Annotated in this window: 30 protein-coding genes, 2 tRNA genes and 3 rRNA genes; 22 read left to right on the top strand and 13 right to left on the bottom strand. The window is 69.6% G+C overall.

All coding sequences use genetic code 11. The features are described from left to right. The first annotated feature begins 434 nt into the window (after positions 1 to 434). Positions 435 to 2,003, top strand: a complete 1,569-nt coding sequence (locus AC1DYN_RS16945) for an ABC transporter substrate-binding protein (protein ID WP_477961576.1) — start codon at positions 435 to 437, stop codon at positions 2,001 to 2,003. On the opposite strand, the gene AC1DYN_RS16940 is transcribed toward AC1DYN_RS16945, so the two are convergent. Beyond that, entirely contained in the window at positions 2,000 to 2,431 is a 432-nt protein-coding gene (locus AC1DYN_RS16940; RefSeq protein WP_477961574.1) for a DUF1841 family protein, read from the bottom strand. The genes AC1DYN_RS16945 and AC1DYN_RS16940 overlap by 4 nt on opposite strands. A gap of 16 nt (positions 2,432 to 2,447) precedes the next feature. Between AC1DYN_RS16940 and AC1DYN_RS16935 the strand changes: the two genes are divergently transcribed. Next, positions 2,448 to 3,191 (top strand): sulfite exporter TauE/SafE family protein, encoded by a 744-nt coding sequence (locus AC1DYN_RS16935; RefSeq protein ID WP_477961572.1) that lies wholly within the window; start codon positions 2,448 to 2,450, stop codon positions 3,189 to 3,191. 15 nt (positions 3,192 to 3,206) lie between these two features. Here AC1DYN_RS16935 and kefC read toward each other — a convergent pair whose 3' ends face one another. Both kefC and kefF read right to left on the bottom strand, forming a co-directional pair. Beyond that, positions 3,207 to 5,060, bottom strand: a complete 1,854-nt coding sequence (gene kefC / locus AC1DYN_RS16930) for a glutathione-regulated potassium-efflux system protein KefC (protein WP_477961570.1) — start codon at positions 5,058 to 5,060, stop codon at positions 3,207 to 3,209. Next, on the bottom strand, positions 5,060 to 5,695 hold the full coding sequence (gene kefF / locus AC1DYN_RS16925) for a glutathione-regulated potassium-efflux system oxidoreductase KefF (RefSeq protein ID WP_477961568.1): 636 nt from the start codon (positions 5,693 to 5,695) through the stop codon (positions 5,060 to 5,062). Before kefF ends, kefC begins: the two co-directional genes overlap by 1 nt. Positions 5,696 to 5,772: 77 nt before the next feature. Here kefF and AC1DYN_RS16920 point away from each other — a divergent pair, with 77 nt between their 5' ends. From AC1DYN_RS16920 to AC1DYN_RS16900, 5 genes are all read left to right on the top strand, one after another. After that, positions 5,773 to 6,390 carry a nucleotide-binding protein gene (locus AC1DYN_RS16920; protein WP_477961566.1) on the top strand — a complete coding sequence of 206 codons (618 nt, stop codon included), beginning with the start codon at positions 5,773 to 5,775 and terminating at the stop codon, positions 6,388 to 6,390. Then, positions 6,390 to 6,842 (top strand): MaoC family dehydratase, encoded by a 453-nt coding sequence (locus AC1DYN_RS16915; RefSeq protein WP_477961564.1) that lies wholly within the window; start codon positions 6,390 to 6,392, stop codon positions 6,840 to 6,842. The genes AC1DYN_RS16920 and AC1DYN_RS16915 overlap by 1 nt, the downstream gene beginning before the upstream one ends. An 87-nt stretch (positions 6,843 to 6,929) precedes the next feature. Continuing rightward, positions 6,930 to 7,652, top strand: a complete 723-nt coding sequence (locus AC1DYN_RS16910) for a response regulator (RefSeq protein WP_477961562.1) — start codon at positions 6,930 to 6,932, stop codon at positions 7,650 to 7,652. Between the two features lie 99 nt (positions 7,653 to 7,751). After that, positions 7,752 to 9,545 carry an ATP-binding response regulator gene (locus AC1DYN_RS16905; RefSeq protein ID WP_477961560.1) on the top strand — a complete coding sequence of 598 codons (1,794 nt, stop codon included), beginning with the start codon at positions 7,752 to 7,754 and terminating at the stop codon, positions 9,543 to 9,545. A 134-nt stretch (positions 9,546 to 9,679) separates the two neighbouring features. Continuing rightward, positions 9,680 to 10,072, top strand: a complete 393-nt coding sequence (locus AC1DYN_RS16900) for a hypothetical protein (RefSeq protein ID WP_477961558.1) — start codon at positions 9,680 to 9,682, stop codon at positions 10,070 to 10,072. Here AC1DYN_RS16900 and AC1DYN_RS16895 read toward each other — a convergent pair whose 3' ends face one another. Beyond that, the gene (locus tag AC1DYN_RS16895; RefSeq protein ID WP_477961556.1) at positions 10,073 to 11,149 is read right to left on the bottom strand and encodes a lipocalin-like domain-containing protein; all 1,077 of its coding nucleotides are present in this window, start codon (positions 11,147 to 11,149) and stop codon (positions 10,073 to 10,075) included. 57 nt (positions 11,150 to 11,206) lie between these two features. Here AC1DYN_RS16895 and AC1DYN_RS16890 point away from each other — a divergent pair, with 57 nt between their 5' ends. The 3 genes from AC1DYN_RS16890 (at position 11,207) to AC1DYN_RS16880 (ending at position 16,817) form a co-directional block, all read left to right on the top strand. Then, on the top strand, positions 11,207 to 14,830 hold the full coding sequence (locus tag AC1DYN_RS16890; protein ID WP_477961554.1) for a DEAD/DEAH box helicase: 3,624 nt from the start codon (positions 11,207 to 11,209) through the stop codon (positions 14,828 to 14,830). Between the two features lies 1 nt (position 14,831). Beyond that, positions 14,832 to 15,881 (top strand): histone deacetylase family protein, encoded by a 1,050-nt coding sequence (locus AC1DYN_RS16885; protein ID WP_477961552.1) that lies wholly within the window; start codon positions 14,832 to 14,834, stop codon positions 15,879 to 15,881. 363 nt (positions 15,882 to 16,244) lie between these two features. Next, entirely contained in the window at positions 16,245 to 16,817 is a 573-nt protein-coding gene (locus tag AC1DYN_RS16880) for a GNAT family N-acetyltransferase (RefSeq protein WP_477961550.1), read from the top strand. Here AC1DYN_RS16880 and AC1DYN_RS16875 read toward each other — a convergent pair. From AC1DYN_RS16875 to AC1DYN_RS16860, 4 genes are all read right to left on the bottom strand, one after another. Then, a complete protein-coding gene (locus AC1DYN_RS16875; protein ID WP_477961548.1) occupies positions 16,759 to 17,949 on the bottom strand; it encodes an acyltransferase family protein in 1,191 nt (396 codons plus the stop codon). The two genes, AC1DYN_RS16880 and AC1DYN_RS16875, sit on opposite strands and share 59 nt — an antisense overlap. A gap of 98 nt (positions 17,950 to 18,047) precedes the next feature. Beyond that, positions 18,048 to 18,752 (bottom strand): LytR/AlgR family response regulator transcription factor, encoded by a 705-nt coding sequence (locus tag AC1DYN_RS16870; RefSeq protein WP_477961546.1) that lies wholly within the window; start codon positions 18,750 to 18,752, stop codon positions 18,048 to 18,050. Further along, positions 18,740 to 19,837: a sensor histidine kinase gene (locus AC1DYN_RS16865; RefSeq protein WP_477961544.1), complete on the bottom strand. Its 1,098-nt coding sequence runs from the start codon at positions 19,835 to 19,837 to the stop codon at positions 18,740 to 18,742. Before AC1DYN_RS16865 ends, AC1DYN_RS16870 begins: the two co-directional genes overlap by 13 nt. Before the next feature lie 78 nt (positions 19,838 to 19,915). Then, positions 19,916 to 20,164 carry a hypothetical protein gene (locus tag AC1DYN_RS16860; RefSeq protein ID WP_477961542.1) on the bottom strand — a complete coding sequence of 83 codons (249 nt, stop codon included), beginning with the start codon at positions 20,162 to 20,164 and terminating at the stop codon, positions 19,916 to 19,918. 578 nt (positions 20,165 to 20,742) lie between these two features. Here AC1DYN_RS16860 and AC1DYN_RS16855 point away from each other — a divergent pair. The 6 genes from AC1DYN_RS16855 (at position 20,743) to AC1DYN_RS16830 (ending at position 26,893) form a co-directional block, all read left to right on the top strand. Beyond that, a 16S ribosomal RNA gene (locus tag AC1DYN_RS16855) occupies positions 20,743 to 22,273 on the top strand. 85 nt (positions 22,274 to 22,358) lie between these two features. Beyond that, positions 22,359 to 22,435 (top strand) — tRNA-Ile (locus AC1DYN_RS16850). Between the two features lie 9 nt (positions 22,436 to 22,444). After that, positions 22,445 to 22,520, top strand: a tRNA-Ala gene (locus AC1DYN_RS16845). A 341-nt stretch (positions 22,521 to 22,861) separates the two neighbouring features. Then, a 23S ribosomal RNA gene (locus tag AC1DYN_RS16840) occupies positions 22,862 to 25,738 on the top strand. Between the two features lie 199 nt (positions 25,739 to 25,937). Continuing rightward, positions 25,938 to 26,050 (top strand): 5S ribosomal RNA (rrf, locus tag AC1DYN_RS16835). The 16S, 23S and 5S rRNA genes sit together here with 2 tRNA genes alongside, the layout of an rRNA operon. Before the next feature lie 177 nt (positions 26,051 to 26,227). Beyond that, positions 26,228 to 26,893, top strand: a complete 666-nt coding sequence (locus AC1DYN_RS16830) for a hypothetical protein (protein ID WP_477961540.1) — start codon at positions 26,228 to 26,230, stop codon at positions 26,891 to 26,893. Between the two features lie 30 nt (positions 26,894 to 26,923). Here the strand turns inward: AC1DYN_RS16830 and AC1DYN_RS16825 are convergent, their stop codons facing one another. Beyond that, the gene (locus AC1DYN_RS16825) at positions 26,924 to 27,490 is read right to left on the bottom strand and encodes a DUF1415 domain-containing protein (RefSeq protein ID WP_477961538.1); all 567 of its coding nucleotides are present in this window, start codon (positions 27,488 to 27,490) and stop codon (positions 26,924 to 26,926) included. A gap of 50 nt (positions 27,491 to 27,540) precedes the next feature. On the opposite strand from AC1DYN_RS16825, the gene AC1DYN_RS16820 reads away from it, so the two are divergent. After that, complete coding sequence (locus AC1DYN_RS16820) at positions 27,541 to 28,038, top strand: M48 metallopeptidase family protein (protein ID WP_477961536.1); 498 nt, start codon at positions 27,541 to 27,543, stop codon at positions 28,036 to 28,038. Between the two features lie 6 nt (positions 28,039 to 28,044). On the opposite strand, the gene AC1DYN_RS16815 is transcribed toward AC1DYN_RS16820, so the two are convergent. From AC1DYN_RS16815 to AC1DYN_RS16800, 4 genes are read right to left on the bottom strand one after another with little or no spacing between them, the layout of a single operon-like run. After that, positions 28,045 to 30,555, bottom strand: a complete 2,511-nt coding sequence (locus AC1DYN_RS16815; protein WP_477961534.1) for an FtsX-like permease family protein — start codon at positions 30,553 to 30,555, stop codon at positions 28,045 to 28,047. 10 nt (positions 30,556 to 30,565) lie between these two features. Next, on the bottom strand, positions 30,566 to 31,240 hold the full coding sequence (locus AC1DYN_RS16810) for an ABC transporter ATP-binding protein (protein ID WP_477961532.1): 675 nt from the start codon (positions 31,238 to 31,240) through the stop codon (positions 30,566 to 30,568). Further along, complete coding sequence (gene miaA / locus AC1DYN_RS16805) at positions 31,237 to 32,166, bottom strand: tRNA (adenosine(37)-N6)-dimethylallyltransferase MiaA (RefSeq protein ID WP_477961530.1); 930 nt, start codon at positions 32,164 to 32,166, stop codon at positions 31,237 to 31,239. The genes AC1DYN_RS16810 and miaA overlap by 4 nt, the downstream gene beginning before the upstream one ends. 48 nt (positions 32,167 to 32,214) lie before the next feature. Next, positions 32,215 to 33,426 carry a multidrug effflux MFS transporter gene (locus AC1DYN_RS16800; protein WP_477961528.1) on the bottom strand — a complete coding sequence of 404 codons (1,212 nt, stop codon included), beginning with the start codon at positions 33,424 to 33,426 and terminating at the stop codon, positions 32,215 to 32,217. A gap of 156 nt (positions 33,427 to 33,582) precedes the next feature. On the opposite strand from AC1DYN_RS16800, the gene AC1DYN_RS16795 reads away from it, so the two are divergent. The 5 genes from AC1DYN_RS16795 to AC1DYN_RS16775 form a co-directional block, all read left to right on the top strand. Then, on the top strand, positions 33,583 to 33,996 hold the full coding sequence (locus AC1DYN_RS16795) for a PA2779 family protein (protein WP_477961526.1): 414 nt from the start codon (positions 33,583 to 33,585) through the stop codon (positions 33,994 to 33,996). After that, the gene (locus AC1DYN_RS16790; RefSeq protein WP_477961524.1) at positions 33,993 to 34,916 is read left to right on the top strand and encodes a PA2778 family cysteine peptidase; all 924 of its coding nucleotides are present in this window, start codon (positions 33,993 to 33,995) and stop codon (positions 34,914 to 34,916) included. Before AC1DYN_RS16795 ends, AC1DYN_RS16790 begins: the two co-directional genes overlap by 4 nt. Before the next feature lie 199 nt (positions 34,917 to 35,115). Further along, the gene (locus AC1DYN_RS16785; protein ID WP_477961522.1) at positions 35,116 to 35,904 is read left to right on the top strand and encodes a thioesterase II family protein; all 789 of its coding nucleotides are present in this window, start codon (positions 35,116 to 35,118) and stop codon (positions 35,902 to 35,904) included. Between the two features lie 21 nt (positions 35,905 to 35,925). Next, positions 35,926 to 41,145, top strand: a complete 5,220-nt coding sequence (locus tag AC1DYN_RS16780) for a type I polyketide synthase (RefSeq protein ID WP_477961520.1) — start codon at positions 35,926 to 35,928, stop codon at positions 41,143 to 41,145. Between the two features lie 2 nt (positions 41,146 to 41,147). Further along, positions 41,148 to 45,355 (top strand): type I polyketide synthase (locus AC1DYN_RS16775; protein ID WP_477961518.1); only part of this gene is annotated, 4,208 nt, incomplete at its 3' end.

The following is a 45,355-nucleotide window of genomic DNA, read 5'->3' as shown; positions in this document are numbered from 1 at the left end:
GAGATCTGACCCGCATCTCGATTGTTGGATCTTCTTCTCCACCCGACTCGCTGCGCCTCGTCTCAACGAAGTGAGGAACGATTCCCGGATTGGCATCCGGGCTACCCAGTGTTCGTAGTCCGGATGCCAATCCGGGGTTCGTCCCTCACTTTGCCGCGTAGCGGCGGGCTCCCGACGATGCGAAGCGAGTCGGGTGGAGAAGAAGATCCAACAATCGAGATGAAGGCTCGAGCCAGAACGGCCGTGTAAAGGCCGCTTGTGGCCGAAGCGTGCAGAACGAACTGCATGGTGTTCGGGTTGAGGCCCTTTGCTTTGGTTACTTTCATTTGGGCCGCAAATGAAAGTGACTCGCCCGCCGGGGCGAGACCCGGCAGCAGCCTCACGCAGTGAGTAGACTGCGGCCTTCCAAGCCACCCCACCGGGAGATCCGTTCCATGAAACGCTGGATTCCGATGCTGTGCCTGGGCGCCGCGCTGTCCGTCGGCGCACACGCCCAAACCCTGCGCTGGTCCTCGCAAGGCGACGCCCAGACGATGGACCCGCACTCGCAGAACGAACTGCTGACGAATGCGATCAACGGCCAGGTCTACGAGACGCTGGTCAACCGCGACAAGCAGCTGGGCATCGAGCCGGTGCTGGCCACCGAATGGCAGCAGACCGCGCCGACGCAATGGCGCATGAAGCTGCGGCCGAACGTGAAGTTCCACGACGGCACGCCGTTCACCGCCGACGACGTGGTGTTCTCGGTGCAGCGCGCGCGCGAAGGCACGTCGGACATCAAGGCCTATGCGAACGCGCTGGGCGAGCCGAAGAAGATCGACGCGCTGACGGTGGAATTCAACCTGCCCTCGGTGAACCCGATCTTCCTGCAGCACGCGACGCTGGTGCAGATCATGAGCAAGGCGTGGTGCGAGAAGAACAAGGTCACCAAGCCGCTGGACTTCAAGAACAAGGAAGAGAGCTACGCGTCGTTCAACGCCAACGGCACCGGGCCCTTCGTGCTGGTGTCGCGCGCGCCGGACGTGAAGACCGTCTACAAGCGCAACCCCGCCTGGTGGGGCAAGTTCGACGGCAACGTGCAGGAGGTGGTGTACACGCCGATCAAGAGCGACCCGACGCGGGTGGCGGCGCTGCTGTCGGGCGAGATCGACTTCGTGCTCGACCCGGCCCCGCAGGACGTGGCGCGGCTGCGCAACACGCCGCAGGTGAAGGTGATCGACGGGCCGGAGAACCGCATCGTGTTCATCGGCATGGACCAGAGCCGCGACGAGCTGCTGTACGGCAGCGTGAAGGGCAAGAACCCGTTCAAGGACCAGCGCGTGCGCCGCGCCTTGTACCAGGCGGTCGACATCGAGACCATCCGCACCAAGCTGATGCGCGGCCAGGCGGTGCCCACCGGCGGCATCACGTCGTCACCGCTCGGGGCCTACAACGACCCGGAGATCGAGAAGCGGCTGCCGTACGACCTGGAGGCCGCGAAGAAGCTGATGGCGGACGCCGGCTACGCGCAGGGCTTCGACGTGACGCTGGATTGCCCGAACAACCGCTACATCAACGACGAAGAGATCTGCCAGACGCTGGCGGCGATGTGGGCGAAGCTGAACGTGAAGATCCGCGTCAACGCGATGCCGCGCGCCACCTACTTCCCGAAGGTGCAGAAGTTCGACACCTCGATGTTCATGCTGGGCTGGGGCGGCTCGATCACCGATGCCGAGGTGACGCTGACGCCGGTGCTGCGCAGCCGCGGCGAGGGCGGCGTGGGGGCCTGGAACTTCGGCGGCACGAAGGACGCGAAGCTCGATGAACTGGCTGCGGCGTCGAGCAAGGAAGCCGACCCGAAGAAGCGCGAGCAGCTGATCAAGGCGGCGCTGAAGGAACACAACGAGCAGGTGCTGAACATCCCGCTGCACCGCCAGGTGATCCCGTGGGCAGCGCGGACCAACGTCGACGTCGTGCACCGGGCCGACAACTGGCTCGAGTGGCGCTGGGTGAAGATCAACTAACGCGTCGCCCGCCGCCGCACGCAGTCGATGTACTTCTGCCCGTCCGGCGGCAACCCGCTGCGCTGCGACGCCCAGATCATCTCGCCCAGGCACTCCATCACCTCGTGCTGCGCCTCGTGCGCCGAACCGCGCTTCGCGGCCAGCAGCGCATAGGCCTGCTTGATGCCGGTCGGCTGGTCGATGCTGACCTGCTCGGTGATCGACAGGTGCATCGACAAATGCAGGAACGGGTTGGTGCGCCCGTCCTCCACCTCGTAGACCTTGGCCAGCGCCGCCGCCTCGTCGGCCAGGTCGGCGTGGTACTCCGGGTGCTCGGCGATCCAGTCGGCGGCCACTGTCTCCATCGGCGTCAACGGCAGGCCGCCCCGCAGCTTGCGGTAGCTCTCGCAAAAGAATTTCCGGACGTCGTGCTGGGTCGGGGCAAACATCCGAGAATTCTCGCCGATGATCACCGACCCCTGGTTCTATGCGGCTGCCATTCCCGCCGTGCTGTTGATGGGTTTGTCCAAGAGCGGCTTCGGGGCCGGCTTCGGCTCGCTCGCGACGCCGCTGATGGCCTTGTCGATCCCCGTGCCGCAGGCCGCGGCAATCATGCTGCCGCTGTTGCTGGTGATGGACGCCGTCGGCGTGAAGGCGCTGTTCCAGCAGCGTGACAAGGACCTGATCCGCCTGCTGCTGCCGGCGGGATTGCTGGGGACCTTGCTCGGCACGCTGTCGTTCGGGCTGCTGGCGCCCAAGACGGTGGCCGGCATCGTCGGCGCGCTGACGCTGCTGTTCCTCGCGCAGCGCCTGCTGTTCCCGCCACGCGCCGATTCGCCACCGCCGCCGCGCTGGCTGGGCTTCGGGCTGGGGATCGCCTCGGGCTTCACCAGCTTCGTCGCCCACGCCGGCGCACCGCCGGTGAGCGCCTATGTGTTGCCGCTGCGCCTGCCGCCGATGATCTTCACCGCGACCATGGCCACCTTCTTCGCGGTCGTGAACTTGTCGAAATGGATCCCGTACGCCTTTCTCGGGCTGATCGACATGCACAACCTCGGGACGTCGCTGGTGCTGATCCCGTTCGCACCGATCGGCGTGTGGGTCGGGATCCGGCTGGCGCGGCGCATCGAGCCGACGCTGTTCTATCGGCTGGTGTATGCGGGCATGTTCCTCACCGGCGCGAAATTGCTCTACGACGCGCTCAAGTGACGCGCGACATGGAACCTACGCAGACTCCTCGTCGGGCTTCTCCGGTGCACCGCCCCAGCCGGCGCGCTGCTTGCGGTCCAGCGCGGCCGCCCGCTCCTGTGCGAACAGCGTCTCCAGCTGCTGCCGGCCTTCCTTGGCCACCGCGATCAGGCGCTCCTGGTCGCGCGCGTGCGGGCGCATCGCCTCCAGCTGGTCGATGCTGTGGCGCCGGAAGCGCAGCGCCAGGTTGCGCGCCTGGTGCGGTTGCCAGCCCAGCAGCTCCAGCGTGCTGCGCGCGCTCATCAGCGCCGAATCCAGCGTCTCGCGTTCGATCAGCGTGACGCCCAGCTCGCGCAGCCGGTAGTAGTGCCGCACGTTGCGCGCCCGCGCCACGATGGTCAGCTGCGGGAAGTTCTCGCGCACCAGCGTGGCCACCTCGACGCTCTGCTCCACGTCGTCGATCGCCAGCACCAGCACCTTGGCCGTCGCCGCGCCGGCGGTGCGCAGCAGGTCGAGCCGCGTCGCATCGCCATAGAACACCGGCCAGCCGAAGCGGCGCAGCGCCTCCAGTGCCTCGGCGTCGTGCTCCAGCACCGTCGGCGTCAGGCCGTTGGCGAACATCATGCGGCCGACGATCTGCCCGTAGCGGCCGAAGCCGGCGATGATCACCGAGGCGTCCTGCTGCTCGTTGATCTCGGGGATGTCGCTGCGCTTCTGCCCCGCCAGCGTCGGCGTCCACCAGCGGTCGGCCGCCACCAGCAGCAAGGGCGTCAGCAGCATCGACAAGGCCACCACCGCGACCAGCAGCGACGAGGTCGGCGCATCGATCACGCCGGCCTGCGCCGCGGTCTGGAACACCACGAAGCCGAACTCGCCGCCCTGTGCCAGCAGGATGATGAAGACCGGCCGCTCGGCTTTCGGCAGGGGCATGCCCCGGCCCATCGCCCACAGCACCGCCGCCTTCACCGCCAGGAAACCCGCCACCAGCAGCGCGATCAGCAGCGGCCGCTGCAGCACGACCGAGAAGTCGATGCTCATGCCCACCGCGATGAAGAACAGCCCGAGCAGCAGGCCCTTGAACGGCTCGATGTCGGTCTCGAGCTCGCGCCGGTATTCGCTTTCCGCCAGCAGCACGCCGGCCAGGAAGGCGCCCAGCGCCATCGACAGCCCCACCGTCTGCATCAGCGCCGCCGTCGCCACCACCAGCAGCAGCGAGGCGGCGGTGAAGATCTCGGGCGTCGCGCTGCCGGCGATCCAGCGCAGCGTCGGGCGCAGCAGCAGCCGCCCGCCCAGCACGATGATCGCGACCACGCCCAGCGCCTTCGCGGCGCCCAGCCACACGCTGCCGTGCGCCTGGGCATCGCCCGGCGCCATCTCGACCAGCAGCGGCACCAGCGCGAGGATCGGGATGGCCGCGATGTCCTGCAGCAGCGCGACGCTCAGCAGGCTCTGCCCCGAGGTGGTGTTCATCAGGTTGCGCTCGGCCAGCACGCCCAGCCCGATCGCCGTCGACGACATCGCCAGGCCCAGCCCGCCCACCAGTGCCAGCTGCCACGGCACGCCGGCCAGCACCGCGCCGCCCATCAGCAGCGCTGCCGAGCCGAACAGCTGCACGCTGCCCCAGCCGAAGATCGGCTTGCGCAGCGACCACAGCCGCTTCGGCTCGAGTTCGAGCCCCACCAGGAACAGCATCAGCACCACGCCGAACTCGGCGAAGTGCAGCATGTCCTGCGGGTCGGTCACGAAGCGCAGGCCCCAGGGGCCGATCAGGATGCCCGCGGCCAGGTAGCCGATGATGGCCCCCAGCCCCAGCTTCTTCGCCACCGGCACCGCGATCACCGCCGCCGCCAGGTACACCAGCCCGCCCGTCAACCAGCTGCCGTGCTCCATCAGGCGTTCTCCGCCACGGAGGCTTCGAGCCCCTCGGCCGGCCGGGCGGATTCGGGCACCTCGCAGTCGATGCAGTCCTCCATCCCTTCGATCTCGGGCCAGTTCGGGTAGGTGCCCAGGTGCTTGACGAAGGTGTCGACGTGCGCCTGCAGGTCGGCCGCGCCGACGCGGTGGGCACCGTGCAGCACCAGCGGCGGCAGGAAACGCATGCCGCACAGTGCGGCGGTCTGTTCGTAGGGGGGCATGAAGGCGTCGAAGTGATACCGGTTGTAGCTGTCGGGGCGGTACGAGTCATCGGGGCCGCCGGTGGACGAGACCAGCCACAGGTCCTTGCCGCGCAGCGCATGGCCGTCCGGCCCGTAGGCCCAGCCGAAACCCAGCACCTCGTCGACCCACAGCTTCATCAGCGGCGGCATGCTGTACCAGTGGATCGGGTGCTGCCAGACGATCAGTTTCGCCTGCAGCAGCAGCGCGCGCTCGGCCTCGATGTCGATCAGGTAGTCGGGGTAGAGGCGGTACAGGTCGCGCACCGTGGCCTGGCCGGCCTTCTTGGCGGCCTTCATCAGCGTGCGATTGACGCGCGATTGCTCCATCTGCGGATGGGCGGTGAGGACAAGGACTTCCGAGGGATTCATGGCGGGTAAGTATTGGTAGCCCAACGGCGATAGTGTTCGTTAACATAACCGCAAACAAGGATCGTCAGGAGCATTGCATGCCAGTGATCGTGGTGGCCAATCCGAAGGGCGGGGTCGGGAAGAGCACCTTGTCCACCAACATCGCAGGGTACCTGGCCCAGGCCGGCCACGCGGTGATGCTGGGCGACGTGGACCGGCAGCAGTCGACCCGCACCTGGCTGTCGCTGCGGCCTGCCCACCTGCCGCCCATCGCCGGCTGGGAGCTGGCGCACGACGAGATCGTCCGCCCGCCCAAGGGCAYGACGCACGCGGTGCTCGACACGCCGGCCGGCCTGCACGGCAAGCGCCTCGACGAGGTGATGAAGCTGGCCGACAAGGTGCTGGTGCCGCTGCAGCCGAGCATCTTCGACATCCATGCCACGCACGCCTTCGTGCGCGAGCTGCTGGCGCGGCGGCGCGGCGACAAGGTGCAGGTCGCGATCGTCGGCATGCGGGTGCGCGAAGGCACCATCTCGGCCGACCAGCTGCGCAGCTTCCTCGAGACGCTGCAGGTGCCGCTGGTGGGCTTCCTGCGCGACACGCAGAACTACGTGCACCTGGCCGCGCGCGGCCTGACGCTGTGGGACGTGGCGCCCAGCCGCGTCGAGCGCGACCTCGAACAATGGCAGCCGCTGCTCCAGTGGCTGAGTGCCTGATGCGCCGCTTCGAGCACCTTGCCGACCTGCAGGCCCTGGTGGGCCAGGCCATTGGCCTGAGCGACTGGATCGGCGTCGACCAGCGCCGCATCGACCGCTTCGCCGAGGCCACCGGCGACCACCAGTGGATCCACGTCGACCCGGTGCGTGCCGCGGCGGGGCCGTTCGGCACCACGATCGCGCATGGCTTCCTGACGCTGAGCCTGCTGCCCGAGATGTTCGCGTCGGCCTTCGAGGTGGGCGACACCCGCATGGGCGTCAACTACGGGTTGAACCGGGTGCGCTTCCCGTCGCCGGTGCCGGTGGACAGCCGGCTGCGCGGCAGCTTCAAGCTGCTGGCCTGGGAGCCGCTGGACGGCGGCGCGCAGCTGACGATCGAGGTCACGATCGAGCGCGAAGGCTCGGCCAAGCCGGTGTGCGTGGCCGAATCGCTGACACGGCGATACGTTTGAAGCCCATTTCACCCTCTTCAGGGGGGGCGGTGGCGGCAGGGGGCTCGGCTAGGATGCCCGCTTTGCATCCAGGCGCAGAGGAAGACGATGAAGGTGTTGCTGGTTGATGACCATCCGTTGATCCTGTCCGCCTTGCAGACCGTGATCCAGGGCCTGGGCGACCACGTCAGCGTGGTCGGTGCCGGCAGTGCCCGCGCCGCGCGCGAGACGCTGGCGGCCGACAACGACTTCGACCTGGTGCTGCTCGACCTGCACCTGGGCGATGCCGACGGCTTCGACCTGCTGGTGGAATTTCGTGCCACCTACCCGGCGCTGCCGGTGGTGGTGGTGTCGGCCTCCGACCGCGCGAGCGACGTGATCCGCTCGATCGACCTGGGTGCGATGGGCTTCGTGCCCAAGCGCGCCTCCAACGAGACCCTGTTCGATGCGCTGCGCATGGTGATGTCGGGCGGCATCTACGTGCCGCCGATCAGCATCGGCAACGAGCGCCCGCGCGACCGCGCCGAGGGCGACCCGGTGCCCGGCGCCCTCAACGCGATCGGCGAGGCGGCGCAGGCGGGCGGCTTCCAGCAGCATCCGTCGCTCGCGTCGCTCGGCCTCACGCCGCGCCAGACCGACGTGCTGGCGCTGCTGCTGCAAGGCAATCCGAACAAGCTGATCGCGCGCGAGCTGGGCCTGTCGGTCGAGACCGTGAAGGACCACGTGGCCGCGGTGCTGCGGGCGCTGAACGTCAACTCGCGCACCCAGGCGGTGCTGGCGGTGAGCCAGATGACGCAGGCGCACGGCGGCTTCTCGGCCTGGAGGAAATGACCCACCCCCGAAGCGCCTTCGGCGCCTCCCCCTCGAGGGGGCGCAGCCAGCGGCCCGGCCAGGCCGGCTCCGCGGCTGCCGCCGGGCTGGAGCGCTGACATGTCGGAGCCGGTATCCCCGCGCGAGCTGACCGAAGTCGAACGCATCCAGGGGCTGTATTCGTACGTGCCGACCACGCTGGCCGGCAATGCGGCCGGCGCCTCGGTGATGGCGCTGCTGTTCTGGGACCGCGCTCCGCGCGTGGTGCTGGGGGGCTGGATGCTGCTGTTCTGGTCGCTGTGGCTGTTCAGGGTGTGGGCCCTGGTGGCGTTCCGCGGCAACCGGGTCACGACGGCAGCGCAGGTCGCGCCGTGGTTTCGCGTGTGGGTGGGCGCGACGATGGGCTCCGGCATCGTCTGGGGCGCGGCGGCCTGGGTCTTCTACGGCCATGGCGGCACCACCGAGCGCATCGGCCTGCTGCTGACGGTGTACAGCTTCTGCGTGGCCGGCATGCCGATCCTCGCGCCGATGCGCAAGGTCTACAACACCTTCGCGCTGCTGTGCTTCACGCCCACCGTGCTGCGGGTCGGCCTGCCGGGCAGCTTCGACGACCTGGTGCTGGCGGGCGTGCTGCTGACGATCTTCGCCATGACGACGCTGCTGGCCAGCGACTACCGGCTCAACTACGAGAACCTGCTGAAGCTGAAGCTGCGCGCCGACGAGCTGGGCGCGCAGCTGCGCGCCGAGAAGGCGGCGGCCGATGCGGCGCGCCAGCAGGCCGAGGTGGCGAACCGCGCGAAGACGCAGTTCTTCGCGGCGGCCAGCCACGACCTGCGGCAGCCGTTGCACGCGATGGGCCTGTTCGCCGAGGCCTTGCGGCAGCGCAGCCATGACGAGGAGGTGATCCACCTGGTCAACAGCATCAACGGCTCGGTGGATGCGCTGGAAGGCCTGTTCTCGGAGCTGCTCGACATCACCAAGATCGACACCGGCGGCGTCGAGACGCAGGCCGAGCATTTCAACGTCGGCGCGCTGTTCGGGCGGCTGCGGCTGCATTTCGAGCCGACGGCGTTCGAGAAGGGGCTGGGGCTGCGCTTTCGGGGCGGGGCGAACAACGCGTTCGCCGACCCGGTGCTGGTGGAGCGCATCCTGCGCAACCTGGTGTCGAACGCGATCCGCTACACGCAGGACGGCACGGTGCTGGTGAGCTGCCGCAAGCGAAACGGCCGGCTGCTGCTGCAGGTGTGGGACACCGGCGTGGGCATCCGCGAGCGCGAGCAGGAACGCATCTTCGAAGAGTTCTACCAGGTGCCGCAGGGCGAGGCGCTGGCGCCGCACCAGCGCAAGGGGCTGGGGTTGGGGCTGGCGATCGTCAAGCGGCTGGCCGGGCTGATGGAGGCGCCGCTGTCGCTGCGCTCGCAGCCGGGGCGCGGCACGGTGTTCTCGCTCGAGCTGCCGCCGGGCAAGGCGCCGCGCGCGGTGGCGCCGGCGCTGAGCGGCAAGGCGCCGATCGGGCTGACGCTGGACCGCCGCCGCATCGTGATCGTCGAGGACGAACCGGCGGTGCGCGACGGGCTGGAGGTGTTGCTGAAGGGCTGGGGCGCGAGCGTGCGCAGCTTCGAGACGGTGGCGGCGAGCCGGGCCTGGGCGCAAAGCGACGAGGCGGGGCAGGAGCCGCCCGACCTGCTGATCGTCGACTACCGGCTGGAGCAGGGGCACACCGGGCTGGAGGCCATCCAGGCGCTGCGCCAGCGCTTCGGGCCGGGCGTGCCGGCCATCATGGTGAGCGGCAGCACGATGAGCAACCACGAGCTGGAAGCCCAGGCGCACAACTTCCACCTGCTGGTCAAGCCGGTGGTGCCGAACAAGCTGCGGGCGATGATCAGCTTCAAGCTGGGGGTGCGGGGGGGCTGAGGCGATCCGGGCCAATTGTCCGGGCGTGGAACTGCCTTGCCGGGCGGGTTACCAATCGCGCATTCCTGCTGCCATGGGCGGTTGCCGTGGTTTGGTGGGATGGATGCCATTGCAACTCCCTTCAAGGACCAGTCATGCCGAACCTGTCGCGTCTGCACACCTTCACCCAGTCCGTTACTCGCTGCTTGACCAAGACGGGCCGGAACAAGATGGCCGCTTCGCTGGCCAGCACCGTCAAGCAGTTCCGCCAGCGCAGCGCCGAGTTGCGGCCGATGAGAGAGGCCCCGAAGCTTCAACAAGCACCCGGTGCCGAGAGCGAGATCCCGGCCGGCATTGATCCGAACGTCGTGCAGATGGCCAAAGATCTGCACACACGCTACGAGGTCGAGATGCAGGAGTATGAGAAAGACCTCGCATCGTTTGGAGCGGCCGAAGACCGCCGGGCGGCCGAGAGGCAGAAGATGGGCGCACCGAAGGACATGGGGGRGATGGTCGAACAGTGGGAACGTGGCCGCGTCGCTCGCTGACTACAGCACCATCGGCGCCGCATAGCCTGTCATCTCCAGGTAGCCGAGCCCGGCGTGCTGACCAGGCTCGGTCAGCAGTTCGCTGAGCCCCTCCCAGTAGAACGACCCGGTGCTGGCGCGGCTGTCCAGTTCCTGGCTGTCGAACAGGGCCTTGACGCGATACCGTCCCGTCGGCGTCTCGACGGCCCATTCGACGGGGTACCGGGTACGTGAAGCGGGGCTGGTCCATGTCCTGCCCGGCACAAAGCGCACTTCATCGGAGGCGAAGCTGCGCACGGCTCCTCCGGCCGCGCGGAAACTGCCGCCCGCGTACAGCGTGGACCCGTCGGCCCGGCGATGCCGGAACGCCATCAGCGCGCTGCCATCGTCGAGGTTCATCCCGATCCAGTCCCAGCCGACCGCCTGCGGATCGAGCATCAGGTCGCCCCACTCCTGGTCCAGCCAGGCCCGGCCTTGCACCGGCATCGCGCGGCCGTCCAGCGTCAGCGTGCCGATGGCACGAAGCTGCGGCTGGCTGTAGTAGAAGCTGGCGTTTCCGGGCTGCGGCCCCTTGCGGGAGTAGCCGGCCTCGCCTTGCAGCAGCACCGGCTGCGTGGTGGCGAACGCGAGGTCGAGCATGAAACCGGCGTTGTCGCTGCGCACATGGGCGGTGTAGCGGCCCGCATCGGCCGGGCCGTCGCGCCGCATCGACCAGTCGCGCAGCGAGACGAGCGTGTCGCCCTCGGCCGCCTCGGCAATGCCGAACCCCGCCCGCGCCAGCCGCTGGTCGTGTCGCAGCCGCCCGCCCGCCACGTCGCTCAGCGCCGCATGCCCGAACACCAGCTGCCGGGCCGCGAAGCGGCTGTCCGATGCCGCCAGCCCGGTGGCCGATCGGAAGAACGTGACCTGGAAGCCGAACAGCCGGTCGCCCGCGCGCAGCGACCCGGTGACATACCACCACTCGGTGCGCGTCGCCGGGTGCGCGCCGAAATCGGCCGGGAAGACCAGCGGCCGAGGCCGCACCATCGAGGGCGTGGCCGCCAGCGCCGGCCACGCCGCGCCGGCCCCCGCCGCGGCGATGAAAACGCGTCTGTGCATGGCCGCGAGCATCGCATGGAAGCCTGTCGCGGCCTGAACGACAATGCCCCGCAGCCCATGACCGAATTTTCCATTCCGCCCGAGTTCGACTTCGGCCAGCAGTTCGACCGCGTGACGCTGACGCGGGCGATGGCGCTCAACCCCGAACAGTCGCTGCAGGCGATGCAGGTCGACGGCCCGGCGCTGCTCACGCGCATGCGCGGCAGCGGCGCCCACGTCTACGAGCAGCGCATCGAGCTGCCGGTCGACCGCCGGCTGGGCCTGCAGGTGCGCGGCGTCTGCTCGTGCCCGGTCGGCATGAACTGCAAGCACGTGGCCGCCGCGCTGATGGCCTTCGAGGCGCTGGAACTGCGCATGCGCAAGAACCCCGGCCTCGCGCCGCCGCGCCGGCTCGACACCGCGCCGGTGGTGCGCCCGGCCAGCACCACCGCGCCGGCCGAAGACCTGCCGCGCCCGGTGCGCTCGTGGCTGGCCGAGCTGACCGACATCCCGACCGGACCGCCGGCCGAACCCGCCGCCCCCGCGACCGCCCCGCAGCGCACGCTGATGTACGTGCTGCGCGCGCGCGGCAGCGGCCTGTTCCTGGCGCTGCACCTCGGCAGCCTGCGCCGCACCGGCGAACTCGGCTCGCACCGCCCGCACTCGCCCAGCGTGATCGACATGCTGCGCAACCGCCCGGCCTACGTCACGCCGGCCGACCAGGACATCTTCTCGGCCATCCTGCCGATGCTGGGTGCGCAGCTGACCACCGGCGCGATACCGCTGCGCGGCCCGGGCGCGCTCGCCCTGCTGGAGCTGATGCTGGGCAGCGGCCGCACCTGGATCGTGCCGCCGGCGCTCGACGAGCTGCCGCACCCGCCCGGCCCCGCCGCCGAAAGCATCGACACGCCGCTGCCGGTGTCGCTGCACTGGCTGGCCGACGAGGACGGCGACTGGCACACCCAGTGGCGCGGCCCGGCCGACGAAACCGTGCGCCTGGTGCTGCTGCCCGAGCCGCGCGCCATCGACGCGAGCGGCCTGGCGATCCGCCCTGCGGCGCTGCAAGGCGTGCCGCCCAGCACGCAACTGCTCGACTGGCTGACACGCATGCCGCCCGTGCCGGCCGAGCTGCTGCCGCAGTTCACCGAGCGGCTGCAAGGCCTGGCCAGCGCGCGCGGCATCGAGCTCCCGCTGCCCGACGAGCAGGTGCGCGCGCTGCGCGACCTGGGCGTGCTGCCGCTGGTGCCGGTGCTGCGGCTGGGCACCTGCGTCGACGCGGCGTCCGAGGCGATGCTGCACCAGCGCTTCGGCACGCGCGGCAACCGCCCGCTGGTCAGCGACCACGCGCCGCGCCAGGCCTCGGTGCAGCTGCTGCTGCGCTACCGCGTGCCGGGCATGGTGCCGGTCGACTACCACCTGCCGTCCGGCGGCGCCGACACCACCTTCCTCGATRCGACGCGCGGCGCCGGCTCCCACGCCAGCCAGCTGACGCGCTTCGAGCGCCAGGCCGATGCCGAGGCCGACGCGGTGCGTGCGATGGCCGAGCGCCTGCACCTGCGCCCCTGGAGCCTCGCGGCCGGCGCGGCGATGCAGCGCCAGTCCAGCTTCGGCTCGGGCCGGCTGCTCAGCGCCGGCTACGGCGTCAACCTCGAAGGCCGGCCGATGGTCTTCGTGCCGCAGCAGCGCGACCAGTGGCCGCAGCTGCTGACGCAGCACATCCCGGCCCTGAAGGAGCTGGGCTGGCAGGTCGAGGTCGACGACGACTTCCCGTACGAGCTGCACGAGGCCGACGACTGGACCGTCGACCTGCACGAAGAGCCCGGCAGCGACTGGTTCCGCCTCGGCCTCAAGGTGTCGGTGGAAGGCCAGCCGGTCAACCTGGTGCCGCTGCTGGTGGGCCTGGTGCAGGGCGGCTGGCTGAAGGTGGACAGTGCGCTGCGCGCCGGCAGCGGCGAGGTGCTGGTGCCGTGGCCGGACGACGGCTCGTCGCCGCAACCGCTGGGCGCCCCGGCGCGCCAGCGCCTGCTGCGCGTGCCGGTGCAGCGCCTGGCGCCGCTGCTCGACTGGCTGCGCAGCGTGTTCGAGAAGGTCACGCTGAAGCCGTCGGAGGCGGTGCTGCAGCTGTCGCGCTTCGACCTCGGCACCCTCGACGCGCTGGCCAACGGCGCGAAGGTGAAGGCGCCGCCCAGCCTCGATGCGCTGATCCACGAGCTGCGCGCGCTGCGCACCGGCAGCGGGCTGCCGCCGGTGGCGCCGTCGCCGCGGGTGCAGGCGACGCTGCGCCACTACCAGCTCGACGGGCTGGCGTGGATGGATTTCCTGCGCCGCGCGCGCCTGGGCGGCGTGCTGGCCGACGACATGGGCCTGGGCAAGACGCTGCAGACGCTGACGCTGCTGCAGAACGAGCTCGACGCGGGCCGGCTGGAGCGCCCGTCGCTGGTGGTCGTGCCGACCAGCCTGGTCGAGAACTGGCATGCCGAGGCGCACCGCTTCACGCCGCAGCTGAAGACGCTGGTGCTGCACGGCGCGCGGCGCATGCAGCACTTCGAGCGCATCGCGCAGGCGAACCTGGTGATCACCAGCTACCCGCTGGCGGTGCGCGACATCGACGTGCTGACGGCGCAGGACTGGCACTACGTCGTGCTCGACGAAGCCCAGCGCATCAAGAACAGCCGCAGCCAGGCCGCGCTTGCGCTGAAGGGCCTGCGCGCGGAGCACCGGCTGTGCCTGAGCGGCACGCCGCTCGAGAACCACCTGGGCGAGCTGTGGAGCCTGATGGATTTCGTGTGCCCGGGCCTGCTGGGCAGCGAGATGCAGTTCCGCGAGCGCTACCGCCAGCCGATCGAGAAGCGCCAGGACCAGCTCCAGGCCGAGCACCTGGCGCGCCGCGTGCGGCCGTTCATCCTGCGCCGCACCAAGCAGCAGGTGGCGCAGGAGCTGCCCGAGAAGACCGAAACGCTGCTGCGCGTCGAGCTGGCGGGCGCGCAGGCCGACCTGTACGAGACCGTGCGCGCGACCATGGACGAGAAGCTGCGCGACGCGATCCAGAAGCAGGGCCTTGCGCGCAGCCAGATCATGGTGCTGGATGCGCTGCTGAAGCTGCGCCAGGTGTGCTGCGACCCGCGCCTGCTGAAGAGCGACGCGCCGCCCGGTGGCAAGCACGCGCCGTCGGCCAAGCTGGAGCTGCTGCTCGACCTGCTGCCCACGCTGGTGGAGGACGGGCGGCGCGTGCTGCTGTTCTCGCAGTTCACCGAGATGCTGGCGCTGATCGAGCCCGAGCTGCAGCGCCTGAAGCTGCCCTACCTGCTGCTGACCGGCGAGACCGACGACCGGGCCGGCCTGGTGGCGCAGTTCCAGCAGGGCACGGTGCCGCTGTTCCTGATCAGCCTGAAGGCCGGCGGCGTGGGGCTGAACCTGACGGCCGCCGACACCGTGATCCTGTACGACCCGTGGTGGAACCCGGCGGTCGAGCAGCAGGCGGTGGACCGTGCCTACCGCATCGGGCAGGACAAGCCGGTGTTCGTCTACAAGCTGCTGGCCAGCGGCACGGTCGAGGACAAGATGATCGACCTGCAGGCGCGCAAGGCAGGCCTCGCCGACTTGCTGCTGAAGGGCGTGGCCAGCGACGCGGCGCTGAACGCCGAGGATTTCGACGACCTGTTCAAGCCGCTCGAGGACAGCGCCAACGAAGGGACAGACTGAGATGCTGACGATCCACAACCCGGTCCATCAATTGCATGCCGGGCGCCAGGAGATGTACCGCGGCCGGCTCGTGCCCTGCCACGAGGTGCCGGGCCGGCTGGACCACGTGCTGGCCGAGTTGCAGCGGCGCCCGCTGGGCGCGCTGCGCGAGCCGGGCGAGGTGGCCCTGGATGTGCTGCAGCGCATCCACAGTGCGCGCTACCTCGATTTCCTGTCGCATGCCTGGGCCGATTGGGTGGCGCTGGATCCGGCGAACGCCGAGGTCGATGCGCTGCCGTCGGTGTGGCCGGTGCGCGGCTTCCGCGCCGACGTGCTTCCCGACAACTTCGCGGCGCGCATGGGCTTGTTCTCGTTCGATGCCGGCACGCCGCTGGTGGCCGGCACCTGGCAGGCGGCGCGGGCCGGTGCGGCCTGCGCGGTGGACGGGGCGCAGGCGCTGCTGCGGCGCGAGACGCGCAGCGCCTTCGCGCTGACGCGACCGCCGGGCCACCATGCCGGCGCGGACTTCTTCGGCGGCTATTGCTTCCTGAACAACGCGGCGCTGGCAGCGCAGGCCTTGCGCGACGGCGGCTTCGAGCGCGTCGCGGTGCTCGACGTCGACTACCACCATGGCAACGGCACGCAAAGTATCTTCTACGAGCGGCCCGACGTGCTGACGGTGTCGCTGCACGGCGATCCGCGCACCGAGTACCCGTTCTACCTGGGGCACGCGGACGAACGCGGCAGCGGGGCCGGCGAGGGCTTCAACCTGAACCTGCCGCTGCCGCGCGGCACCGACTTCGCACGCTGGCGCGCGGCGCTGGGCACGGGCATCGAGGCGATCGGCCGCTTCGGCGCCCAGGCGCTGGTGGTGTCGCTGGGCGTCGACACCTTCGAGGGCGATCCGATCTCCAGCTTTGCGCTGCGCAGCGCCGACTACCTGCAGGTCGGGCGCGACGTCGCCGGGCTCGGCCTGCCGACGCTGTTCGTGTTCGAGGGCGGCTACGCGGTGGCCGAGGTCGGCGTGAACGCCGTCAACGTGCTCGAGGGTTTCGAGCGGAGCGCCGCATGACGGTCGAGATCCGGCGGGCCGGCAGCGTGCACGAGTTCGCCGCGGTGGAGACCGCCGCCGAACATGTCGACGACACCGCGCGCTACCTCGAAGGGCTGTTCGCGTCGGGGTCGTCGCGACCCGAGTGGTGTTTCGTCGCCTGGCGCGGCGGCCGGCCCTGCGGGCGGGTGGCGTTCTGGGCCTTGCCGCGCGTCGGGCGGCCGATCGACATCGTGCTGCTGAACCTGCCGTGGGACGGTGGCGACGCCGATGCGCTCGGGCGGGCGCTGCTGGATGGCGCACGCTCGGCGATGGTGGATGCGGGCTTGACGACCGTGGGGCATTGCCACGACCACCCGCCGCGCGCGCCGCAGTGGCAGACGCATGGCCAGGCGCGCCTGGCCTTCCTGGCGCCAGGGCTTCAGGACGCAGCGCGACACGCTGCGCTTCGATGCGGTGCCGGAGTCGGCGCCGGGTGCCGCGGTCGACACCGGCGACCTGAACCTGCGCCCGGTGACCGCCGGCGACGAGCCGCTGCTGCGGCAGATGGTGGCCGAGGTGGCGGCTGCATCGCGCGACCAGATCGACATCGAGGCCGTCGCGGCGCGCGGTGCCGAGGCCCACGCGGCTGAGCTGATTGCCGACCTGCGCAGCATGCGCGTGGACCCGGGCTGGTGGCAGATCGCCTTCGATGCGCAGGGCGCCGCGGTGGGCCTGGTGCTGCCGGTGGCGGGGGCCGACTTCGGCAGCATCGGCTACATCGGCGTGCTGCCGGCGCACCGTGGACGCGGGCGCGTCGATGCGTTGCTGGCTGTCGCCACGGCCTTGCTGCGCGCTGCCGGCCTGCCGCGCCTGATCGCGGACACCGACCGGTCGAACACCGGCATGGCCCGGGCCTTCACGCGCGGTGGATGGCGGCAGTTCGGCGAGCGCCGCGAGTTGCTGCTGCCGGCTTGAGCCCGAAGGCGCTGCGCAACGGGCCGCTGCGCAGCGCGAGGCGGTAGCCGATCCAGCCGAGCGCGAAGGTCGCGGCGACCAGCAGCGGCGCCTCCACCTCGAACGGCAGCGCCCAGGGCCGCAGCGCGTGCGCCAGCAGGATGATCAGCGTCTGGTGCAGCAGGTAGAGCGGGAACACCGCCTCGGCGAGCGTCTGCCGCCACGGGTGATCGACGTTCCAGTGCCGGTGGGCGAAGCCGATGGACGCGACCAGGGCGCCCCATTGCAGCACCGTGAACGCGAGGCCGCGCAGCCACGGCAGGCCGGCCGCCGACGGCAGCAGCGCTTGCAGCGCGAGCCAACCGGCCGCGGCCGACAGCAGGGCCCACCAACGCCAGCGCTGCGCGTCCTGCGCGAGGCTGCCGGCCTGCGCCAGGGTGGCGCCGAACAAGAACATCGCCAGGTACTGGCCGTGCATGAACGCGTCGTCGACCAGGGCGTGCGTGGCCGGGAAGCGACGCGCCATCAGCAGCCGCCACGCGAACAGCAGCGCGAGCGGCAGCCACAGCAGGCGCGGGCCGGCCAGTGCGGTTGCCGCCCGGCGCGCGATGGCAGGCAGCAGGCCCGGCCACAGCCGCAGTGCCGCCCACAGCAGCAGCGTGTACGTGAACAGGTAGGGCAGGTACCACAGGTGGTTCCAGGTCGGCAGCACCAGGCAGCCCTGTGCCGCATCGCAGAAGCCGCTGCCGCCGCGCAGGTAGAGCGGGATGAAGTCGAGGTAGCTGCCGGTGTAGCCGAAGCGGCGCTGCACCTCCAGCCAGGACTGCGGCGGCACGATCACCAGCATGCCGAACAGCAAGGGCAGCAGCAGGCGCGCGCTGCGCCGGCGCAGCCAGCCGAGCGGCGGCGCCTGGCCGCCACCCAGCATCAGTGCCGTGGCAGCGCCGGAGACGATGAACAGCAGGTCCATGCGCCAGGGCGAGCTGAGCATCATCCACGGCTCCAGCGCGGTGTGGAGCTGCGGGCTCTTGATGTGCCAGCCCCAGCTCACGTAGTACATGCCGACGTGGTACGGGACCAGCAGCGCGAACGCGGCGATGCGCAGCCAGTCGAGGGCGTACTGGCGGGCGGGCAGGGCGACGGGGTCCGGCATGGCAAGGTCTCCGCAGGTGGATGCGACAAGGCTAGGCCGCACGCGGGCCGTCGGACAGCGCGGCGGGACGAAGCGCCCCCGGCAGGTGGCGAAGCGGATCAGCGCGGCGCGGCCAGGCGCGACACCAGCGCGTCGCGGTACTGGCGGCTGCAGGGCGCGGCTTGCCCGCCGTGCAGCGTGATGCGCGCGTCGCCCTTGCCGAGCGGTTCGAGCTGCACCACGTGCGCCAGCGCCACCGCGGCGCCGCGGTGCGTTCGCACGAAGCCGGCGCCCAGGTCGTCCAGCAGGCCCGACAAGGTGCGGCGCAGCAGCGGCGAACGCTCGGGCGTGTGCAGGATCACGTAGTTGTCGGCGGCCTCGAGCCACAGGATGTCGGCCACCGCGACCACGTGCGTGCGGCCGCGGTCGGCGACCAGCAGCTGCGCCGGCTGCAGCGGTGGCCGTGCCGCGCCCAGGCGATCGCGCAGCCGCTGCAGCGCCTGGCCCAGGCGTTGCGGTTCGACCGGCTTGAGCAGGTAGTCGACGGCTGCGGCATCGAAGGCCTGCACCGCATAGTGGCCGTGCGCGGTGACGAAGACGATGGCGGGGGGTGGTTCGGGCAAGGACGCGGCGACGTCGATGCCGTTCGCGCCCGGCATCTGCACGTCGAGGAACAGCGCATCCGGCGCCAGCGTGGCGACGGCGGCCAGCGCTTCGTCGCCGTCGCGCGCCTGGCCGACCACGTCGACGTCGTCGAACGCGAGCAGCAGGCGGCGCAGGCGTTCGCGCGCCGGGGTCTCGTCGTCGACGATCAGCACTCGCATGGCAGCTCGATGCGGGCCAGCACGCCGCCGCCGTCGCGCGCCTGCAACGTCAGAGACGCGCGCTCGCCGTGACGGGTCGACAGGCGCTGCTGCAGGTTGCCGAGGCCCACGCCCCACGCGGGCGCGTCGGGCAGCTCGCCGGCGTCGTCCTGCACCTCCAGGCACAGGCGTTCGCCGGTGCGGCGCGTGCGCACGACGATGTGGGTGGTGGCGAGGCGGCGCTCGACGCCATGGCGGAACGCGTTCTCCAGCAGCGGCTGCAGCAGCAGCGACGGCACCTTGCAGTCACGGGCGCCTGGGTCGACGTCGAAGGCGATGTCCACGCGTTCGGCGAAACGCTCGCGCATGATGGACGCATAGGCCTCGAGCAGGCCCAGCTCGTCGGCCAGCGTGGTCTCGGGGCGTCGCGCCAGGTCGGTGGCGGCGCGCAGCAGCGCGGCCAGGCGCATCAGCAGCGTGTCGGCCAGCGCCGGGTCGGTGTGGATCGTCGAGGCGATCGTGTTGAGCGCGTTGAACAGGAAATGCGGCTCGATCTGCTGGGCCAGCTGCAGCAGCTGCGCGCTTTGCGCGAGGCGCTGCTCGCGTTCGAGCCGCAGCCGCGCGGCGGCCAGCGCCGCATGCGAGCGCAGCCCGAAGAAGACCGCGGCGAACAGCAGGTAGAACATCGAGAACTTCAGCACCTCGTAGCGGAACACCACCGGCCACGGGTCGTGCACATAGGGCTGGCCGAGCGCGGCGTAGACGGCATGGCGCAGGGCATACACCGCCGCGACGAAGCAGGGTGCGGCGAGCGGCAGCCACCCGAGGCTCGCGGCGAACCAGCGCCACGGCCGGGCCAGCAGGGCATCGAGCCGGCCGGCGCGCTGCCATTGGAGCCAGACCACCAGGCTGGCCGCCAGCATCGAGCTGCCTTCCCACAGCAGCGGCTTCCAGGGGCCGGTGCCGCCCTGGCGCAGGTGATCCTGCACGCCGATGGTCATCATCAGCACCCAGAACAACGCCCAGGCGACGGCGAAAGCGAGACGCGGCATCGAAGCCGCGTCGTCGTGGGTCTTGTCGGAGGAAGGAGAGGGGAGGGCCGTCATGCTCCCGCATTGTTGCCCCGGGGTCCGCCGGGCGCCATGGTTCGAGGGTGAACCGGGCCCGTGCGGGGGTGAGACGGATCAGGCTTCGGCCTTGGTCTTCGCTGTCTTCTTGGGGGCGGCACCGGCGCGGGCGCCGTTTGCAAACAGGGCCTCGATCTTGGCGTCGTGCTCCATCAGGTCGGCGGCGACGCCGCGCAGCTTGTCGGCGCGCGCGAACACGCGGCGCTGGAGCTGGGCGATGCCGGCCGATTGCTCGACGCGTTGCAGCACGGTGCCGGGGTCAATGGCGGATTCGAAGGGGTTGTTGACGAAGGGCGTGTCGTACATCGGGGTCTCTTGTGTATGTTGGCTCTATCAACGCCGACCGCTGTTTGCCACCAGACGGCCGGTCGCGCCTCCCAACGGGGGCAGGGCGCGGATTCTCGCCGATGGCATGCCGGCTGCGAAGCCCCGGCGGCGGTTTGAAGGGACTCTCGGTGTGTCGCGGCATTTCAGAGATACCCGACAAAATTGCAGGGACAAGAGTATTGACGACCCCTTGGCACCAATGCATAATCGTGGGCTTCGCTGATGAGAACTCAGCGATTTGCGGCAAGTCAGGAATGACGAGCAGGCTCGAAGAAAGCGAAATGAAAAAATCGCCGACGCCGAGTAAAACGCAAAAAGTCGTGCTACAGTCGCAGGCTCTGCTGAACGAAGTGCAAAACGAAAGTTGAAGCGCGACGAGGCAAGCAAGCGGCGAGTCAGGAATGACGAGTGGCGCGGCAGCTCTTTAAAAACATACAGCCGATAAGTGTGGGCGTTGGAAGGCGAGTGCCGAAGGGTCGAAAGACTCGAGGTCTCATGGACCTTAAACGCTCATGAAGTGAAGTTCACTTCAATTCATTGAGTAAATTATCAAGATCGAACTGAAGAGTTTGATCCTGGCTCAGATTGAACGCTGGCGGCATGCCTTACACATGCAAGTCGAACGGCAGCACGGGAGCAATCCTGGTGGCGAGTGGCGAACGGGTGAGTAATATATCGGAACGTGCCCAGTTGTGGGGGATAGCCCGGCGAAAGCCGGATTAATACCGCATACGACCTGAGGGTGAAAGCGGGGGATCGCAAGACCTCGCGCAATTGGAGCGGCCGATATCAGATTAGCTAGTTGGTGGGGTAAAGGCCTACCAAGGCGACGATCTGTAGCTGGTCTGAGAGGACGACCAGCCACACTGGGACTGAGACACGGCCCAGACTCCTACGGGAGGCAGCAGTGGGGAATTTTGGACAATGGGCGCAAGCCTGATCCAGCCATGCCGCGTGCGGGAAGAAGGCCTTCGGGTTGTAAACCGCTTTTGTCAGGGAAGAAACGGTCTGAACTAATACTTTGGACTAATGACGGTACCTGAAGAATAAGCACCGGCTAACTACGTGCCAGCAGCCGCGGTAATACGTAGGGTGCAAGCGTTAATCGGAATTACTGGGCGTAAAGCGTGCGCAGGCGGCTATGCAAGACAGATGTGAAATCCCCGGGCTCAACCTGGGAACTGCATTTGTGACTGCATGGCTAGAGTACGGTAGAGGGGGATGGAATTCCGCGTGTAGCAGTGAAATGCGTAGATATGCGGAGGAACACCGATGGCGAAGGCAATCCCCTGGRCCTGTACTGACGCTCATGCACGAAAGCGTGGGGAGCAAACAGGATTAGATACCCTGGTAGTCCACGCCCTAAACGATGTCAACTGGTTGTTGGACGGCTTGCTGTTCAGTAACGAAGCTAACGCGTGAAGTTGACCGCCTGGGGAGTACGGCCGCAAGGTTGAAACTCAAAGGAATTGACGGGGACCCGCACAAGCGGTGGATGATGTGGTTTAATTCGATGCAACGCGAAAAACCTTACCTACCCTTGACATGCCAGGAACTTACCAGAGATGGTTTGGTGCTCGAAAGAGAGCCTGGACACAGGTGCTGCATGGCCGTCGTCAGCTCGTGTCGTGAGATGTTGGGTTAAGTCCCGCAACGAGCGCAACCCTTATCATTAGTTGCTACGCAAGGGCACTCTAATGAGACTGCCGGTGACAAACCGGAGGAAGGTGGGGATGACGTCAGGTCATCATGGCCCTTATGGGTAGGGCTACACACGTCATACAATGGCCGGTACAGAGGGCTGCCAACCCGCGAGGGGGAGCTAATCTCAGAAAACCGGTCGTAGTCCGGATCGCAGTCTGCAACTCGACTGCGTGAAGTCGGAATCGCTAGTAATCGCGGATCAGCTTGCCGCGGTGAATACGTTCCCGGGTCTTGTACACACCGCCCGTCACACCATGGGAGCGGGTTCTGCCAGAAGTAGTTAGCCTAACCGCAAGGGGGGCGATTACCACGGCAGGGTTCGTGACTGGGGTGAAGTCGTAACAAGGTAGCCGTATCGGAAGGTGCGGCTGGATCACCTCCTTTCTGGAAAAAATGGCGCTCCAATTCTGGCGCCCACGCTTATCGGCTGTTGTGACAACAGTCAAGAGAACGGTTCAATCCGGAACAAGGGTCTGTAGCTCAGCTGGTTAGAGCACCGTCTTGATAAGGCGGGGGTCGTTGGTTCGAGCCCAACTAGACCCACCAACTTCCATCGGGGGATTAGCTCAGCTGGGAGAGCACCTGCTTTGCAAGCAGGGGGTCGTCGGTTCGATCCCGTCATCCTCCACCACGTCTTAGAAGAAGACGTTCTCTTGAGAAGAAGAAATCGTCGCTGACGCAAGAACGCTTGGCCATCGAAAGATGACGCCGGGCGGTTTGCGTCAGCGATTCGAAAGAATCGGCTGTTGCTCTTTAACAATTTGTAGAGTCGAAAATCAGCGTTGTCGGCGGAAAGCAGGCCCGAGTGGACTGCACCGTGCCGCCGATGACGAACTTGATTGCGTCAACAGATATTCAGCTTGAGTTGATCGAGAAATCGATTGAAGCGAGTTTTGAAGAACGGCATAACGCGAAATACTCAAACAGTCCTTGATCGATGCTTGTTGAAAGACACAGGCGTCAAAGTTATAGGGTCAAGTGACTAAGTGCATGTGGTGGATGCCTTGGCGATTACAGGCGACGAAGGACGTGATAGCCTGCGATAAGCTTCGGGGAGCTGGCAAATTAGCTTTGATCCGGAGATTTCCGAATGGGGAAACCCGACCGTAAGGTCATCGCATACTGAATACATAGGTATGCGAGGCGAACCGGGTGAACTGAAACATCTCAGTAGCTCGAGGAAAAGACATCAACCGAGATTCCGAAAGTAGTGGCGAGCGAAATCGGAAGAGCCTGCACGTTTTAGCATCTTGCATATCAGAACGGAATGGAAAGTCCGGCCATAGCGGGTGATAGCCCCGTATGAAAAATGTAGGGTGTGGAACTAGGCGTGCGACAAGTAGGGCGGGACACGTGTAATCCTGTCTGAATATGGGGGGACCATCCTCCAAGGCTAAATACTCGTAATCGACCGATAGTGAACTAGTACCGTGAGGGAAAGGCGAAAAGAACCCCGGGAGGGGAGTGAAATAGATCCTGAAACCGCATGCATACAAACAGTCGGAGCCCGCAAGGGTGACGGCGTACCTTTTGTATAATGGGTCAGCGACTTACATTCAGTGGCAAGGTTAACCGAATAGGGAAGCCGTAGAGAAATCGAGTCCGAATAGGGCGTTCAGTCGCTGGGTGTAGACCCGAAACCAAGTGATCTATCCATGGCCAGGATGAAGGTAGGGTAACACCTGCTGGAGGTCCGAACCGACTAGTGTTGCAAAACTAGCGGATGAGCTGTGGATAGGGGTGAAAGGCTAAACAAACTTGGAAATAGCTGGTTCTCTCCGAAAACTATTTAGGTAGTGCCTCAAGTATTACCGTCGGGGGTAGAGCACTGTTATGGCTAGGGGGTCATGGCGACTTACCAAACCATTGCAAACTCCGAATACCGATGAGTACAGCTTGGGAGACAGTGCACCGGGTGCTAACGTCCGGACACAAGAGGGAAACAACCCAGACCGCCAGCTAAGGTCCCCAAAATTGGCTAAGTGGGAAACGAAGTGGGAAGGCTAAAACAGTCAGGATGTTGGCTTAGAAGCAGCCATCATTTAAAGAAAGCGTAATAGCTCACTGATCGAGTCGTCCTGCGCGGAAGATGTAACGGGGCTAAGCCAGTTACCGAAGCTGCGGATTTGCTAGCAATAGCAAGTGGTAGGAGAGCGTTCTGTAAGCCTGTGAAGGTGGCTTGTGAAGGCTGCTGGAGGTATCAGAAGTGCGAATGCTGACATGAGTAGCGTTAAAGGGGGTGAAAAGCCCCCTCGCCGAAAGCGCAAGGTTTCCTACGCAACGTTCATCGGCGTAGGGTGAGTCGGCCCCTAAGGCGAGGCAGAGATGCGTAGCTGATGGGAAACAGGTCAATATTCCTGTACCGATATGTAGTGCGATGTGGGGACGGAGAAGGTTAGCTCAGCCGGGTGTTGGATGTCCCGGTTCAAGCGTGTAGTCGTGCTGCCTAGGCAAATCCGGGCAGCTTAGATGAGGCGTGATAACGAGGCGGCTTGCCGCTGAAGTGAGTGATACCCTGCTTCCAGGAAAAGCCACTAAGCTCCAGCTACATACGACCGTACCGCAAACCGACACTGGTGCGCGAGATGAGTATTCTAAGGCGCTTGAGAGAACTCTGGAGAAGGAACTCGGCAAATTGACACCGTAACTTCGGAAGAAGGTGTGCCTTTAGTAGGTGAACCATTTACTTGGGGAGCCCAATGAGGCCGCAGAGAATCGGTGGCTGCGACTGTTTATTAAAAACACAGCACTCTGCAAAGACGAAAGTCGACGTATAGGGTGTGACGCCTGCCCGGTGCTGGAAGATTAAATGATGGGGTGCAAGCTCTTGACTGAAGTCCCAGTAAACGGCGGCCGTAACTATAACGGTCCTAAGGTAGCGAAATTCCTTGTCGGGTAAGTTCCGACCTGCACGAATGGCGTAACGATGGCCACACTGTCTCCTCCAGAGACTCAGCGAAGTTGAAATGTTTGTGATGATGCAATCTCCCCGCGGAAAGACGGAAAGACCCCATGAACCTTTACTGTAGCTTTACATTGGACTTTGAACAGATCTGTGTAGGATAGGTGGGAGGCTTTGAAGCGGTGCCGCTAGGTGTCGTGGAGCCAACGTTGAAATACCACCCTGGTGTGTTTGAGGTTCTAACCTTGGCCCGTTATCCGGGTTGGGGACAGTGTATGGTGGGCAGTTTGACTGGGGCGGTCTCCTCCCAAAGCGTAACGGAGGAGTTCGAAGGTACGCTAGGCACGGTCGGAAATCGTGCTGATAGTGCATTGGCATAAGCGTGCTTGACTGCGAGACTGACAAGTCGAGCAGGTACGAAAGTAGGACAAAGTGATCCGGTGGTTCTGTATGGAAGGGCCATCGCTCAACGGATAAAAGGTACTCTGGGGATAACAGGCTGATACCGCCCAAGAGTTCATATCGACGGCGGTGTTTGGCACCTCGATGTCGGCTCATCTCATCCTGGGGCTGTAGCCGGTCCCAAGGGTATGGCTGTTCGCCATTTAAAGAGGTACGTGAGCTGGGTTTAAAACGTCGTGAGACAGTTTGGTCCCTATCTTCCGTGGGCGCTGCAAGATTGAGAGAGCCTGCTCCTAGTACGAGAGGACCGGAGTGGACGCACCTCTGGTGTATCGGTTGTCACGCCAGTGGCATCGCCGAGTAGCTATGTGCGGAAGAGATAACCGCTGAAAGCATCTAAGCGGGAAACTCGTCTCAAGATGAGTCTTGCCGGGGCCTTGAGCCCCCTGAAGAGTCGTTCGAGACCAGGACGTTGATAGGCTGGGTGTGGAAGCGCAGTAATGCGTTAAGCTAACCAGTACTAATTGCTCGTGAGGCTTGACCCTATAACTTTGATCAAAACCATCAAAGTCTGTTCGAGATCAAGCGTTGTGCAGTTCTTCCAACGAATACCTCTGAACGCAATCAAGTTCATCCCAGATCACATGCTGATTCCGCTTGCGTGGTTCAACCCCACGCAGCGTCGACTCTACGAATTGGCTGCAAAGCACTCCCCCAAAGGATGCTCGGCAGCAACAAGTTAAGCCTGATGACCATAGCGAGGTGGTCCCACTCCTTCCCATCCCGAACAGGACAGTGAAACGCCTCAGCGCCGATGATAGTGCGGGTTCCCGTGTGAAAGTAGGACATCGTCAGGCTATTAATAGCCAACCCCCGTCGCCTCCCAAGGTGACGGGGGTTTTGCTTTTGGGGCCATGCTTTCAGCGGCGGTGTACGCACAGCGCTCCCGCTTTCATCCAAGCAATACCCGCATTGCCGCTCCCGCGGGCCTGCACTAACCTGCTGCGTTCCATGAACTTCACCGAGGACGCGCCATGACCATCGCCCGCCATTGGATTGCCCTGGGATGCCTTGCCGGCGCTGCGGCGCTCGTCGCCTGCGCCGGCAGCACGATGCCGCCGAACCCGATGACCTTCTTCGTCACCAGCGCCAACCCGGGCAAGGGCGCGGACCTCGGCGGCCTGGCCGGCGCCGACAAGTACTGCAAGGTGCTCGCGACAGCCGTCGGTGCCGGCGACAAGGAATGGCGGGCCTATCTCAGCACCGATGCATCGGGCGGCGCCGCGCCGGTGAACGCGCGCGACCGCATCGGCAAGGGCCCCTGGAAGAACGTTCGAGGCGTCGTGGTCGCCAACAGCGTCGACGAGCTGCACGGCAGCAACGCCCTCACGAAGCAGACGGCCCTCACCGAGAAGGGCGAGGTGATCAACGGCCGTGGCGACACGCCGAACATGCACGACATGCTGACCGGCTCGACACCGGACGGCCGTGTCGCGACGGGCGACAAGAACCTGACCTGCGGCAACTGGACGCTGAGCGGCGATGGCTCCGCGGTCGTCGGCCACCACGACCGCACTGGCCTCGACGAGCAACCGCCCGCCAAGTCGTGGAATTCCTCGCACCCGACGCGCGGTTGCGGCCAGGAGGCCCTCAAGGCGACCGGGGGGGCGGGCCTGTTCTACTGCTTCGCCGCGAGCTGATGCGGCCGCCGGACGCGAAGCAGCGCAGCCTCAGCGCTTCGCGTCCTGCCGCCAGGCTTGCTGCAACGCCAACCACCCGGAGACCCCCAGTGCCTCCAGCGTGCGCATGTTCGTCTCGTAGATGCTGTCCGGATCGGGGAAGCTGTCGACCGCGCGCGTGATGCTGTCCTCGCGCAGCAGGTGCAGCGTCGGCCAGGGCGATTGGTTGGTGGCGTTGGTGACATCGTCCGCGTCGGTGCCGGCGAACCGGAACTGCGGGTGGAAGGACGCGATCTGCAGCACGCCGTCCAGTCCCATCTCGTCGACCGCCGCCTCGGCGACACCGAGAAACTCGTTGAAGTCGTCGAAGTCGCCGAGCACCTCCGGATGGATCAGCAAGGTGGTCTCCACCTCGGCGGCCGGTGTGTCGACCAGCCGCTGCATCTCGTCGCACAGCGCCGCCAGCAGCGACGCCTCGTCGGCCGCGGCGCTGACCACGTAGCGGATCTGGTCCTTCACCTGCACCGCCTTCGCGAACGGGCACAGGTTCAGCCCCACCACGGCGCGTGCCACCCACGCGCGGGTTTCTGCCATCACGGCGTCGGCATCGATGTCCATTGCCGGATTGTCGCCGCAGGCGCGCACGGCGCTGGCACACTGCACGCCCGATGACCGCACCGCTGAAGTACCTGACCGGCTACCCCGAACCGCTGCAAGCCCAGGTGCGCAGCCTGCTGGAGCAGGGCACGCTTGGCGAGCGCTTGCTCTCGCGTTGCGAAGGCACGCACGAGGTGCGCACCGACGGCGCGCTGTACGACTACACGATGGCGCTGAAGAACCGCTTCATGCGCAGCTCGCCGCCGCTGAGCAAGGTGGCGTTCGACAACAAGCTGCACGTCGTCGAGCAGGCGCTGGGCCTGCACACGATGACCTCGCGCGTGCAGGGCACGCAGCTGAAGGCCAAGCGCGAGATCCGCATCGCGAGCGTCTTCAAGACGACGCCGGAAGATTTCCTGCGCATGATCGTCGTGCACGAGCTCGCACACCTGAAGGAGCGGGCGCACGACAAGGCCTTCTACCAGCTGTGCACGCACATGGAGCCCGACTACCACCAGCTCGAATTCGACCTGCGCGTGTTCCTGACCTGGCGGGACAGCCAGGGCTGAGCCGCACTACCAGTCTTCCTTCACCGCCAACGCCATCTGGCGGCCCGCCGCGCTGCGCGCCGACAGCCAGGCCGTCACGGTTCCAGCCACCACCACGGCCGCGCACAGGGCGGCCAGCCGCTCCCACGGCAGCAGCAGGTCCATCGTCCAGTGGAAGCTCTGCGGGTTCACCACCTTCACCAGCACCACGCTGACCGCGAGCCCGAGCAGCAGGCCCAGTAGCGCGCCGGCGGCCGTCCACACCGCGCCTTCGATCGACACCACCGCCAGCACCTGGCGGCGCGTCAGTCCCAGGTGCGCGAGCAGCCCGAACTCCTTGCGCCGCGCCAGCACCTGCGCCGAGAAGCTGGCCGCGATGCCGAACAGCCCGATCGCGATCGCGACCGCCTGCAGCCAGTAGGTCACCGCGAAGCTGCGGTCGAAGATGCGCAGCGAGATCGCGCGGATCTCGCCCGGCGAGGCGAACTCCAGCAGCGCACCGTCCAGTCCCGACGCCTGCGCGGCAGCGCGCAAATCGGCCTGCACCGTGGCCAGGCCGGTGCCGGGCGCGAGCCACAGCGCCATGTCGTTGACCTTCACGTCGCCGGTCAGCCGCCGGTAGTCGGCCGCGTGCATCGTGACGGCACCGTGCTGCCGCGCGTAGTCGCGCCAGACGCCGCGCACGAACAGCGACACCCGTTGTCCGTCCGGCAGCGGCAGGCTCAGCCGCGTGCCCGGTGACGCGCCATACAGGCTGACCATTGCCTCGCTGACGTAGCCGGCCAGCTCGCCGTCCGGCAGCGGCAGCAGCGTGCCGACCAGCGGCAGCTCCTTGTCCGGGTCGGACAGCGCCCGCGCGATCAGCGCCACCCCCGGCCGCTGCGCATCCAGCTGCACCACCGACACCCGCTGCGATTCGATGCGCAGCACGCCGGGCACGGCCGCCGCGCGCTGCTGCAGCTGCGGCGGCAGGGTCACGACGTCGTTGGCGCCGGGGCCGGCCGCGGCGCGCAGGTACAGGTCGGCCGGCAGCACCGTGTCCAGCCATTGGGTGACGGCATCGCGGAAGCTCGCGACCATCACCGTCAGCGCAACCGCCAGGCTCAGGCTCGCGACCACGCCGGCCACCGCGATGGTCGCGGTGTTGCGTTGGTGGCGTGCGCGCTCGATGGCCAGCAGCGCCAACGGCTGGCGCGAAGGTCTCATGCCCTTCAGCAGCGCGGCCACGCCGGCCGGCACGCAGGCGATGCCGCCCAGCAGCAGGCAGGCGACCGACCCATAGGCCGCCAACGGGATCTCGGCCACCGGCGGCAGCAGCGCCAGCAGCACGCCGGCCAGCAGCAGCACCGGCCCGGGCCAGCGCGCGGCTTCGGCCTGCTGCGTGCCGAGGCCTTTCAAGGCCTGCGCCGGCGCGAGCTGCTGGGCTGCCCGCGCGGGCAGCCAACCGCCCACCACCGCGGCGACCACGCCCAGCCCGCCATAAGTCAGCGCGGCGAGGCCGCTGAATTGCAGGTGCGGTGCGACCCCCGGGAAATACCCGCCACCCAGGTCGCCCGCCAGCAGGCGCAAGGCCAGCGCGGCGAGCGCCGTGCCGAGCGCCAGCCCGAGCACGCTGCCGGCGGCACCGAGCAGCGCCGATTCCGCCAGCACCAGCCGCAGCCGGTCGCGCCCGCCGAGGCCGAGCACGCCCAGCAGCGCGAGCTGCGGCTGGCGTTTCGCGACCGACAGCGACAGGATCGAGAACACCAGGAAGGCGCCGGTGAACAACGCGACGAGCGCGAGCACCGTCAGGTTCACGCGGTAGGCGCGCGACACGTTCGACACGCGCTGGACCTCCTCGTCGGGGGATGCCGCCCGCACGCCTTCGGGCAGCGCGAGCGCGCGCAGCACCGCGGCACGATCGGCGCCGGGTGCGAGCCGCACGTCGATGCGGCTCAGCCGGCCGATCCGTCCGAAGCTCGATTGCACGCCGGCGATGTCCATCACCGCCAGCGCCGGGCCGATGGCGCCGATGCTGCCGAGCACCTTCAGTTCGACGCGGCCGCCTGCCGTCTGCAGCTGCAGCGTGCGCGGCTGCCCCAGTCGCTGCCGCGCTTGCGCATTCAGGAAGATCGCGTCCGGCGCCAGCAGCGCCAGGCGGTCCGCGCCGGCGTCGGGCTGCGGCATCAGCGCCGGCGACAGCGGCGCGGCCACCAGCGCATCCAGGCCGACCACCTTCAGCGGCACGCGCTGCCCCTGCGCGTCGAAGGCATAGGTGTCGACCTCGACGACCGGGCTCGCAAGGGCCACCTGCGGCTGCGTCGCGATGCGGCCGTACAGCGCTTCGTCGAAACCGCCGCGTTGCGCGCGCAGCTCGAAATCCGGCTCGCCGTTGACGGCGCGCACCGCCGAGCTGAACTCGCCGAGCGCCGACTGGTTGATCAGCTGCACCGAGAACGCGAGCGCCACGCCCAGCATCACCGCCAGCAGCGCAGCGAGGTGGCGCCAGGGATGGTGGCGCAGCTCGGGCCAGGACAGGTGGCGCAGCAGCGAGAACATCGTCTGCCGCTCAGGCGGTCATGCCGTTCGCCGTCAGCGTCAGCACGCGGTCGGCCCGCGCCGCCGCATGGCGCGAATGCGTCACCAGCACGCACGCCGCCCCTTGTTCGCGCACCTGGGCCGACAGCAGGTCCATCACCCGCTCGGCGGTGGCCGGATCGAGGTTGCCGGTGGGTTCGTCGGCCAGGATCAGCTGCGGCCGGTGCACCAGCGCGCGGGCGATCGCCACGCGCTGCAGCTGTCCGCCCGACAGCGTCTGCGGCAGCCGGTCGCCGAAGCCGTCGAGGCCGACGGCATGCAGCAACCCGGCCACGCGCGCATCGTCCGGCCGATGCTGCAGCAGCAGCGGCAGCCCGACGTTGTGCGCGACGCTCAGGTGCGGCAGCACGTGGAAGGCCTGGAACACGAAGCCCAGGTGTTCGCGGCGGAACAGCGCCTGCTGCGTGTCGTCGAGCGCGGTGACTTCGGTGCCTCCGATGTGCACCGATCCGGCATCCACCGTGTCGAGTCCGGCCAGGCAGTTCAGGAAGCTCGACTTGCCGACGCCCGATTCGCCGAGGATCGCGACGAACTCGCCGGCCGCCAGCATCAATTCGACGCCCGAGAACACCGGCGTGTCGCCGTAGCGCTTGGCCAGGCTGCGCACGTCCAGCAGCGCAGTCGCTGGAGCACCCGGCGGGCTCATGCCACCAGCCGCCGGGCGCACGCCACGGCATTCGCCAACGCATCGGGCGCATCGCAGGCGATCACGTGGCGCTGCGGCATGCTGCGCAGCCAGGTCAGCTGGCGTTTCGCGAGCTGGCGCGTGGCCGCGATGCCGCGCTCGGGCAGCTCGCTGAGGTCGTCCTCGACCAGGGCCTCCCAGGCTTGCCGGTAGCCGACGCAGCGCATCGACGGCATGTCCGCATCCAGGTCGCCGCGTGCCTCGAGCCGGCGCACCTCGTCGACCAGCCCGTCGTCCAGCATCTGGTGGAAGCGCTGCTCGATGCGCTGGTGCAGCCAGGCGCGGTCGGCGGGCTCGAGCGAGATCAGCGGCGGCAGCTCGCGCGCCGGCTTCTCGCTGTGGAAGGACGAGATCGGCTGGCCGCTGACGCGGTACACCTCGAGTGCGCGCTGGATGCGTTGCTGGTCGCCGGGCTTCAGCCGTGCCGCGGTGACCGGGTCGACGCGTTGCAGCTCGCGGTACAGCGACCACAGGCCGTCGCGCTCGCACTGCGCGTCCAGTGCGGCGCGCACCGCGCGGTCGGCGGCCGGCATCGCGTCCAGCCCTTCGAACAGTGCCTTGAAGTACAGCATCGTGCCGCCGACCAGCAGCGGCAGGCGGCCGCGCGCCTGGATCTCGCCGATCAGCCGTTGCGCATCGCCGACGAAGCGCGCGGCCGAGTAGGCCTCGCTCGGCTCGATGATGTCGATCAGGTGGTGCGGCACCGCGGCGAGCTCGGCGGCGCCGGGCTTGGCGGTGCCGATGTCCATGCCGCGGTAGACCAGGGCCGAGTCGACGCTGATGATCTCCACCGGGCGGTGGGACGCGAGCGCCTCGGCCATGGCCAGGGACGTCGCGGTCTTGCCCGAAGCGGTCGGGCCGGCGAGGCAGAGGTAGGAAGGCAGCATGTCAGGCTCGAAGTGTGTTGAAGCGTTCCCGGATGCCGATCCGGGATCTCACGCCGCCGAAGAAAGAGGGGCCGGCCGCGCCGGCTCGCCGTGCCGCTGCACCAGCGTCCAGGCCACGGCGGCCACGCCGACGCTGCAGGCCCCGATGCCGAGCGTCAGCGGGTACACCGTGCCGTCCAGGTGCTTGCCCAGCCACAGCCCGACCGCCAGCGCGCTCAGCGTCATGCCGAAGCCCGACAGCGATGCCGCCGTGCCGGCCTTCTCGGGAAACGGCCCGACGGCCCCGGCCTGCCCGCAAGGCTGGTGGATGCCGTGCCCGACCGCGTACAGCCACTGCGGCAGCACGATGGCCCACACCTCGTGCACCCCGGCCAGGCTCAGCGCCGCCATCGACAGCCCGCCGCCGAGCGTGAACCCGCCGCCCACCGCCACCGTGCGCCGCAGCCCGCGCGAGGCCAGCAGCCGCCGGCACAGCAGCGTGCCCAGCGTGTACGCCAGCGAGTTGCTCAGCATGATCACGCCGTAGCCGACACGCGAGGTGCCCAGCACCTCGATGAAGACGAAGGACGAGCCGGCCAGCAGGAAGAACAGCCCGCCATAGGTGAAGGCCGACAAGGCGGCCCATGCCTGGAAGGTCGGGTGCCGGCACACGCTGCCCCAGTTGCGCAGCAGCGGCCCGATGCGCGTCGCGCCGACGTTCAGCGCCGGCACCGTCTCGCCGAAGCGCCACGCGATGAAGGCCAGCGTCAGTGCGCCGAACACCGCCGGCGCCATCAGCGCCGCGTGCCAGCCCGCGTGCTGGGCCAGGAGCCCGCCGATCACCGGGCTCAGCATCGCGATCACGCCCAGCCCGGTCAGCGCCCGCGACATCACGCGCGCGCCCTCGTGCGGCGCGTACAGGTCGCGGATGATCGAGCGCCCGCAGGTCACCGCCGCCGCCATCGCCGCGCCCTGCAGCGCGCGCCACAGCACCAGCCAGCCGATGGTGGGCGCCAGTGCGCTCAGCACGCTGGCCACGGTGTACAGCGCCAGACCCGCCAGCAGCACCGGTCGCCGCCCGAAGCGGTCGGCCAGCGGCCCGCAGACCAGCTGGGCAATACCGAAGCAGATGATCAGCGCCGACAGCGTCAGCTGGGCTGCCGACACCGGCGCCTGCAGCTCGCGCGTCAGCATCGGCAGGGCCGGCAGGTACAGGTCGGTCGTGACCGGCTGGATGCCCAGCAGCAGGATCAGCGAGAGCACCACCACGGGCGGGCTCATCGAATGGCGGGGAGGGGTCACGGGGGCAGGCGGGTCGGGGGCGCGGTGGCGCAGACCGAGAGCCTATCAGGCGGCACGGGGTTGCACCCTGTGACGCGCAGGGGTGGCAAGTTGCTACGATGCCTGATCGCCGCTTCGCACCTGCCGGAGACCTCCATGCACGCCATCCGCCGTCCCGCCCGCCGCCTCGTGGCCGCCACCGTCGCCGCCAGCCTGGCGCTGTCGGGCTTCGTGCCCCGGGCCCAGGCGCTGACGCTCAGCGCCGAGCAGGTGGCCGAAAGCGAGGGTGTCGTCAGCGGCGCCGTGCAGCGCGAACGCCTGCTGGCCGCGCTGCAGCGCGACGACGTCGCGCGCGCGCTGCAAGAGCGCGGTGTCGACCCCGACGAAGCGCGTGCCCGCATCGCCGCGCTCAGCGACGCCGAGGCGGCGCGCCTGGGGGCCGAGATCGACCGCGCCCCGGCCGGCGCCAACGACATCGTCGGCACGCTGGTCTTCGTCTTCGTGCTGCTGCTCGTCACCGACATCCTCGGCTTCACGAAGGTGTTCCCGTTCACGCGGCCCATCCGTTGATCCGGGCGGCGCTGCTGCTGGCGGCGCTGCTGCTGGGCGGCTGCGCGGTGCAGACCGCGGCGCTGCGCGCGGATCCGCCGGCCGGCCTGCCGCCGGTGGTCGAGCTGACATCGACACCGTTCTTCCCGCAGACCGATTTCCAGTGTGGCCCGGCCGCGCTCGCCACCGCGCTGGCCGCCGCCGGCTTCGCGGTGGATCCGGCGCAGCTCTCGGCCGAGGTCTTCGTGCCCGCGCGCGCCGGCAGCCTGCAGGCCGAGATGCTGGCCGGCGCACGCCGCCACGGCGCGGTTGCGACGCGCATCCCCGGCGAGATGGCCGCGCTGCTGCGCGAAGTGGCCGCCGGCCACCCGGTGGTCGTGCTGCAGAACCTGGGGCTGTCCTTCGTGCCTCTGTGGCATTACGCCGTGGTGGTCGGCCACGACCTGCCGCGCGGCGACCTGCTGCTGCGCTCCGGCCGCACCGAGCGCGAGGTGATGCCGCTGTCGACCTTCGAGCACACCTGGGGCCGCTCCGGCTCCTGGGCCTTCGTCGTGCTGGCGCCGGGCGACTGGCCGCTCACCGCGCGCTCATCCGACGCGGTCGAGGCCGCCGTGGGTTTCGAACGCAGCGCGCGTCCCGCCGTCGCGGCCCGCGTCTACGCATCGGCCGTGCAGCGCTGGCCCGACCCGCCCAGCCTGGCCATCGGCTGGGGCAACAGCCTGCGCGCCGCCGGCGACACCGCACGCGCCGCCGAGGTGCTGCGCGCCGCGGCCGAGCGCCACCGCAGCGCGCCGGCCTGGATCAACCTGGCCGACCTGCTGCTCGCGCTCGGCCGGCGCGACGAGGCGGTGCAGGCCGCGCGCGCGGCCGTCGCGTTGCACGACGCCTGGCAGCCGCAGGCGCAGCAGGCACTGGAAGAGGCCTTGCAGGCGGTGCGCTGAGGGCGTGTCCGACCACGCATTCCAGGGGGCATCCACCCCCTCGGAATGCACTCACTTGAGGGGTCCTTCCCAGGGTGGCGCGGCGCCTTTTGACTTTACATTGCTTCACTTGAAGGACACGGTGGATCACATGCCTGACGGCGCGTGAACGGCGGGTCCGATGAGCCATGTTCGGGCACCGCGCAATCCTCGTCATCCGATGAACAGCAGCACACCCTGGCTTCAATGTTTCACCCCGCGTCCTGATGCGCGCGCACGCCTGATCTGCTTCCCGCGTGCGGGTGTCGGCGCCGCGGTGTACCGCCCGTGGTCCGCCGGCCTGCCCGCCGCGCTGGAGGTGCTGGCCGTGCAACTGCCCGGCCGCGCGAACCGGCTCGACGAGCCGCCGATCGCCGACATCCCCACGCTGGTGCGCGCCGTGCTGCCGCAGCTGCTGGCCGAGCTCGACAAGCCCTTCGCGCTGTTCGGCCACAGCATGGGCGCGGTGCTGGCCAGCGAGGTGGCGCGCGCGCTGCAGGCGGCCGGCCTGCCGACGCCGCGGCACCTGGTCGTCTCCGGCCGCCGCCCGCCGCACTGGCCGGCCCGCGAGCCCGCGCTGCACCGCCTGCCCGATGCGCAGTTCGTCGGCGAGATCCAGCGCCGCTACGGCGGCATTCCGCCCGAGCTGCTGCAGCATGCCGACGTGATGGCGCTGCTGCTGCCCAGCCTGCGCGCCGACATCGCCGCGCTCGAGACCCACCTGCCGCCGGCCGGCCGCGCGCCGCTCGATTGCGCGCTGTCGGTGTTCGGCGGCAGCGCCGATCCGCTGACGCCGCGCGAGCACCTCGATGGCTGGCGCGGCGAGACGCGCGGCCCGTTCCGCGTGCGCGTGTTCCCCGGCGACCACTTCTACCTGAACGAGCGCCGCGATGCGCTGCTGGCCGACCTGTCGGTGACGCTGGCGCCCTTGTTGTCCGGCAGCGTGCCGGCGTCCCCCGCCTTCGCCTGACCCGAGGCCCCGATGCAACCGATGCCGCCAGCCGCTCCCGCCGTCGCTGTCGTGGGCATCGGGTGCCGGTTTCCCGGCGGCGTCAGCGACCCGGCGAGCTTCTGGTCGCTGCTGAGCGAAGGCCGCGACGCGATCGCCGAGATCCCGGCCAGCCGCATCGACCTGGCGCACTACTTCGACCCACGCCCCGCGACACCGGGCCGCATCATGACGCGCTGGGGCGGCTTCCTCGACGGCATCGAAGGCTTCGACGCCGATTTCTTCGGCATCTCGCCGCGCGAGGCCGAGCGGCTCGATCCGCAGCAACGCCTGCTGCTCGAGACCGCCTGGGAAGCGCTGGAAGACGCCGGGCAGGACCTGGCCGGCATCGACGCCGCGCGCGCCGGCGTGTTCGTCGGCCAGTGGCTCACCGATTTCGAGTCGCGGCTCTTCAGCGACCCCGAGGCGGTCGATTTCTACATGACCACCGGCAGCGGGCGCTACGCGTCGTCGGGCCGGCTGTCGTATGCGCTGGGCCTGCGCGGCCCGAGCCTGACGCTGGACACCGCCTGCTCGTCGTCGCTGGCGGCGGTGCACCTGGCGGCGCGCAGCGTGCGCAGCGGCGAATGCCTGCTGGCCATCGCCGGCGGCGTCAACATCATCCTGCAGCCGCACATCAGCATTGCCTACTCGCAGAGCCGCATGATGGCGCCGGACGGCCGCTGCAAGTTCGGCGACGCGCGCGGCGACGGCTACGTGCGCAGCGAAGGCGCCGGCCTGGTGGTGCTGAAGACGCTGGCGCAGGCGCAGGCCGACGGCGACCGCATCTACGCGCTGATCCGCGGCAGCGCGGTCAACAACGACGGGCGCAGCAGCGGCTCGATGGGCACGCCCAGCCGCAGCGGGCAGGAAGAGCTGCTGCGCAGCGCCTACCGCGACGCGGGCCGGCCGGCAAGCGAGGTCGGCTACGTCGAGGCGCACGGCACCGGCACGCGCGCCGGCGATCCGGTCGAGCTGGGCGCGCTGGCCGACGTGCTGGGCGAGGACCGCGCGCCGGGGCAGCGCGCCGCGGTCGGCTCGGTCAAGACCAACTTCGGGCACACCGAGGGCGCGGCCGGCGTGGCCGGTTTCATCAAGGCGGCGCTGGTGCTGCACCACCGCGAGATCCCGGCCAGCCTGCATTGCCTCGAGCCGAACCCGGCGATCCCGTGGGCGCAGATGCCGGTGGAGGTGGCGCGCCAGGCGCGGCCGTGGCCGGCGCAGGCGACGCTGGCCGGCGTCAGCGCGTTCGGCATCGCGGGGACCAATGCCCACGTCGTGCTGGAACAGGCACCTGCAGACGACACGGCGAGCGCCGACGGCACGGTGCCCTTGCTGCCGCTGTCGGCGCGCAGCGATGCCGCCTTGCGCGCGCTGGCGCTGCGCCATGCCGCGCTGTTGACCGCGGGTGCACCGCTGGCCGACGTCTGCTGGAATGCGGCCACCCGCCGCACCGCGCTCGAGCGCCGCGCCGTCTTCGTTGCCGACGATGCGCCCGCGATGGTGGCCGCGCTGAAGCGCTATGCCGATGGCGAGGCCGCGGCGGCCGAAGGCGTCGCCGCCGCCGCGCGCCCGAAGATCGCGTTCGTGTGCCCCGGCCAGGGCGCGCAGTGGACCGGCATGGCGCGCGAGCTGATGGCGCGCGAACCGATCTTCCGCGCCGCGCTCGCCGACTGCGACGAGGCCGCCCGCCCGTTCGCAGAGGGGTCGCTCGTCGAGCAACTGATGCTCGAGCCCGGTGCCGCGGGTTACCGCCTCGACCAGATCGACGTGATCCAGCCGGTGCTGGTGGCGCTGGCCTGGGCCTATGCCGCGCTGTGGCGCTCGCACGGTGTCGAACCCGACGCAGTGGTCGGCCACAGCATGGGCGAAGTGGCCGCCGCGGCGATTGCCGGCGCGCTGAGCCTGCCGCAGGCGATGCGCATCATCTGCCGGCGCAGCGCGCTGATGCGCCGCACCAGCGGGCAGGGCGCGATGGCGCTGGTCGAGCTGGGCATGGCCGAGGCGCAGGCCCGCATCGCCGGGCGCGAGCAGCAGGTCGCGGTGGCGGTCAGCAACAGCCCGCGCTCCAGCGTGATCTCGGGCGACCCGGGCGTGGTGCAGGCGCTGATGGCCGAGCTGGAACGCGAGGGCGTGTTCTGCCGCCTCGTCAAGGTCGACGTCGCATCGCACAGCCCGCAGATGCAGCCGCTGGCGGTCGAGCTGGCCGCCGAGCTGCACGACCTGCAACCGGCGGCGACGCATGCGGCGCTGTACTCCACCGTGCTGGCGCGCCGCGCCGACGGCGGCGAGCTGGCCGGCCATTACTGGGCCGACAACCTGCGCCAGCCGGTGCGCTTCGGCGCGACGGTGYAGCAGCTGCTGGCCGACGGCGTCACGGTGTTCATCGAGCTCGGCCCGCACCCGGTGTTGCTGCCGGCCCTGCAGCAGACGGCGCAGGCCGGCGGCCACGAGGTGGTCGGCATCGCCTGTGCGCGCCGCGACGAGCCCGAGCAGGCCGCGATGCGCGCCGCGCTGGGCGCCTTGCACTGCGCCGGGTTCCCGCTGGCCTGGGCACGCGTGCTGCCGCGCGGCCGCACGCTGACGCTGCCGACCTACCCGTGGCAGCGCGAGCGCCACTGGATCGCCGCGGCCGACATCGCGCCGGCCGGTGCGCAAGGGCACGGCCCGGTGATCGACGGCCACCACCCGGTGCTCGGCGCCGGTGTCGCGCTGGCCGGCACGCCGGCCGGTGCGCTGTGGAACCTGTCGCTCGATCCGCTGCGCGTGCCAGCCTGGTTCGCGCACGGCCTGCACGGCAGCACCGTGTTGCCGGCGTCTGCGTGGCTGGAGTTGTCGCTCGCGGCGGCACAGGCGCTTGCGCCGGGCGCCGCGGTGCACGGCCTGCGCTTCGAGCGCGCGCTGCACCTGCAGCCGGACAGCGCCGCGGCGCTGCAGCTGCAGGCCGTGGCGGCGCACGACGGGACGCTGCAGCTGGGCTTCCAGAGCCAGGCCGGCAGTGCATGGACGCTGCATGCGCAGGCGCAGGTGGGGCCGGGCGCGAGCCGTCCGCCGGACACCGGCGTGCTGGCGCGGCTGCGCGCGCAGCCGCCGCTGGCCGGTGCCGGGCTCTATGCGCGGCTGCAGGCCATCGGCGCCCGTTTCGGCGAGCCGCTGCATGCGATCGCGCAGGCCTGGTTCGCGCCGGCCGAGGCGTTGGCGCAGCTGCTGCCGCTCGCCGCCGACCGCTTCCGCGTGCCGCCGGCCGCCCTCGATGCGTGCTTCCAGCTGATGGTCACGCTGGCGCCGCCGGGCGAGCTGTGGCTGCCGACGCGCCTGGACACGGCGCTGTGGCTGCGGCCGCTGTCGGGCGCCGCATGGGTCCATGCGAAGGCGACCGCACCGCAACGCGACGGCGAGCCGGTGCGCGTCGACGCCGTGCTGTTCGATGAGCAGGGCCCGGTGCTGCAGCTCGATGGCCTGGTGCTCGAACGGCTGGGCGCGACCGCGCAGGCCGATGCGGCCGATGCGTTCTACGCGGTGGACTGGGTGCCGGTGTCGCTCGCGCCGGCCCATCCGGTGCCGCGCGAATGGGCGGTGATCGCCGACCGTGACGGCCTGGCCGCCACGCTGCGCGAACAAGGCGAACGCGTGCACCTGCTGTCCGATGCGCAGGGCCTGGCCGAGCCCGCAGCCGCGTCGCGCCTCGACGTGCTGGACCTGCGTCCGCTGGACCTGGACAGCGTCGGCGACGCCGCCGCGCTGCATGCCATCGTGCAGGACGCGCAGGCCGTCATCCGACTGCGGGCCGGGGCCGACGTGCGGCTGTGGCTCGCGACGCGCGGCACGCTGGCGCAATCCCCGCTGTCGGGCCTGGCGGCGACGCTGGCGGCCGAGCACGGCGACCGCTTCGGCGGCCTGGTCGAGATCGGCGGGCCCGTCGATGCGCTGCTCGACGCGGTGCGTGCCGACGCCGGCACCTGCGCGCGGCGCGGCGATCGCTGGCTGCAGCCGCGGTTGCGCCGCGTCGCACCGGCGCCGTCGCCGACGGCGCCGTGGCGCGCCGATGCCAGCTGCCTGCTCACCGGTGGCCTGGGCGGCGTCGGCCGCCACGTCGCCGCATGGCTGGTCGGGCAGGGCGTGCGCCACCTGGTGGTGCTGGGCCGCACGCCGCTGCCGCCGCGGTCCCGGTGGGCGGTGCAGCCCACGCCGGCCGTCGACGCGATCCGCGCACTCGAAGCGCTGGGGGCCGACGTGCAGCATGCCGCCGTCGACGTCGCCGACGAGGCGGCGCTGGCGCGCTTCCTCGCGCAGCAGCGCGCCGAAGGCCGCCCGCCGATCCGCAGCGTGGTCCATGCCGCCGGCATCACCGACGACCGGCTGCTGCACGAGCTCGACGCCGCCTCGCTGGCCGCGGTGCTCGCGCCCAAGCTGCAGGGCGCCTGGAACCTGCACCGCGCGCTGCCCGAACTCGACCGCTTCGTGATGTTCTCGTCGATGGCCGCCGCGATGCCGCAGGCCGGCCAGGCGAGCTATGCCGCGGCCAATGCCTTCCTCGATGCGCTCGCACGCCAGCGCCGCGCCGAGGGCCGGCATGCGCAAAGCATCGGCTGGGGCGTGTGGACGCAGACCGGCGTGATGCAGGGCGAGGCCGGCCGGCGCCAGCAGGACGAGCTGCTGCGGCAAGGCATCGGCGGCTTCGCGCCGTCGCAGGCGCTGTCGCTGCTGGGCGATGCGCTGCGCCAGGATGCGCCGCACCTGCTGGTGATGCCGGTCGACTGGCGCGCGATGCGCAAGAGCCTCGGCGCGCGCGACCTGCCCTTGCTGCGCGAGCTGCTGGCCGAGGCCGTGGTGGTGCCGCCCGTCGACGACCTGTCGACCGCTGCCGATCCGGCCGAACGCCGCCGCGCCCTCGAGCGCGCGGTGCGCGACGTGATCGGCCGCGTGCTGAAGCTGGTGCCGGCGAAGATCGATGCGCGCAAGCCGCTGGGCACGATGGGGCTGACCTCGCTGATGGCGCTGGAGCTGCGCAACCGGCTCGAACCGCTGCACGGCAAGCCGCTGTCGGCGACGCTGGCCTGGAACTACCCGACGCTGGACGCGCTGGTGGGATTCCTGGCGGGCGATCACGAAGCGCCGGCTGCCGGCGTCCCGGCCGCCGCGCCCGCCGTTGCCGACGTGCTGGCCGGCGTCGATGAACTGTCCGACGAAGACGCGGCGCGCCTGCTGCGCAGGAAACGCTGACCATGAGCGACAAGCCCTCCGCCCCGTTGTCGCAGCTTTCCGCCGTCAAGCTCGCGCTGATGGCGCAGCAGATGCGCGGCCAGAGCGAGGCGCTGATGCGCGCCGACCCGATCGCCATCGTCGGCATGGGCTGCCGCTTCCCCGGTGGCGCCGACAGCCCTGAGCAGTTCTGGCAGCTGCTGGTCGACGGTGTCGACGCGGTGCGCGCGGTGCCGGCCGACCGCTGGGATGGCGACGCGCTGTACGACCCCGATCCGTCGGTGCCGGGCAAGTCGGCGACCAAGTGGGGCGGCTTCCTCGACCGCATCGACGGCTTCGACGCCGCGTACTTCAACATCCTGCCGCGCGAGGCCGAGCGCATGGACCCGCAGCAGCGGCTGTTCCTCGAGGTCGCGATGGAATCGCTCGACGACGCGGGCCTCACGCGCGAGCGCCTGCGCGGCAGCCACACCGGCGTGTTCATCGCGAGCTACCACAACGACTACCAGCTGCTCGAGTACAAGGACCCGGAGGCGATCGACGCGCGCACGCTGACCGGCACGGTGCACAGCGTGCTGGCGAACCGGCTGTCCTTCCTGCTCGACCTGCGCGGCCCGAGCGTGTCCGTCGACACCGCGTGCTCGTCGTCGCTGGTCGCGATCCACCTGGCCTGCCAGAGCCTGCGCCACGGCGAGAGCGACGTCGCGCTGGCCGGCGGCGTCTCGCTGATGGTGACGCCGGACCTGATGATCTCGCTGTCCAAGGTCGGCTTCATGGCGCCGGACGGGCGCTGCAAGACCTTCGACGACAGCGCCGACGGCTTCGGCCGCGGCGAAGGCTGCGGCGTGATCGTGCTGAAGCGGCTGAGCGATGCGATCGCCGACGGCGACCGCGTGCTCGCCGTGGTGCGCGGCTCGGCCGTCAACCAGGACGGCCACTCGACGCTGCTGGCCGCGCCGAACGGCCTGGCGCAGCAGGCGCTGATCCGCGAGGCGCTGGCCTCGGCGCAGCTGGCGCCCGGGCGCATCGGCTTCATCGAGGCGCATGGCACCGGCACGCCGCTCGGCGACCCGATCGAGGTCGAGGCGCTGGCCGCCACCGTCGGCCGCGCCGACGCGGGCGGCGGCACCTGCTGGCTCGGCGCCGCCAAGGCCAACCTCGGCCACATGGAGGCCGCGGCCGGTGTCGGCGGGCTGATCAAGACGGTGCTGGCGCTGCGCCACGAGCTGATCCCGGCGCAGGTGCACTTCAAGCGCTTGAACAAGCACCTGTCGCTCGACGGCACGCGCCTGGCGGTCGCCGCGCGGCCGGTGCCGTGGCCGGCCGGGCCGCAGACGCGCTGCGCCGGCACCAGCTCGTTCGGCGTCGGCGGAACCAATGCGCACGTGATCGTCGAAGAGGCGCCGCGCCTGCCGGCCGATGCGCCGCCGGCCGGCACGCCGGCGCGCCTGCTGCACCTGTCGGCGCAGAGCGAGGCGGCGCTGCGCGCGCTGGCGCAGGCCTGGAGCGAGTTCCTGCCGGCCACTCCCGCGAGCATCGCCGACCTGTGCCACACCGCCGGCGCGCGCCGTTCGGCGCTGGACCACCGGCTCGCGCTGGTCGGCCGCACGCGCGAGGATTTCGTGGCGCGCCTGGCCGACCACCTGCGCGACGAGGTGTCGCCCGGCGTGGCCGCGGGCCGCGTGCCCGCCGAAGGCGTGCCGCGCCTCGCCTTCGTCTTCAGCGGGCAGGGCCCGCAGTGGTTCGCGATGGGCCGCGAGCTGGTCGCCGACAGCGAGGTGTTCCGCGCCAAGGTCGCCGAATGCGATGCGCTGCTGCAGCCGCTGGCCGGCTGGTCGCTGCTGGCCGAGCTGGCGAAGGACGAAGCCGCCTCGCGCCTGGACGACACCGAGGTCGCGCAGCCGGCGCTGTTCGCGATCCAGGTCGCGCTGGCGGCGCTGTGGGCCAGCTGGGGCATCCGCCCGGATGGCGTGGCCGGCCACAGCGTCGGCGAGATCGCCGCGCTGCACGTGGCCGGCGTGCTGTCGCTGGCCGACGCGGTGCGCGTGGTGTGCCAGCGCGGCCGCGTGATGCAGCAGGCCACCGGCAACGGCCGCATGGCGGCCGCCAGCCTGTCCGAGGACGAGGCGCTGCAACTGCTGAAGCCCTACGGCGACCGCCTCGCGCTGGGCGCCGTCAACGGCCCGCGCAGCATCGTGCTGTCCGGCGAGCCGGCCGCGCTGGACGAAGCGCTGGCGGCGCTGACGCGGCGCGGCGTGTCGCACCGCATGCTGCCGGTGCAGTACGCCTTCCACAGCGCGCAGATGGCGCCGTTCCAGCAGGCGCTGGCCGGGCTGCTGGCCGACCTGCCGTCGCAGGCGCCGCAGGTGCCGGTGTACTCGACGGTGCTGGGCGCGCTGGCCGGCACGCAGCGCTTCGACGGGGCGTACTTCGGCCGCAACGTGCGCGAGCCGGTGCGGCTGCATGCGGCGATCAGCGCGATGGCCCACGACGGCTTCGATGCCTTCCTCGAGATCGGGCCGCACCCGGTGCTGAGTGCGTCGATCGCCGAGAGCGTCGCCGCGGCCATCGGAACGTCGGGCAGGACCGTCCAGGTCCTCGCCTCGCTGCGCCGCGGCAAGCCCGAACGCGAAACCCTGCTGCAGGCCGCCGCGGCGCTGCACGTGCACGGCCACACGCTGGACGCCGAAGCGGTGGCCGGCGAGGGCGGCGAGGTGGTCGACCTGCCGCGCTACCCGTGGCAGCGCAAGCGCTACTGGCTGCGGCCGACGCCGCTGGCCAGCGCGCCGGTGCGCGGCGCGCATCCGCTGCTGGGCGTGCGGCTGTCGACCCCGGCGACGACGGCGCGCGTGTTCGACGCGCGCTGGTCGGCGCACGATGCCGGCGCGCTGCACGAGCACCGCATCGGCGGGCGCCTGCTGATGCCGGCGACGGCGATGCTCGAAGCCTGCCAGGCGGCCTTGCGGACCGTGTCCGATGGCGCACCGAAACCACTGGCGAGCTTCGCGGTCGAACGCCCGCTGTTCCTGCCCGAGACCGGCGAGGCGCACTGGCAACTGATCGTGCGCGACGACGCGGTCGAGTTGCACCAGGCGCTGGAGGGCGACGCGTGGCAGCGCGTGTGCACCGCCGCGATCGCCGATGCAGCGCCGGCCACGGCGTTGCAGACGCAAGGCGCATCGCAGCCGCTGTCCGCGACCGAGATCTACGCCGGCTTCGAGTCCATCGGCGTCGCCTTCGGCCCCGCCTTCCGCAGCCTGCACGAGGTGCAGCGCGGCAGCGGCTGGGCGCGCGCCACGCTGGCGCTGCCGGCCGACGTCGAACCGCAGGCCGCAGCCTTCGGCCTGCACCCCGCGCTGCTCGACGGCGCGCTGCAGCTGTGCGCGGTCGCCGCGCAAGGCGTGCCGAAGCGGCTGTGGGCGCCGATGGGGGCCGAACGCTTCCAGCTGCTGCGCCCCGGCGTCGCGCGCCTGGCGGCCACCGTCGTGCTGCGCGGCGAGGCCGGTGCCGACATCGAGCTCGCCGACGAGCATGGCGCCCCGGTCGCGCGCCTGGACGGCGTGCGCTTCGCCGACACCGACGCGCGCACGCTGGCCGGCCAGGACGGCGGGCACGAGGACCTGTACGAAACGAGCTGGATCGGCACCGCGCCGCTGCCGGCGTTGGCCGACAGCGAAGACGATGCCGCCGGCGACTGGCTGCTGCTGTCCGACGAGAGCGGCGTCGCCGCCGTGCTGCGCCGCGCGCTGCAGCTGCGCGGCGGGCGCGTCACCGAGGTGGTCGTCGGCGAGCGCTTCCATCGCCTCGAATCGAACCGCTGGGCGGTCGACCCGCGCGATGCGGCGCAGATGCAGTCGGTGGTGGCCGACTGGCGCGCGCATGGCACGCCGCGCGCGGTGATCGACCTGTGGAGCCTGGACACCCCCGGCTTCGACGCCGGCCAGGCCGACGCCGCCGAGCTGCGTGCCAGCGGCTCGCTGCTGCACGTGCTGCAGGCACTGGCCGGCGACGCGCAGGCCCCGGCGGTCGCGCTGTGGCTGGTGACGCGTGCCTCGCAGGCGGTGCTGCCGCACGAGGCGCCGGTGTCGTCGGCCGCGGCCGGCGCCTGGGCCTTTCTCGGCGTGCTCGCGGCCGAGCACCCCGAGCTGCCGTTGCGTGCGATCGACACCGATGCCGCCGACCTGGACGCCTTGCTGGCCGAGCTGCTGGCCGCGCAGCCGCTGGCGTGCGT

It is taken from the genome of Rhizobacter sp. P2_D12 (assembly GCF_056404395.1).
Note: the sequence above shows the minus strand (reverse complement) of the source record. Positions and strands in the feature narration are given on the sequence as shown.

What these genes read in the sequence shown, in the direction of transcription:
- AC1DYN_RS16905 (WP_477961560.1), top strand. Translation starts at nt 7,752, where the DNA reads ATGTCGGAGCCGGTATCCCCGCGCGAGCTGACCGAAGTCGAACGCATC.
- AC1DYN_RS16935 (WP_477961572.1), top strand. Translation starts at nt 2,448, where the DNA reads ATGATCACCGACCCCTGGTTCTATGCGGCTGCCATTCCCGCCGTGCTG.
- miaA (WP_477961530.1), bottom strand. Translation starts at nt 32,166, where the DNA reads ATGCTGCCTTCCTACCTCTGCCTCGCCGGCCCGACCGCTTCGGGCAAG.
- AC1DYN_RS16810 (WP_477961532.1), bottom strand. Translation starts at nt 31,240, where the DNA reads ATGAGCCCGCCGGGTGCTCCAGCGACTGCGCTGCTGGACGTGCGCAGC.
- AC1DYN_RS16875 (WP_477961548.1), bottom strand. Translation starts at nt 17,949, where the DNA reads ATGCCGGACCCCGTCGCCCTGCCCGCCCGCCAGTACGCCCTCGACTGG.
- AC1DYN_RS16915 (WP_477961564.1), top strand. Translation starts at nt 6,390, where the DNA reads ATGCGCCGCTTCGAGCACCTTGCCGACCTGCAGGCCCTGGTGGGCCAG.
- kefF (WP_477961568.1), bottom strand. Translation starts at nt 5,695, where the DNA reads ATGAATCCCTCGGAAGTCCTTGTCCTCACCGCCCATCCGCAGATGGAG.
- AC1DYN_RS16800 (WP_477961528.1), bottom strand. Translation starts at nt 33,426, where the DNA reads ATGAGCCCGCCCGTGGTGGTGCTCTCGCTGATCCTGCTGCTGGGCATC.
- AC1DYN_RS16830 (WP_477961540.1), top strand. Translation starts at nt 26,228, where the DNA reads ATGACCATCGCCCGCCATTGGATTGCCCTGGGATGCCTTGCCGGCGCT.
- AC1DYN_RS16895 (WP_477961556.1), bottom strand. Translation starts at nt 11,149, where the DNA reads ATGCACAGACGCGTTTTCATCGCCGCGGCGGGGGCCGGCGCGGCGTGG.
- AC1DYN_RS16870 (WP_477961546.1), bottom strand. Translation starts at nt 18,752, where the DNA reads ATGCGAGTGCTGATCGTCGACGACGAGACCCCGGCGCGCGAACGCCTG.
- AC1DYN_RS16820 (WP_477961536.1), top strand. Translation starts at nt 27,541, where the DNA reads ATGACCGCACCGCTGAAGTACCTGACCGGCTACCCCGAACCGCTGCAA.
- AC1DYN_RS16940 (WP_477961574.1), bottom strand. Translation starts at nt 2,431, where the DNA reads ATGTTTGCCCCGACCCAGCACGACGTCCGGAAATTCTTTTGCGAGAGC.
- AC1DYN_RS16885 (WP_477961552.1), top strand. Translation starts at nt 14,832, where the DNA reads ATGCTGACGATCCACAACCCGGTCCATCAATTGCATGCCGGGCGCCAG.
- AC1DYN_RS16785 (WP_477961522.1), top strand. Translation starts at nt 35,116, where the DNA reads ATGAACAGCAGCACACCCTGGCTTCAATGTTTCACCCCGCGTCCTGAT.
- AC1DYN_RS16815 (WP_477961534.1), bottom strand. Translation starts at nt 30,555, where the DNA reads ATGTTCTCGCTGCTGCGCCACCTGTCCTGGCCCGAGCTGCGCCACCAT.
- kefC (WP_477961570.1), bottom strand. Translation starts at nt 5,060, where the DNA reads ATGGAGCACGGCAGCTGGTTGACGGGCGGGCTGGTGTACCTGGCGGCG.
- AC1DYN_RS16825 (WP_477961538.1), bottom strand. Translation starts at nt 27,490, where the DNA reads ATGGACATCGATGCCGACGCCGTGATGGCAGAAACCCGCGCGTGGGTG.
- AC1DYN_RS16860 (WP_477961542.1), bottom strand. Translation starts at nt 20,164, where the DNA reads ATGTACGACACGCCCTTCGTCAACAACCCCTTCGAATCCGCCATTGAC.
- AC1DYN_RS16945 (WP_477961576.1), top strand. Translation starts at nt 435, where the DNA reads ATGAAACGCTGGATTCCGATGCTGTGCCTGGGCGCCGCGCTGTCCGTC.
- AC1DYN_RS16880 (WP_477961550.1), top strand. Translation starts at nt 16,245, where the DNA reads ATGGCCAGGCGCGCCTGGCCTTCCTGGCGCCAGGGCTTCAGGACGCAG.
- AC1DYN_RS16910 (WP_477961562.1), top strand. Translation starts at nt 6,930, where the DNA reads ATGAAGGTGTTGCTGGTTGATGACCATCCGTTGATCCTGTCCGCCTTG.
- AC1DYN_RS16795 (WP_477961526.1), top strand. Translation starts at nt 33,583, where the DNA reads ATGCACGCCATCCGCCGTCCCGCCCGCCGCCTCGTGGCCGCCACCGTC.
- AC1DYN_RS16865 (WP_477961544.1), bottom strand. Translation starts at nt 19,837, where the DNA reads ATGACGGCCCTCCCCTCTCCTTCCTCCGACAAGACCCACGACGACGCG.